The organism is Citrobacter sp. Ce104, assembly GCF_030334595.1.
Taxonomy (GTDB): Bacteria; Pseudomonadota; Gammaproteobacteria; order Enterobacterales; family Enterobacteriaceae; genus Citrobacter; species Citrobacter europaeus.
In genome coordinates, this window is the sequence record NZ_JAOWDP010000066.1 from 114,955 (window position 1) to 161,269 (window position 46,315).

The window sequence follows — 46,315 nt, forward strand, 5'->3', positions numbered from 1 at the left end:
CATAAAAAAACCCGCCGCAGCGGGTTTTTACGTTAAGAGCTAAAGAACAGGATTACGCCTGGCCTTTGATCTCTTTACGACCGTTGTACGGTGCTTGTTCACCCAGAGCTTCTTCGATACGAATCAGCTGGTTGTATTTAGCAACGCGGTCAGAACGGCTCATAGAACCTGTTTTGATCTGGCCTGCAGCGGTACCAACAGCCAGGTCAGCGATGGTAGCGTCTTCAGTTTCGCCAGAACGGTGAGAGATGACAGCGGTGTAGCCAGCGTCTTTCGCCATTTTGATCGCAGCCAGAGTTTCGGTCAGAGAACCAATCTGGTTGAATTTGATCAGGATGGAGTTAACGATGCCTTTTTCGATGCCTTCTTTCAGGATCTTGGTGTTGGTTACGAACAGATCGTCACCAACCAGCTGGATTTTGTCGCCCAGTACTTTAGTCTGGTATGCAAAACCGTCCCAGTCAGACTCGTCCAGACCATCTTCGATGGACACGATCGGGTACTGTTTGGTCAGTTCTTCCAGGAAGTGGGTGAATTCTTCGGAGGTGAATGCTTTGTTGCCTTCGCCAGCCAGAACGTATTTACCGTCTTTGTAGAATTCAGAAGCTGCACAGTCCATCGCCAGGGTGATGTCTTTGCCCAGCTCGTAGCCAGCTGCTTTTACCGCTTCAGCGATTACAGCCAGAGCTTCAGCGTTGGAACCCAGGTTCGGCGCGTAGCCGCCTTCGTCACCAACAGCAGTGTTCATACCTTTAGCTTTCAGAACTTTAGCCAGGTTGTGGAACACTTCAGAACCCATACGAACGGCTTCTTTCAGAGTCTTAGCGCCAACCGGCTGAATCATGAATTCCTGGATGTCGACGTTGTTGTCAGCGTGCTCACCACCGTTGATGATGTTCATCATCGGAACCGGCATGGAGTATTTACCCGGAGTACCGTTCAGTTCAGCGATGTGTGCATACAGCGGCAGGCCTTTAGCAGCAGCTGCTGCTTTGGCGTTCGCCAGGGACACAGCCAGGATGGCGTTTGCACCGAAGTTGGATTTGTTTTCAGTACCGTCCAGATCGATCATGATCTTGTCGATGCCAGCCTGATCTTTAGCATCTTTACCCAGCAGAGCCTGAGCAATTGGGCCGTTAACAGCTGCAACAGCTTTCAGTACGCCTTTACCCATGAAACGAGATTTGTCGCCATCGCGCAGTTCCAGTGCTTCGCGGGAACCAGTAGAAGCACCTGACGGAGCTGCTGCCATACCAACGAAACCACCTTCCAGGTGTACTTCGGCTTCAACAGTCGGGTTACCACGGGAGTCGATGATTTCACGACCGATGATTTTAACGATTTTGGACATTAGATTTTCCTCAGTACAAGTTAAACTAAAACTCCAGACAAACAATGCACCCGGATGGGTGCATTGCCGTTCTAACTTATTTACTTCTTACTTCGCCTGACGCTTCTGATGTTCACTGGCGGCTTTCACAAAGCCGGCAAACAGCGGGTGCCCATCACGTGGCGTGGAAGTAAATTCCGGGTGGAACTGACAGGCCACGAACCACGGATGATTCGGTACCTCAATGATCTCGACCAACTGATCATCACCGGAACGGCCTGCAATACGCAGACCCGCAGCTTCAATCTGTTTCAACAGCATATTGTTGACTTCGTAACGGTGGCGATGGCGTTCAACAATGGTCGGCGTACCATATAACTTACGCACCAGACTCTCATCGTCCAACTGACACTGCTGCGCGCCAAGGCGCATTGTGCCACCCAGATCGCTCTTCTCGGTACGGACTTCGACGTTGCCGTCTTCATCGCGCCATTCGGTAATCAGGGCCACCACTGGGTACTTACAGTCTGGCACAAATTCCGTGGAGTTGGCGTTGTCCATACCTACTACGTTACGTGCAAACTCAATCAACGCAACCTGCATACCCAGGCAAATGCCCAGATAAGGAATATTGTTCTCACGCGCAAAGCGCGCCGTCGCGATTTTACCTTCAACGCCACGGTAGCCGAAGCCGCCAGGGATCAGGATTGCATCAAGACCTTTCAGGATCTCAACGCCGCGCGTTTCAACATCTTGCGAATCGATCAGCTTGATATTGACGGTGACACGATTCTTCAGACCACCGTGCTTCAGCGCTTCGATAACTGACTTATAGGCATCCGGCAGTTCAATGTACTTGCCAACCATACCGATAGTCACTTCGCCTGCCGGATTCGCTTCTTCATAGATAACCTGTTCCCATTCTGACAGATTAGCTTCCGGACAGTTCAAGCTGAATCGTTTACAAATATAATCGTCAAGGCCCTGGGATTTCAACAGGCCCGGAATTTTATAGATGGAATCGACATCTTTCAGAGAAATCACCGCTTTTTCCGGAACGTTACAGAACAATGCAATTTTCGCACGTTCATTAGCCGGAACTGCGCGATCGGAGCGGCAAATCAGGATATCTGGCTGAATACCGATAGAAAGCAGCTCTTTTACCGAGTGCTGGGTCGGTTTAGTTTTGACTTCACCTGCCGCCGCCATGTACGGAACCAGCGTCAGATGCATAAACAGCGTGTGCTCACGGCCAATTTCTACGGCCATCTGGCGAATCGCTTCAAGGAACGGCAGAGATTCGATATCCCCAACGGTTCCGCCGATTTCGACCAGAACAACATCATGACCTTCGCCGCCTTCCAGAACGCGTTCTTTAATCGCATTCGTGATGTGCGGGATAACCTGAACGGTAGCGCCCAGGTAGTCGCCACGGCGTTCTTTACGCAGAACGTCGGAATAGATACGACCCGTGGTGAAGTTGTTGCGGCGGCTCATTTTGGTACGGATGAAACGCTCATAGTGACCCAGGTCCAGGTCGGTTTCAGCGCCGTCTTCGGTAACGAACACTTCCCCGTGTTGGATTGGGCTCATAGTACCTGGATCGACGTTGATGTACGGATCCAGTTTCATCATGGTCACATTGAGGCCACGGGCTTCAAGAATGGCTGCCAGGGAGGCTGCGGCAATGCCTTTTCCCAGAGAGGATACGACCCCGCCGGTCACAAAAATATAGTTCGTTGTCATGCTGGACCTGAGAAGTTAGGGTGAAACGATGGAATTACCAAGACGGGAAAGTAGTATACCCGAACATGACGAGCGCCACAAACTTTCATTATTCCCTCTCCTTCGTTCTTCAAGCCGCACCGGTGTTGGCTTCCTTCACTCACCCCAGTCACATAGCATTTCTATGTTCCTGAGGATTCTTTCAGTCGCCGCCTTGTTGCGACTCGAATCACTCGATGAGGCAGTATACAAGGTGTTTCATCAACATAACGGGAAGAGAAAATAGCCTCTTTTGGGTAAATGTTTTTGACGTAAATCAAGCGCTTGTTATTTAAAAAATCACACAAATCGCCCTTGACCGACGAAATCCCTTAGAGATCAATTTCCTGCCGTTTTACCTGTTGCCAGACTTCTTCCATAGTTTCCAGATCAACACCAGTCATTTCCAGACCGCGAGCAGCCACAATTCGCTCAACCTCACGAAAACGCCGCTCAAATTTCTCGTTCGCTTTTTGCAATGCGGTCTCTGCTTTGGTGCCTAAATGCCGGGCCATATTGACCGTAGCAAACAGCAGATCGCCCATTTCCTCCTCCAGTTTAGCCTGGTCGACAACAGCCTGCTTCGCCTCAAACATGACTTCGTCGATCTCTTCGTAAACCTTGTCGACAACCGGCCCTAATGTTTTCCAGTCGAATCCAACATTTGAGCAACGTTTCTGGATTTTTTGTGCGCGCATTAATGCCGGTAAACTACGGGGGATATCGTCGAGCGCGGAATGCTGCGCCTTCTCGGCGCGTTCTTCGCTTTTGATTTGCTCCCAGCGGGTCAATACCTCAGTGCTGTTACTGGCAGAAACATCCGCAAAAACATGCGGGTGGCGGCGTTCAAGCTTATCGCTTATCGCAGCACAGATATCATCAAAGTTGAAGCGCCCTTCTTCCTGCGCCATCTGGGCGTAAAACACCACCTGGAACAGCAGATCACCCAACTCTCCACGCAGGTCGTCGAAATCTTCTCGAGCGATGGCGTCCAGCACTTCATAAGTTTCTTCGAGGGTGTAAGGGGCAATAGTGGCAAATGTCTGCTCTTTGTCCCACGGACAGCCGTTTTCCGGGTCGCGCAGGCGCTGCATAATACCGAGCAGTCGGTCGATTTGATTCATTGGAATATCCTGGAATTTCAATACGGTAGGCCGGATAAGGCGATAGCCTACATCCGGCAACATGGCAATGCCTGATGGCAACGCTAACGCGTTTTATCAGGCCTACAAGATTATCCGGCCTACAAAATAATTAATTACCGTGCAGACGACGTGCGTCGATCACGTCCGGTACCTGGTTCAGCTTGCCAAGCACGCGACCGAGCACCTGCAGGTTATAGATTTCGATGGTCATATCGATGGTAGCAAGCTGTTGTTTGGTATCACTCCGGCTGGCAACCCCCAGTACGTTCACCTTCTCGTTGGCAAGGATCGTGGTGATATCACGCAATAAGCCGCTGCGATCGTTCGCCTGGACGCGAACCACCAGCGAATATCCTGCCGAGTAGCTTTCGCCCCAAACTGCATCAACAATACGTTCCGGCGCATGCGAGCGCAGCTCAGTCAGCTGTTCGCAATCCGCCCGGTGTACGGAAATACCGCGGCCCTGAGTGATAAAACCGACAATTTCATCGCCAGGAATCGGCTGGCAGCAGCGCGCGATGTGGTGCATCAGGTTACCCACCCCTTCAACCACCACGCGACCGTCGTCTTTACGGCGGCTCTGCGGCGCCTGCGTTTTCTGCTGAAGCTGTTTCAGCGCGGCGGCATCCTGTTCGGCAGCGCTTGGCTTATTAAACTGCGCCTGCAGGAAGTTCACCATCTGGTTGAGGCGGATATCGCCCCCGCCAATCGCTGCCAGCAACTCCTCCAGCTCATTGAAGCTGTAGCGCGGCAGCAGGTGTTTTTCCGCTTCTTTCAGGCTAATGCCTAAATGCGCGAGCTCATCGTCAAGGATCTGACGGCCAGCAAGGATGTTTTTGTCGCGGTCCTGTTTACGGAACCAGGCGTGGATCTTCGAGCGCCCACGACTGGTGGTCACGTAGCCGAGGTTAGGATTCAACCAGTCGCGGCTTGGGTTTGGCTGCTTCTGGGTGATAATTTCAATTTGATCGCCCATCTGCAACTGGTAGGTAAACGGTACAATGCGTCCGCCAATTTTCGCGCCAATGCAACGGTGTCCCACATCGCTGTGAATGTGGTAAGCAAAATCGAGCGGCGTGGAGCCCGCCGGTAAGTCCACAACATCACCTTTTGGCGTAAAGACGTACACGCGATCATCAAAGACCTGGCTGCGGACTTCATCCAGCATTTCACCGGAATCCGCCATCTCTTCCTGCCAGGCGATCAGCTTACGCAGCCATGCAATACGATCTTCATGACCAGAACGCGCCGCGCCTGAAACGGTGCCCTCTTTGTATTTCCAGTGTGCCGCGACGCCCAGTTCGGCATCTTCGTGCATCTGTTTGGTACGGATCTGAATTTCGATGGTTTTCCCGCCCGGCCCCAGTACAACCGTATGGATTGACTGGTAGCCGTTAGGTTTTGGATTAGCAACGTAATCATCGAACTCATCCGGCAGATGGCGATAGTGAGTATGTACTATCCCCAACGCGGCGTAGCAGTCCTGTAGACGCTCGGCCACGATACGCACCGCGCGCACATCGAACAGTTCATCGAAGGCTAACTGCTTTTTCTGCATTTTGCGCCAGATGCTGTAGATGTGTTTCGGACGTCCGTACACTTCGGCTTTGACGCCTTCCGTTTTCATCTCTGAGCGCAAATGACCGACGAACTCATCGATGTAATGCTCCCTGTCGATACGACGTTCATGCAGCAGCTTGGCTATACGTTTGTATTCAGCCGGGTGCAGGTAACGGAAGCAGTAATCTTCCAGCTCCCATTTTAACTGCCCAATGCCCAAACGGTTGGCCAGCGGCGCATAGATATTGGTGCACTCTTTTGCCGCCAGTACGCGTTCATCTTCCGGCGCGTCTTTCACTTCGCGCAGATGGGCAATCCGCTCCGCCAGCTTGATGACCACGCAGCGAAAATCGTCCACCATAGCCAGCAGCATGCGGCGGACGTTATCGACCTGCTCGGAAGAGACTGAATCGGTATGCGTGGCTTTAAGCTGGCGTATTGCCGCCATATCCCGCACGCCGTGGATAAGATGAACAATGGATTTACCCACGCTCTCGCGCAGGATGTCTTCACTGACCACGTTGGCATCTGCCAGAGGGAACAGCATTGCTGCGCGCAGCGTGTCGATATCCATGCTCAACATGGAGAGTATTTCTACCATCTCCACGCCACGCCACAGCAGCAGCTCCGCATCAGGGTGACCCTGTGTCTGCTGCTGGCAGTACGCCCAGGTTTCGGCTAAGCGTTCACACGACTGCTGGCTGGAGATCCCCAGACTCGCGATCCATTTCTTTGGATCAAACTCACCAGCTTTATTTATATGTGCACTTCTTACCGCAACCATTGTCCTCTCCTTAAGGGGCCAGGCCTGTCGAAGTCGACAAGCCATACCCATTGTCTTTCATGCTACGTTACAACCCGAAATCCAATGGGTACAAAATTCATTACATACGCTCAAACAGGACCATTGATTCCAGGTGTCCAGTGTGCGGGAACATATCGAGCATCGCCAGTCGCCGTATGGCATACCCCGCATTGAGCAAAGCGTCGCTGTCACGAGCCAGCGTTGCCGGATTACAGGATACATAAACAACGCGTATAGGTTCCAATTTTATAATATGTTGCATCACACCTGCAGCCCCCGCACGCGCAGGATCGAGCAATACTTTGTCGAATCCGTTTTTCGCCCATGGCTGCCGGGTAACATCTTCCTCAAGGTTTTCATGAAAGAATGTCACATTGTGCAAACCGTTATTCAGCGCATTTTCCCTGCCTTTTTCCACCAGCGCAGGCACCCCTTCCACGCCCACCACGCTTGCTGCCCGGGTGGCCAGCGGCAGGGTAAAATTTCCCATTCCGCAGAACAGATCGAGTACGCGATCTTCTGGTTGCACATCGAGCCATTCCAGCGCACGGGCAACCATTTGTTGGTTTACCCCTTCGTTGACCTGAATAAAATCACGCGGGCTGAAGGTTAACCGTAGCCCATTTGAGTCATACCAGGGCGATTCTTCTGATAATGATTCCAGTATCTCGCTTTGCGGGGCCAGAAACAAAGACAGCCCCTGAGAATGCGAAAAGCATTCCAGTTTTTCTTTATCCGCCGCACTCAAAGGCGCCGTGTGGCGTAAAATCATCAGGGTTCCGCTCCCTGCCTGCACCAGCTCGACATGACCAAGATGGCGTAACCCTTGCAGACTTTCCAGGCATGCCCTGATGTGGGGCAATAACGCGTCAAGCTGGGGCACCAAAATAGGGCATTGTTTGACATCAATAATGTCGCTGGAGCCGGATTTGCGGAATCCCATCTGCAACTTTTGTTCTTTTGGCCGATAGTTCAGGCTTAACCTGGCACGACGACGATAGCCCCACGGGGTATCAGCTATAACATCCGACACTTCACATTTCATTAAACGCGACAACGCCGCGCTTTTGCTACGCTGCTGCAACGAGATGCTGGCATGCTGCTGCTGGCAACCGCCGCACACGCCAAAATGCGGACAACGTGGCACTTCACGCTGCGGGCTGTCGTTTAAACGTCGTTTTACTTGCGCGCGGGCGAACTGTTTTTTATCTTCGGTAATGACTACCTCGGCGCTTTCCTGAGGCAGCAATTCCGGTATAAACAACGCCTTTCCGTCGTGGCGAGCGACGCCCTGACCGAAAGGATCAAGGTCATTGACGGTAACGGTTATGATCTGACGCGTCGTCACGCGTCGTTTTGCAGAGTAGAATTGCGCCATCGACGAGATATTTCTCTATTTAACAGTGTGACCCTAATTGTCCCATAACGGAACTCCATGACCAACTACAGCCTGCGCGCACGCATGATGATTCTGATCCTGGCCCCGACCGTCCTGATTGGTTTGCTGCTCAGTATCTTTTTTGTTGTGCATCGCTATAACGACTTGCAGCGTCAACTGGAAGATGCTGGCGCCAGCATCATTGAGCCACTCGCGGTTTCCAGCGAATATGGCATGAACCTGCAAAACAGGGAATCCATCGGCCAACTTATCAGCGTGCTGCATCGTCGCCATTCCGATATCGTGCGGGCAATTTCTGTCTATGACGAGAACAACCGACTGTTCGTCACATCCAATTTTCATCTCGATCCGTCTGAAATGCAGTTGGCGACGGGTTCACCATTCCCCCGTAAGCTGAGCGTCACCCGGCTCGGGGATATCATGATCCTGCGAACGCCCATTATATCGGAAAGCTATTCGCCGGATGAATCCGCCGTCAGCGACGCCAAAAATACGCAAAACATGCTGGGGTACGTGGCGCTTGAGCTGGACCTCAAGTCAGTGCGATTGCAGCAGTATAAAGAGATCTTTATCTCCAGCGTAATGATGTTGTTTTGCATCGGTATTGCGCTAATTTTTGGCTGGCGTCTGATGCGCGACGTGACCGGCCCGATTCGCAATATGGTGAATACCGTTGACCGAATACGTAGAGGACAGCTCGACAGCCGGGTAGAAGGCTTCATGCTGGGCGAGCTGGATATGCTCAAAAATGGCATCAACTCGATGGCGATGTCTCTCGCGGCTTACCATGAAGAGATGCAGCACAACATCGATCAGGCCACCTCTGATCTACGCGAAACCCTGGAGCAGATGGAAATCCAGAACGTCGAACTGGATTTGGCGAAGAAACGCGCCCAGGAAGCGGCGCGTATTAAGTCTGAGTTTCTGGCTAACATGTCGCACGAGCTGCGTACCCCGCTGAATGGCGTGATTGGCTTCACCCGTCTGACGCTAAAAACCGAGCTCAATACCACACAGCGCGATCACCTGAATACGATTGAGCGTTCGGCCAATAATCTGCTGGCCATCATCAATGATGTGCTCGACTTCTCCAAACTGGAGGCCGGCAAGCTGATTCTGGAAAGCATCCCGTTCCCGCTGCGCAGCACGCTGGATGACGTCGTCACGCTGTTAGCGCACTCATCCCATGATAAAGGGCTTGAGCTGACGCTGAATATTAAGAATGACGTGCCGGACAACGTCATCGGCGACCCGCTGCGCTTACAGCAGGTGATCACTAACCTGGTCGGCAATGCCATCAAATTTACCGAAGGCGGCAATATCGATATTCTGGTTGAGAAACGCGCCCTCAGTAACACGAAAGTGCAGATTGAAGTACAAATCCGCGATACCGGGATTGGTATCCCTGAGCGCGATCAGTCACGCCTGTTCCAGGCCTTCCGCCAGGCGGATGCCAGTATTTCCCGACGCCACGGCGGGACGGGGCTGGGTTTGGTGATTACGCAAAAACTGGTCAACGAAATGGGCGGGGATATCTCCTTCCACAGCCAACCGAACCGGGGATCCACGTTCTGGTTCCATATCAGCCTCGATCTCAATCCTAACGTTCTCGTTGATCGCTCAACCACGCTCTGTCTGGCCGGTAAACGACTGGCCTACGTCGAACCTAACGCCACAGCCGCGCAATGCACGTTAGATATCTTGAGTGAAACGCCGCTGGAGGTGATTTACAGCCCTTCGTTCTCCGGGCTGCCGAAGGATCACTACGATATTCTGCTGCTCGGCATTCCGGTCACGTTACGCGAACCGCTCACCATGCAGCATGAGCGGTTGGCAAGCGCTGCGGCGATGACCGACTTTTTGTTACTGGCCCTGCCTTGCCATGCGCAGATTAACGCAGAGAAGTTAAAACAAGGCGGCGCGGCGGCGTGTCTGTTGAAACCTCTCACCTCAACCCGCTTACTGCCTGCGCTGACAGAGTATTGTCAGTTGAACCACCGCGCAGATCCGCTGCTGTTAGACGAGAGCAAAATCGCGATGACCGTCATGGCGGTGGACGACAACCCGGCGAACCTCAAGCTGATTGGCGCACTGCTGGAAGATAAAGTGCAGCACGTGGTGCTCTGCGACAGCGGACATCAGGCAGTGGATCGTGCCAAACAGATGCAGTTTGATCTGATCCTGATGGATATTCAAATGCCAGACATGGACGGTATTCGCGCCTGCGAACTGATCCACCAGCTTCCTCATCAACAGCAGACGCCGGTCATTGCGGTCACCGCGCATGCCATGGCCGGGCAGAAAGAGAAGCTGCTCAGCGCCGGGATGAACGATTACCTGGCGAAGCCTATCGAAGAAGATAAGCTGCATAATCTGCTGTTACGCTACAAACCCGGCGCAAGCTCATCGCTTCGGGTGCTCGCGGTTGAACCTGTTGAGCCGGTCGTCAATCCTAATACCACACTCGACTGGCAACTGGCATTAAGACAAGCCGCGGGTAAAAACGATTTGGCGCGCGACATGCTGCAAATGCTGCTCGATTTTCTGCCCGAAGTGCGGAACAGAATTGAAGAACAGCTGGTAGGTGAAAACCCGGAAGGGTTGGTAGATATGATCCACAAGCTGCACGGCAGCTGCGGCTATAGCGGCGTTCCCCGTATGAAAAACCTGTGTCAGCTTATTGAGCAGCAATTACGTAGCGGAACCAAAGAAGAAGAGCTGGAGCCTGAGTTTTTAGAGCTTCTGGATGAAATGGACAACGTTGCACGCGAAGCGAAACGGATATTGGGGTGATATTCGCCGGATGCGGCGTAAACGCCTTATCCGGCCTACAGGTTTCGCTGTTTACCGTAGGCCCGATAAGCGTCGCGCATCGGGCACATCGCCGAATGCGGCTAACAATTCAGCGTAATTGTTGCCCTGCTTTGAGCGTTGCAGCCACGTTTCTCGCCGTCATTCGCACGTTCTCGCTCGCGTTCTTTAGCGCTTCATCCAGCGTACAAATGGTATAGATGACGCTGAAAACCGCATCCAGCCCATGCTCGTGTACCACACCAACATCGGCCGTCAGGCTACCGGCAATGCCGATAACCGGTTTATTGTAACGCTTTGCCACCTTCGCTACGCCAACCGGAACCTTACCGTGAATGGTCTGGCTGTCGATACGTCCTTCGCCCGTGACCACTAAGTCCGCATCCGCAACGCAGTCGTCGAGGTGTAACGCATCCGTCACCACCTCAATACCGCAGCGTAGCTGTGCGCCACAAAACGCATACAGCGCCGCCCCCATGCCGCCAGCCGCGCCACCGCCCGCCAGCTCCAGCACGTTGATGTCCAGATCGCGGGCAATGAGTTGGGCATAGTGCGTGAGCGCCCGATCAAGGCGGGTAATCATCTCCGGCGTTGCCCCTTTTTGCGGGCCAAATACCGCAGAGGCCCCCTCTTCACCGGTCAACGGATTAGTCACGTCGCAGGCCACTTCAATACGACACGCGGCAAGTCGCTGGTCTAACTGAGAGATATCAATCCGGGCGAGCGATTCGAGGCCAGCCCCGCCATGAGCAATATCGTTATTTTGCGCATCCAGCAATTTAGCTCCCAGCGCTTGCACCATCCCGGCACCGCCATCATTGGTGGCGCTACCGCCAATCCCAATAATGATATGCTCAACACCAGCGTCCAGCGCATGACGGATTAGCTCCCCGGTTCCCCAGGAGGTGGTTTTCAACGGATCGCGTAAATCAGCAGGAACCTGCTCCAGCCCGCTGGCGGCCGCCATTTCGATAAACGCCGACCGCTCATCACCGGACAAACCATAAAATGCCTGAATTGTGTTGCCCAGAGGGCCGGTAACATCAACATGCACAAGGTGGCCTTGCGTTGCGGCAACCATCGCTTCGACCGTTCCTTCACCGCCGTCCGCGACTGGGATTTTCACGTAATCCGCCTCAGGCCAGATCTCACGAAATCCCAGCTCAATAGCCGTTGCCACTTCAAGCGCACTCAAACTTTCCTTATAGGAATCCGGTGCGATTACTATTTTCATAAAGCATCCTTACGCATGTTGACTGTGTTAAGCATATACCAGGATAAAAACCGCCCCTTCATGGGATCGGTCCCAGTTCGCTTAGCGTACCATGCACGGACGCTTATTATCAAACGTCCAGTTCGGGATCAGATACTGCATCCCCATCGCATCATCACGCGCCCCCAGCCCATGTTGCTGATACAGCTCGTGAGCTTTCATGACCTGATCCATATCCAGCTCCACGCCCAGACCCGGTTTCGCCGGTACCTGTACCATGCCGCCTTTGATTTCAAATGGCTCTTTGGTCAGGCGTTGATTGCCTTCCTGCCAGATCCAGTGCGTATCGATCGCGGTAATTTTGCCCGGAGCCGCCGCCGCGACATGCGTAAACATCGCCAGCGAAATATCAAAGTGGTTGTTAGAGTGCGAGCCCCAGGTCAACCCAAAATCATGGCACATCTGCGCCACACGAACCGACCCTTGCATGGTCCAGAAGTGCGGGTCCGCCAGCGGGATATCCACGGACTGTAACGACAGCGTATGCCCCATCTGACGCCAGTCGGTGGCGATCATGTTGGTGGCGGTCGGCAGACCGGTTGCACGACGGAATTCCGCCATGACTTCACGACCAGAGAACCCCTGCTCAGCGCCGCAAGGATCTTCCGCATAAGCCAGCGTTCCTTTCAGGTACTTACCAATTTTAATCGCTTCATTTAACGACCATGCGCCATTGGGATCGAGCGTGACGCGCGCCTGTGGAAAGCGTTTCGCCAGCGCCACAATAGATTCCGCTTCTTCTTCTCCGGCCAATACGCCGCCTTTCAGCTTGAAGTCGTTGAAACCATATTTCTCATACGCCGCTTCCGCCAGGCGCACCACCGCATCCGGGGTCATCGCCTCTTCATGACGCAGGCGATACCAGTCGCATTTCTCATCCGGTTGGCTCTGATACGGCAGCGGTGTCGCGTTGCGGTTGCCGACGAAGAACAGGTAACCCAACATTTCAACTTCGCTACGCTGTTGGCCTTCGCCCAGCAATGAAGCGACGTTGACGCCCAGATGCTGGCCCAGCAGATCCAACATGGCCGCTTCGATCCCGGTAACCACATGAATAGTGGTACGTAAATCGAAGGTCTGCAAACCACGTCCACCGGCATCACGATCGGCAAAGGTATTGCGGACCGCATTCAGTACGTTTTTGTATTCGCCTAACGTTTTGCCTACCACCAGCGGAATGGCATCTTCCAGGGTCTGACGAATTTTCTCGCCGCCGGGTATCTCACCCACGCCGGTATGACCGGAGTTATCTTTAATAATTACAATATTACGCGTGAAGAACGGGGCATGTGCGCCGCTCAGGTTCATCAGCATGCTGTCATGGCCTGCCACCGGAATAACCTGCATGGAAGTCACGACGGGAGTGGTAAATTGTGCGCTCATAATTAAGTCCTTATTCAAAATTAGTGGCGGCCGAAAACAGGACGTTTACGGTCAAAAGTCCATCCGGGGATCAGATACTGCATTGGGCCTGCGTCATTACGCGCGCCGCCGGGCAGCGCCTTATAGGCTTCATGCGCTTTTTGTACCTGTTCCCAGTCCAGTTCCACGCCCAGGCCGGGCGCGTCGGGTACCGCAATTTTTCCGTTTTTAATCTCCAGCGGATTTTTGGTCAGGCGACAATCTCCCTCCTGCCAGATCCAGTGGGTGTCGATAGCCGTCGGGTTGCCCGGCGCCGCGGCGCCGACGTGAGTGAACATCGCCAATGAAATATCAAAATGATTGTTCGAGTGGCAGCCCCAGGTCAGTCCCCAGTCATCGCATAACTGTGCCACGCGCACCGCGCCGGAAAGGGTCCAGAAATGCGGATCGGCCAGCGGAATATCTACTGAGTTCAGCATCACCGCATGGCCCATCTCACGCCAGTTGGTGGCTATCATGTTCGTTGCTACTGGCAGACCGGTCGCGCGGCGGAACTCGGCCATCACTTCACGCCCCGAAAAACCCTGTTCAGCGCCGCACGGATCTTCGGCGTAGGTCAGAACATCGTTCAGCCCTTTACACAGAGAGATGGCTTCATCCAGCAGCCAGGCGCCGTTGGGATCGACCGTAATACGCGCATCCGGGAAGCATTTTTTCAACGCGCGAGCGGTATCGATTTCCTGCTCGCCGGGCAGCACGCCGCCTTTAAGTTTGAAATCTTTAAAACCGTAGCGATCCTGCGACGCCTGAGCCAGACGCACCACCGCCTCACTGTTCATCGCTTGCTGGTGACGCAGGTGATACCACTCATGGTTACCCGGCGTGCTTTCCAGATACGGCAGATCGGTTTTGCTGCGATCGCCTACATAGAACAGATAGCCGAGCACGGTGACCGCATCGCGCTGTTTGCCAGGCCCTAACAATTCACAGACCGGCACGTTCAGCGCCTTGCCCAGCAGGTCGAGCAGCGCGGCTTCCAGCGCCGCCACCGCGTTGACCCGTAGTTCAAAGGTCCAGGCGCCTTTGCCGAAAGTGTCAAAATCAGCGGCCTGATTGCCTTTATGCACCTGCTGAACCACCTTATTCAGGCGTGCGACCTCCTGGCCTAACACCTGTGGAATCGCCTCAACCAGCGTCTGATAAATCACTTCACCGCCCGGCGCTTCACCAACTCCGGTATTGCCGGCGTTATCGGTGAGCACCACGATATTGCGGGTAAAGTATGCGTTATGCGCCCCGCCTATATTGAGTAGCATGCTGTCATGCCCGGCCACCGGGATGACCTTCATATCGGTAATAACGGGACTCGATTGTGTTGTCATCATCATTGTCCTGCGACAGGTTTCAGTTCGATACGTTTAATATCACCCACCAGCACCAGATAGCTCACTACCGCAATCAGCGCATGCACCCCGACGTAAATCAACGCGCCGTTAAATGAGCCGGTGGTCCCTACGATGTAGCCGATAGCAATTGGCGTGACAATCCCGGAGATGTTGCCAAACATATTGAACAGACCGCCGCTCAGACCGCTGATCTCTTTTGGCGCGGTATCCGCCATCACCGCCCATCCCAACGCACCGATGCCTTTACCGAAGAAGGCCAGCGCCATAAAGCCGATGATCATCCACTCCACGTTGACGTAGTTACAGAACACCATCACCATCGACAACAGCATACCCAGCACGATTGGCGTTTTACGGGCGATATTTAGCGAGCCGGTACGGCGCATCAGCCAGTCGGAAATAATGCCGCCGAGCACGCCGCCTGCGAATCCGCATATGGCCGGGACCGAGGCAACAAAACCGGCTTTCAAAATCGACATGCCCCGCGCCTGTACCAGATAAACCGGGAACCAGGTGATAAAGAAGTAGGTCAACGCGTTTATGCAGTATTGGCCGATGTAAATACCGATCATCATCCGTGAACCCAACAGTTGCTTGATCTGCCCCCACTTCACGCTGAACGGTACTTTGGCTTTGGCGGCCGCCTGATCCATGTTGATCAGCGCCCCGCCTTCGGCAATGTACTCCAGCTCTTTTTGGTTTACACCCGGATGCTGATTCGGTTCATGAATCACCTTCAGCCAGATAAAGCTGATAACAATCCCAAGACCGCCCATAAAGAAGAACACGTGCGACCAGCCCACTTCGTGGGTCAGCCACCCCATGATTGGCGCGAAGATAACGGTGGCAAAGTATTGCGCAGAGTTAAAGATAGCGACCGCCGTGCCCCTTTCCTGCGCAGGGAACCACGCCGCCACAATCCGACTGTTGCCGGGGAAGGAGGGTGCTTCAGCTAGCCCCACGAGGAAGCGCAGGGTAAACAGCGCAACGATAATGCCGAAGCCACTGAAGATATCAACGAAGCCCTGCAGCAGGGTAAACATGGACCAGATAAAGATGGACCAGAAGTAGACGCGTTTTGAACCGAAGCGGTCGAGCAGCCAGCCGCCGGGGATCTGGCCGATAACATAGGCCCATGAGAAAGCGGAGAATACATACCCCATACCTACGGCATCCAGGCCAATGTCTTTGGCCATCTCCGAACCGGCAATGGATAAGGTGGCGCGATCGCCGTAGTTGAAGGATGTGACGATAAACAGCATCACCACTATCCAGTAGCGAGCGTTAGTGCGTTTTTCCGCGCTGCTCGCCGCCTGACTTAATGAACTCATTGTTGCACTCCTGAATCTTGGCTGTCGCCAGTTCATTCTGTACAGCACCTGTAGGGTGATCAGAATGAGAGGTTAGTGTGTGGCAGTTTTGGTACAGCTCAGGGCCGTTTTATTCTGACTCGCTGCCTTTTCGGGAACTGACGGGAAAAGTATATGAAGGAGTGCCACTGACCCTCACCGTGCATGAACACAACATTAGAGAGGCAGTGAGAAGTTGTTTGGGGCATAAGCCCAAAGCAGTGGAAGTTAGTTCACGTAATTGGGGTTTTATTGCCGGGTGGCGGCTGCGCCAGACCCGGCCTACGGTTCAAATGGGGATTGAATGCCCGTGCAGGCGAAGGGTTATTTAAGCAAGGTTCCCCAGTTTTCTACCCAGGGATTAGATTCGCTTTCCGGTTCAGGATGTTCGCTGGCGTCAATCAGCAGCATTTCACCTACGCGTTGAGCGCTTTGCTCCTGCAACAGCGCATCGAACTGCTTACCGCCATTGCAAAAATTAACGTAGCTACTGTCGCCCAGGGCAATGATCCCGTAATGCAGATTTGGCTGAAAACCGAGATTATCTTTGATTCCCTGAAACAGCGGCACAATGCTATCCGGCAAATCGCCCTGCCCGGTCGTTGAGGTCACGACCAGCACATATTTATCCTGATATGCCTGCCAGTCGCTGAGCTCCGGATCTTCGAACACCGTGGCTTTATGACCCTGCGCCGTCAAAATCGCTTCGGCCTCTTCGGCAACCAGCAGTGCGTTTCCGTACATTGTGCCGACAAAAATTCCAATTTCCGCCATAACCGTAATCTCCTGGACTTAAGAATCTATTTGCTCATCCTGACCTGACAGCCCGCTGAACTCAACCCTTTCATTCTCAGGGAGAAGTCCACGCCAGCCAAAGTGTGATAGCGCCTGCATCCAGACATCATCCAGCCCGGCGCGAATCACCAGCGGTTCGCCGGTAAAAGGATGAGTCAGCGCAAGCTGGCTGGCATGCAGCATCAGGCGCTGACAGCCAAAATGCTCTGCGGCGCTGCGGTTTTGCCGCAAATCACCGTGCTTGCTGTCACCGATAATCGGATGGCGCAAGTGTGCCAGATGGCGTCTGAGCTGGTGTTTTCGACCGGTTTTAGGGTCCAGCTCCACCAGTCCGTAGCGGGTAGTCGGATAACGCCCGGTCGCTACCGGCATCTCCACCGTCGCCAGACCGCGATAATGGGTGACGGCAGGCTGCGGGCCTTTATCATCACGAGCAAACTTATCGGCGATCTTATCCAGTTCTTCGACTAACGGATAATCCAGTACGGCATCCTCCATCAGCCAGCCACGCACAATCGCATGATAGCGTTTCTGAATTTGATGATGTTCAAACTGCTGAGACAACAAACGCCCGGCTTCGCTGGACAACCCCATCAGCAGCACGCCGGAGGTCGGCCTGTCGAGTCGGTGGGCGGTAAAAACGTGCTGACCAATCTGGTCGCGTACCGTTTGCATCACCACCACTTTCTCATCCCGGTCGAGCCAACTGCGGTGAACTAACCAGCCCGAAGGTTTATTGACTGCGACCAGCCATTCGTCCTGATAGAGGATCTCCAGCATCAGGTGTTATCACTTGTAAACAGCGCATCCAGCTCCTGCAATGCAGTCAGGAGGATGTCGCGTTGCGGATGATCGGCAGCCAGCGCCATTTCGTAATACGGTGCGACGGCAAAAGCCTGTGGAAGCGGCTGCGCGTTATCAATCAACGTATGCATGCGGGGAATCAATACCCATTGCAGCCATTCAACCGGCTCCATGGTATCCATACAAAAAGGCTGCGTGCTGGTAAACAGATGGTCTGCAGGCTCATCCATCCGCCAATGATGATGTTCACGCAGTAGCGCTTCAAGCGCGTGTAACTGCTGGCGCACACGGTCATGAGTCGTCATGAAATTAACCTCAATGATGAAAAATCTGGCGCGAAGAATAGCACTAGTGAAGGGAAATAAAAAAAGGGAGCACTGTAAAAACAGTGCTCCCGGTTCGTTTCGCAGCATTCCAGCTACTTTTAGTGCTCCCTGCTCATCCGTGACAACTTTTCCTGTGGTCTTGCGACCGTGTTCATCCTGAACTTTTGCATCCTGCTCACATCACCCCGATGTGAAAACTTCATCCTGAAGTGTCCTGGCCATCCTGACCCGCCGAACATCCTGACCGGCTCTCATTCTCCGTCCTGGAGGTGTCCTTTAACGCATCCAGCGTTTTCCGCTTTGCTTCATCCTGAAGCCTGTCCTTGTAACACCGTTCTGGTGTGTCCTGGCGAAGAGCCATCATCCTGATGTTCTCTTCGTTGTGCGACTCCTTGTCGACAGATATAGAATCGCCTGTTTCGCCTTGTCTTACAAGACGCTTACAGACATACCCTTAAGATTATTTTCGTATGAAAGTTGACATCGAATCATTAACAAACTGAATAATAAGGAATTATCATTTTATCCGTTGATTAAGTCTTCGCTTATTACCTGGCAATGTCCTACAGGGTTTGTAAGAGATCTCTCACAAGGTTCAGGGCAAACTGGATTACAGAACTGGCTTAAGTTGAGTGAGGAATTCCGCAAGTGAGGCCGCCAGCACCTTTCTTTTACGGGTTCCCAGCGTTTCTTTGCACACTTCACCGGACAGATTGCACACCGAAATGACATCGAGCTCATTGTCCTGTGTGGCAATAAAAAGCGTAGGCGATAGCTTGAGGCGCTTTTGCGTGACCAGATGACCAATCAGGTTTTCCTGAACGCGCCTGAAGTCATCTTCACTCCAGGTTTGCAGCAGCGTTAACTTTTCATCCGCAAACTGCGCGTGCATGTCCCCGGCAAACTGGGTGGTGTAAAAAGCGTGAACCGCAGGTTGTATCACGATATCAAAGGCCCGTTCAACCGCGTTGAGGTTTTTTTCGCCAACAAAAGGCTGAGGTTGCCAGTAAACCGCATCGTTTGTGGAAGAAATGATGCACGGAGAAGGTACGCCATACAGCTCTTCACTGAGCGGCCAGCTGTTGTTTTTTTCATGCCATGCGTCGCAATAACGTGTCGTAAAGGCTGTCAACGCCTGCGCTGTCAATTCGTCCACTGATTTCTCTCTTCACAAAAGCCAGGATACACTTGTCGCATAGTGTATCTGGTTTATGACGGTGAAACATGTCCTCTTATGAAAATCATCAGGCGCTTGATGGCCTGACTCTCGGTAAATCAACGGATTACCGTGACAATTACGATGCCAGCCTGCTGCAGGGCGTCCCGCGCAGCCTGAACCGCGACCCACTGGATTTAAAGGCCGATAATCTGCCTTTTCACGGTGCCGATATCTGGACGCTGTATGAACTGTCGTGGCTGAATGCCAACGGTTTACCGCAGGTCGCGGTCGGTCATGTAGAACTGGATTACACCAGCGTAAATCTGATTGAATCGAAAAGCTTTAAGCTGTACCTGAACAGTTTTAACCAGACGCGTTTTGACTCCTGGGAAGCGGTACGCCAGACGCTGGAAAACGATTTGCGCACTTGTGCTGAGGGCGATGTCAGCGTGGCGCTGTACCGTCTTGACGAACTGGAAGGACAGCCGATTGCCCACTTTAACGGCACCTGTATAGATAATCAGGATATCGTCATCGATAACTACCAGTTCAGCACTGAGTATCTGGAAAACGCCGTGAGCGGTGAAAAAGCGGTGGAAGAGACGCTGGTCAGCCATCTGCTGAAATCTAACTGCCTGATCACCCACCAGCCAGACTGGGGCTCCATACAAATTCAGTATCGCGGACGCAAAATCGACCGGGAGAAGCTGCTGCGTTATCTGGTCTCCTTCCGCCACCATAATGAATTTCACGAGCAGTGCGTGGAGCGCATTTTCAATGACATTCTGCGCTTCTGCCAGCCGGAGAAACTGAGCGTCTACGCGCGCTACACGCGACGTGGCGGTCTGGACATTAACCCATGGCGCACCAACACCGACTTCACTCCGGCAACGGGTCGTCTGGTGCGTCAGTAATCTTTTTTCTCAATTTTGCGTGCCCGATTCCGCGCACAAGGTTGTGAAAGGTCATAAGCCAGGGCTATTGTAATCAGTAGAGGATGATGTCTCTCGTCCCGTAAGGAGTTTACTTGATTACACATATTAGCCCGCTTGGCTCAATGGACATGTTGTCGCAGCTGGAAGTCGATATGCTTAAACGCACGGCCAGCAGCGACCTGTATCAACTGTTTCGTAACTGTTCGCTTGCCGTTCTGAACTCCGGCAGTTTGACCGATAACAGCAAAGAGCTGCTGTCCCGCTTTGAAAGTTTCGACATTAACGTGCTGCGCCGCGAACGGGGCGTGAAGCTGGAACTGATCAACCCGCCTGAAGATGCGTTTGTTGATGGACGCATTATTCGCGCGCTACAGGCCAACTTGTTTGCCGTGCTGCGCGACATTCTGTTCGTCAATGGCCAGATCCATAACGCCGGTCGTTTTCAGCATCTGGATCTCGAAAGCTCGGTGCATATTACCAACCTCGTATTCTCGATCCTGCGTAATGCCCGGGCACTGCACGTTGGCGAAGCGCCGAACATGGTCGTCTGCTGGGGCGGTCACTCAATCAACGAGAATGAATACCTGTACGCCCGTCGCGTAGGCACCCAGTTGGGCCTGCGTGAACTGAACATCTGTACCGGCTGTGGTCCGGGGGCGATGGAAGCGCCAATGAAAGGCGCTGCAGTCGGTCACGCCCAGCAGCGATACAAAGACAGTCGCTTTATTGGTATGACCGAACCGTCAATCATTGCCGCAGAGCCGCCTAATCCGCTGGTTAACGAACTGATCATCATGCCAGACATTGAAAAACGTCTGGAGGCGTTCGTGCGTATCGCCCACGGTATTATCATCTTCCCGGGCGGCGTAGGGACAGCAGAAGAGCTGCTGTATCTGCTGGGGATCCTGATGAATCCGGCCAACAAAGATCAGGTTTTACCGCTGATCCTGACCGGACCAAAAGAGAGCGCCGATTACTTCCGCGTGCTGGACGAATTTATCGTGCACACGCTGGGGGAAGATGCGCGTCGCCACTATCGCATTATCATTGACGATGCAGCGGAAGTGGCGCGTCTGATGAAAAAAGCGATGCCGCTGGTGAAAGAGAACCGCCGCGACACTGGCGATGCCTACAGCTTTAACTGGTCGATTCGTATCGCACCGGATTTGCAGATGCCGTTCGAGCCGTCCCATGAAAACATGGCTAACCTTAAGCTGTACCCGGATCAGCCCGTTGAAGTACTGGCGGCCGACCTGCGTCGTGCGTTCTCGGGTATTGTGGCGGGGAACGTGAAGGAAGTTGGGATCCGCGCCATTGAAGAGTTTGGCCCGTACAAAATCCACGGTGACCGTGAGATGATGCGCCGCATGGACGATCTCCTGCAGGGCTTTGTTGCACAGCATCGTATGAAGTTACCAGGCTCTGCGTATATCCCTTGCTACGAGATCTGCGCCTAACCTTCAACAGCCGCCAGCAGACGCTATCGCGGTGACAGTTTTGTCCATATTAAAGCCGGGTCTGGCGCATTAGCCTCTCGGCTTTTTTTAGTGATACCAGTCACATAGCTCAGAGGATCATATAAATATCAGTGATATTTCATTAAAAAAGAAGCGGCACGCAAACGATTACCTTAAAAACCCAACCGTGATTTATCTTAGGAAATTATTATTAGTCGCCAAAATCCTCTAAAAACAACAGTTTTTACAGCTTAACACGCCTATCTTCGCGCCTTCGCTTTCATGAGATATGTCGTTAATGTTAGCCTTCGCGCCCGTAAATTCGCTTTGACTATTTTTTAACAGATTAATGGCCCAAATTTATCCACATAAAAGGTGGATTATTGCATTTGGGATCCCGATCACTGATACATCCATTACTAAAATGTATCTTTCCGCCCGCAAATTATTACGGCGAAAAATTATATAAAAAATCGCTCAACGAATTTCGATTTACAGTCGGGTGCTTTCTCATTGGATTGAACCCAAACCCGACTTTTTAAGCTTCCTCCAGGAGAAATAGATGGAAAACACTCAAACCAGCACTATCGTTACGGGCCAGACCCGCAGCGCATGGCGCAAGACAGACACCATGTGGATGCTGGGCCTTTACGGCACGGCGATTGGCGCGGGTGTATTGTTCCTGCCGATTAACGCAGGCGTAGGCGGCATGATCCCGCTTATCATCATGGCGATCCTTGCTTTCCCAATGACCTTCTTTGCACACCGCGGTCTGACTCGCTTCGTGCTGTCCGGTAAAAATCCGGGTGAAGACATCACCGAAGTTGTAGAAGAACACTTTGGTGTCGGCGCGGGTAAACTGATTACCCTGCTCTACTTCTTCGCTATCTACCCAATTCTGTTGGTCTACAGCGTTGCAATCACCAACACCGTTGAAAGCTTCCTGACCCACCAGTTGGCGATTACGCCGCCGCCGCGCGCAATCCTGTCTCTAATCCTGATTGTTGGCATGATGACCATCGTGCGCTTCGGTGAGCAGATGATCGTGAAGGCGATGAGCATCCTGGTATTCCCGTTCGTTGCGGCTCTGATGCTGCTGGCGCTGTACCTGATCCCTCAGTGGAGCGGTGCGATTCTGGAAACCCTGTCCTTTGATTCTGCAGCAACCACCGGCAACGGCCTGCTGTTGACCCTGTGGCTGGCAATTCCGGTAATGGTGTTCTCCTTCAACCACTCACCAATCATCTCCTCCTTCGCCGTGGCGAAGCGTGAAGAATACGGTGATGAAGCTGAGAAAAAATGCTCTAAGATCCTGGCATTCGCTCACATCATGATGGTGCTGACCGTAATGTTCTTCGTCTTCAGCTGCGTGTTTAGCCTGTCCCCAGCGGACCTGGCTGCAGCGAAAGAGCAGAACATCTCTATCCTGTCTTACCTGGCAAACCACTTTAACGCGCCGATCATCGCCTGGATGGCACCGATCATCGCGATTATCGCTATCACCAAATCCTTCCTCGGCCACTATCTGGGCGCGCGTGAAGGTTTCAACGGTATGGTGATTAAGTCTCTGCGCGGCAAAGGCAAAACCATCGAAATCAACAAACTGAACAAAATCACTGCGCTGTTCATGCTGGTAACCACCTGGATTGTGGCGACGCTGAACCCGAGCATCCTCGGTATGATTGAAACCCTGGGTGGCCCGATCATCGCGATGATTCTGTTCCTGATGCCGATGTATGCCATTCAGAAAGTACCGGCAATGCGTAAATACAGCGGCCATATCAGCAACGTCTTCGTTGTGATTATGGGCCTGATCGCTATCTCCGCTATTTTCTACTCTCTGTTCAGTTAATTCCCCTGCGCCGCTCTTCGGGGCGGCGCACCTCGATACACAATGGACGCCTCATGATTAGCGTATTCGATATTTTTAAAATCGGCATTGGCCCTTCCAGCTCCCATACTGTTGGCCCGATGAAAGCAGGCAAACAATTCACGGATGACCTGATTGCACGCGGAATTCTCACTGACGTAACCCGCGTAGTGGTTGATGTCTATGGCTCTTTGTCTCTGACGGGGAAAGGTCACCATACCGACATCGCGATTATTATGGGCCTGGCGGGTAATCTGCCGGATACCGTAGACATTGATGCCATCCCGGCCTTTATCCAGGATGTGAATACTCATGGACGTTTGCTGCTGGCGGACGGTCAACATGAGGTTGAGTTCCCGGTCGACAAGTGCATGAATTTCCATGCGGACAATCTGTCCCTGCACGAAAACGGGATGCGTATTACCGCACTGGCGGGCGAAAAAGCCATTTACAGCCAGACCTACTATTCCATTGGCGGTGGGTTCATCGTTGATGAAGAACATTTTGGTTTACCGAACAACTCTCCGGTAAACGTGCCGTATCCGTATAAATCTGCGGCTGATTTGCAGCGTCATTGCCAGGAAACCGGCCTGTCGCTTTCTGGTCTGATGATGCAAAACGAACTGGCGCTGCACAGCAAAGAAGAGCTGGAACAGCACTTTGCCAACGTCTGGGAAGTGATGCGTAGCGGGATTGAGCGCGGTATCACCACCGAAGGCGTATTGCCAGGCAAACTGCGCGTTCCGCGTCGTGCTGCGGCGCTGCGTCGTATGCTGGTCAGCAGCGATAAAACCACCACTGACCCGATGGCGGTTGTTGACTGGATCAACATGTTCGCGCTGGCCGTGAACGAAGAAAACGCTGCCGGTGGACGCGTGGTTACCGCGCCAACCAACGGCGCATGCGGGATTGTTCCTGCTGTACTGGCGTACTACGACAAGTTTATTCGCGAAGTGAACGCTAACTCGCTGGCACGCTACATGCTGGTCGCGAGCGCCATTGGTTCACTGTACAAGATGAACGCCTCTATCTCTGGCGCCGAAGTGGGCTGTCAGGGTGAAGTCGGTGTTGCCTGCTCCATGGCTGCGGCCGGTCTGGCTGAACTGCTGGGCGGTAGCCCAATGCAGGTGTGCATTGCGGCGGAAATCGGTATGGAACATAACCTGGGTCTGACCTGCGATCCGGTTGCCGGCCAGGTACAGGTACCCTGCATTGAGCGTAACGCTATTGCTTCGGTTAAAGCAGTTAACGCCGCGCGTATGGCGCTGCGCCGTACCAGTGAACCGCGCGTGTGCCTCGATAAAGTTATCGAGACCATGTACGAAACCGGTAAAGACATGAATGCCAAATACCGCGAAACCTCTCGCGGTGGTCTGGCGATGAAGATTGTCACCTGCGATTAAGTCCCCTGAAGAGGCCTCTTTTGCGAGGCCTCTTCCTGTTTTTCTGCCAACTATTCGCCTCCCTTCGCCGTGAATGTTACCCTACAGACTGATTTGTTAGGGAGAACACCGTGGCCGTCCATCTGCTCATTGTTGATGCACTGAATCTCATCCGCCGTATTCACGCCGTACAGGGCTCACCCTGCGTGGAGACGTGCCAGCACGCACTTGATCAGCTGATTGTGCACAGTCAGCCCACGCACGCCGTGGCGGTATTTGATGACGAGGCGCGCAACAGCGGCTGGCGTCACCAACGCTTACCTGACTACAAAGCCGGTCGCCCGCCAATGCCTAACGATTTACACCAGGAAATGCCCGCCTTACGCGCTGCTTTTGAACAGCGCGGCGTCTGCTGCTGGGAATCCAGCGGGAATGAAGCCGATGATTTAGCCGCTACTCTGGCGGTTAAAGTTTGCCAGGCGGGACATCAGGCAACCATCGTTTCAACCGATAAAGGCTATTGTCAGCTACTCTCCCCAACGCTGCGTATTCGGGACTATTTCCAGAAACGCTGGCTGGATGCGCCCTTTATCGAGAAAGAGTTCGGCGTACTACCGCAACAGTTGCCTGATTACTGGGGACTGGCGGGGATCAGCAGTTCTAAAGTTCCAGGGGTTGCCGGTATTGGACCCAAAAGCGCCACACAATTGCTGACGCAGTTTCCAACGCTGGAAGCGTTGTATGAACATCTGAATGACGTACCGGAGAAATGGCGCAAGAAACTCGAAGAACATCGGGAGATGGCGTTTCTGTGCCGCGATATCGCGCGGCTGCAAACGGACTTACATATCGACGGAAACCTACAGCAATTACGCCTGGCGCGGTAGCCTTATTGTCGGATGCGGTGTCAACACCTTATCCGGCCTACTTATCGTACAACCCAGCAGGCCGGATAAACGCCAGGTGATTACCAGGCGGTATGGTATAGCTCGACGATATCCCCAAGGCTCGCTTCACGCGGATTTCCCCCGGTACAAACATCGTCAAATGCCGCCTGCGCCAGTGCAGGAATATCCTCTTTGCGTACGCCAACATCGCGTAAATGCAGTGGGATCCCTACATCACGGTTAAGGGCGAAGACAGCATCCACCGCCGCTTTACGTGCTTCTGCCAGCGTCAGGCCTTCAACCTTAACCCCCATCGCCCGGGCGATATCGCGGAATTTTTCCCCGGTAAATTCGGCGTTATAGTGCATCACGTGCGGCAGCAAAATGGCATTCGCAACGCCGTGCGGCGTGTTGTAAAACGCGCCTAACGGATGTGCCATGCCATGCACTAATCCCAGGCCAACGTTGGAAAAACCCATTCCGGCAACGTACTGGCCCAGCGCCATCGCTTCACCCGCCTGGCTATCGCCCGCGACCGAACCGCGTAATGCCCCGGCAATAATTTCGATGGCTTTGATGTGCAGCGCATCGGTAAGCGCCCACGCCGCCCGCGTGATGTACCCTTCAATGGCATGAGTCAGTGCATCCACTCCTGTGGCGGCTTTTAATGCAGCGGGCATGCCGTCCATCATGTCAGCATCGATGAACGCCACCTGCGGGATGTCATGTGGATCGACACAAACAAACTTACGCCGGTTCTCTTCGTCAGTGATCACGTAGTTAATGGTCACTTCCGCTGCCGTTCCCGCGGTGGTTGGGACTGCCATAACCGGTACGCTCGGGCTGCGCGTCGGCGATAACCCTTCAAGGCTGCGCACATCTGCAAACTCAGGGTTATTATGGATAATGCCAATCGCTTTACAGGTATCCTGCGGGGAGCCTCCGCCGATGGCTATCAGATAGTCTGCGCCACTTTGCTGAAACATACCCAATCCTTCCTGCACCACCGCAATGGTTGGGTTAGGGATAACGCCTGAATAGATTTCCCATGCCAGACCTGCAGCATCCATTCGGGAAGTCACCTTTTCAACAACGCCGCACTGTACCAGATTTTTATCTGTCACAATCAACGCCTTGCGATAACCACGACGGATGACTTCATCGGTTAACGCGCCAACAGCTCCCCGGCCAAACCATGCCGTTTCGTTCAGAATCATTCTGTTCGCCATCGTATATCTCCTTTTCGCTATGCGAAATTACTCTTCAATGCGTAATCCGTAAGATTTGAATTTCTCCAGCACAATGGCGATCTCTTCGTCATCCAGCACCGGAACTGGGTCAACAATCGCCAGCGTGCTCAGATACAGGCGGGCCAGAACTTCCACTTCATGCGCCAACCACAGTGCTTTTTCTAAATTCGCTTCACAAGCAATCAACCCATGGTGCTGTAAAAGCGTTGCCTTACGGTTTTTCAGGGCGACGCTCACATGCTCTGACAGCTCTCGTGTACCAAACGTCGCATAAGGCGCACACGGAATAGAGTTTCCCCCCGCCGCTGCAATCATGTAGTGAATTGCCGGGATAGGGCGATTGAGAATTGAAACGGCGGTGCAGTGTACGGCATGGTTATGGACAACCGCATTGGCATCCGGACGCGTCTGGTATGCCGCCAGGTGAAAACGCCATTCACTGGAGGGTAATTGTCCTTTATCATATTTCCCGTCGTTATCTACATACACGATCATGTTTTCAGTAAGTCTTTCGTAAGGAATACCGCTGGGCGTGATCAGCATCCCGTTTTCATAACGCGCACTCACATTTCCCGCCGTCCCCTGATTCAATCCAAGGCTGGTCATTTCCAGACAGGTTTCAATGATTTCTCGCGACAAACGCATTCTTTCCATAATGATTCTCCGGGTACAGTTTCCCCTCGTCTTTATTGCGAAAAATGCAGCCGCAGAATAAGACGGGTCAGGTTTCAGGTACAGGCAACCACTGAATGTATTTATTCAGATTCAGTTGGCCGATTTATTTTTAGCGACGAATTATGGTTGTCTTACGCGCTTAATTAGTTTCATTTCAACTTTTACAGTTTCTTTAATTGGCCGGTCATCAATAGCACTCATCATCATATCGAATGCTTTTTCCGCCCAGACATTTTCATCCTGTTGCATTGACCAGACATTATTGGCGAGGAATCCCAGCATTGGGTGTTCATCGAATGTCCCAATATTAATTTCTGGTGGAATAGTGCCTAAACGATTACGAATAGCGTTAATGGCCCCTTCCAGTACGGGTAATGATGAGGCGATAAATGCCTGCGGACAGTCCTGTTCACCGATCAACTCATCCATGAGTCGATAACCACCTTCAGGTGTGTTATCCGGACCTTCGCGCACCCAATCTCTGTGAAAAATACCATTATTGTTCAATGCATTAAGATAACCTTGCAAACGGTCACCAATGCTGGGTAATCCGGTATCCCCTACTAAAAACCAGATCGGCGACTTTCCAGCGTCAAACAAACTTTGCGTCAATTTTTCGCCGCCCAAAATGTTATGACTTTCAACCAGTGCGTTGTCGGTATACTTAAAATCACGGTCAAGCAACACCATTGGTTTCCTGACCTGACGTAAATGGTGTTGCTGATTCTCTAACGTTGAAGGAACAATAAAAAGGCCATCGACATTGCGCGCGATTAACGCTTTGGTCAGTTTATTTTCGTAATCAACATCGTCATAGGTACAGCTAATCGTTAGCTGATAACCAGAACGGCGACAGCGTTGCTCAAGTTTTTCTGCAAGTGTGGCAAAAAACACGTTGGAAATATTAGGGACTATCAATCCTAACGTATCCGTTTTATTCAATTTCAGGCTGCGTGCTGAATGGTTAATGACGTAACCATAGCGCTCGACATATTCATTAATACGCGTTTGGGTTTTGACACTGATTCGATATTGCTCTGCTTTCCCGTTCAGCACCAGTCGTACGGTCGTAACCGATAAATTCAGATCGCTGGCTATCTGTTCTACTGTTTTAGCCATTTATATGCCCCAGTTCACATCCAAAAACGTCAATCCCCAATCATAAAAGTATTTTAAACTTTTGTCTTACTGCATAAGTTGGTTAATCGCCTGCTGCTGATCCCACAGCATCAGATAAGCCTGGTATTTACGATCATAGAAGTTCCGCCGTGCTGGGTTAGCCTTGATCACCTCGCCCGATCGAACCATCGCCTGACATGCGGACGGAATCGTGGTCCACGCGCCGCATGCCACCGCGCCGGTAATGGCCGCACCTAACGTTACCGCATCCTCTTCCTGCATAAGATGAATATCACATCCGGTGGCATCGGCATATTCTCGCAACCACAGTGGGTTATGCGTTGCGCCGCCGCACAGCGTCAGACGGGAAATGGTGTGACCGTTTTCGCGCATCACCTCCATAATATGTCGCGTACCGCAGGCGATCGCCTGTATTGTCGCCAGGTACAGACGAGCAACCTGCATCTCGCCTCGTTCCAGCGTTAAACCACACACACTCCCCCGGGCATCGGGTCGCGCGCGCGGCGAACGATTACCGTGGTGATCGGCCAGCACATGCAAATAACGACCAGGCTCTGACTCCTGCTCCTCAAGTGCTGCAACCCACTCATTAACTAAAACGATGGGATGGCACCCCCGCGCTTCAGCTTTGTTAAACAGCTCAGCGCTGGCACCTGACTCCTGAAGCGTCCAGTCGACTAACGCCCCGGCGGCGCTTTGTCCCCCTTCCGTCAGCCAGTAGCCTGGCAGCATGGCTGACCAGTATGGTCCCCATACGCCTGGCGTATGAATTTCGTGCCGGCTGCACAGCATATGGCAATTTGACGTTCCGCTGATCAGCGCCAACGTCCCCTCAGGCTCGGCACCAGCTAGCGCCACTCCGCCTGCATGGGCATCAATCATTCCACTGGCGACGACCACTGCAGTCGTCAGCCCCAGCGCCTGGGCCGCATCGCTGCTAAGCGTTCCAACGCCAGCGCCTGGCGGCAGAATACGCGACGGGATTTTGCCCAATAAATCCGTTAATTCAACGGCATCGAGCAGGGAGTGGCTGAAGCGTTGTTCATGTGCCAGATAGTTCCATTTACAGGTTAGCGTGCACAACCCCGCAACATCAGTGGCGGTAGCTTTAGAGACCAGAAAGTCCGCCAAATCGTAGAATCGATGCGCACTCTGCCAGGTGGCTGGAAAATGGTTTTTCAGCCATAGCACTTTGGGAAGCTCCATTTCGACGCTGACCTCACCGCCAACATAGCGCAGAGAGGGATCCTGCGTGGCGTTAATACGCTGCGTCTCCTGCGCCGCACGATGATCCATCCACATGATGATGTTATGGTCTGACGGTTCGCCGGGGGAAACCGCCAGTCCCCGCCCCTGTTCGTCCAGTGCTACCAATGAACAGGTGGCATCAAAACCCAATGAGCGAATATCCTCAATGCAAACCCCGGATGACGACACCGCCTCCTTCACTGCATGGCAAACCTGCTGCCAGATTTCTGCAGATGACTGCTCAACCCGCTCAGGACCTGGTCGAAACTGCGAGATGGAACGAGTCGCAAAAGCCAGCCGTTTGCCACTGGCATCAAAGACACCCGCCCTGACGCTGGCGGAACCGACATCCACACCGAGGAAATATCCACTGCCCATAGTAACTCCCTGACGCTGGCTAATGATGGGGCGAGCACCTCGCCCCAACGGTCTTATTTTTTACCGAATGGGTGTAACAGCTTGTCAATTTCTGGCGTATCAATATTCTTCGCGCTGACAAATTTCACCGGAATATCAATTTCTTTCGGTACAGACTGACCCGATACCGCTGCATTCAGCGTCTTAATACCCTGGTAGCCAATCTGATAAGCGTCCTGCACCACAAATCCCTGAATCACTCCGGACTTCAGGAAAGCAATGATTGCCTCGGTGCTATCAAAACCAATCACCTTCACTTTGCCTTTCAGATTTTGGCTATCAATAGCGTTTGCTACGCCAAGCGTTGAGCCTTCATTCGTACCATAAATTCCTGCGATATCCGGGTTGGCCTGGATCATATCGATGGTTTTATCCATCGCTTTTTGCGGATCGCCATCGCTGTACTGGACCGGTAGCACCTGGATATCCGGATATTTCTCCTTCATACGGGCAATAAACCCTTCCGAACGTTCAATCGCTGAAGAAGTCCCTGCTACGTGCGCAATAATGCCCACTTTCCCTTTGCTGCCCACTTCCGCTGCCAGCGCGTCTGCGGCTTCAGCACCGGCTTTTCGGTTATTCGTAGCGACAAAGCTCACCGGAATATCGGAATTCACGCCGGAGTCAAACGTCACAACTTTAATGCCGCGTGAATTTGCGGTCTCAACTAATGGCGCCAGCGCATTGGCATCTAACGCGGCCAGTAATAGCCCATTCGGTTTTTGCGCCATCGCGTTTTCAACTAACTGAATCTGCTCGGCAATCTGAGTTTCATCCGCCGGGCCAACATAGCTGGTTTTATCACCCAACTCTTTTGCTGCCGCTTCCGTCCCCATTTTTACGGTTTGCCAGAATTCATGCTGGAAACCTTTACTGACCACCGGAAGGTTCATATCTTTAGCCAATACGCTGGATGTCATACAGGCCAGCAGGGATAACGCATAGACAAAATTCCTGGTTCTCATTGTTTTACTCCGTTCTGAGTGAGTCACCCTAAACGTCAGGGTTATGATGCCCCGTGACTTCCGGGAGCGTAAATCAACGAATTTTTTTGCGTAATGTGTCGAGATAAACCGCGGCAATGACCACCACGCCCATGGCTACCATTTGCCAGAACTGGGAAACGCCCATCAGGTTCAGGCCATTCTTCAGCACGCTCATAATGAATGCGCCGATGATCGTGCCGCCGATGGTGCCAATTCCGCCCATCAGGCTCGTACCGCCAATAACAACCGCCGCGATGGCTTCCAGCTCATATCCCACGCCGACCGTTGGCTGACCAGAGTTCAAACGAGAGGCCAGAATCACCCCGGCAATCCCGGTCAGCAGACCACAAAAGGCGTAGACGAAAATTTTGACGCGCTGAACTTTAATACCGGAAAGATGTGCGGCCACCTCATTGCTACCCACGGCGTAAACATAGCGACCAATCACCGTTTTCTTCAGGATGTAGGCGGCGATTAACGCCACCACTACCAGGTAAAAAACGGGATAAGGCAGCACATCGAACAAACGTCCCTGGGCCAGCATTTTGAAGGTGGGGTAATCTGCGAAATAAATCGCACGACCATCCGTCATCACCATATTGATGCCTCTGACGGACATCATCAGGCCCAGCGTGGCAATAAAAGGCGGGATAGTCATTTTGGTGACCAGCAGGCCGTTGATATAGCCGCATAATCCCCCGGCCAGCACCCCCGCCAGAATACATACGGGCAGAGGCAGTCCCAGCGTGGCGCTGATACCGACCGCAACACCAGAAAAGGCCACGACCGAGCCAAGAGAAAGGTCGATTCCTGAAGTGATAATGACGAAGGTAACGCCAATCGCCATGATGCCAATCACCGACGTTTGCAGGGCAATTGTCATAATGTTTTCAGTGTTAAAGAAAAATGGCGAACCGAAGCTAAAAAATATTACTAAAATAATCAGACTCAAAAGCGGCGCAAGGCGCATTAAAAGTTCTTTATTAATTTTTATTTTCTTATTATTGCTGTCTGAAGAGGTTACAGAGATAGTCATAAATTAGTCCTCTAACGTCGCATATTGCATGATTTTTTCTTGTGTGGCGTCATCAGAAGCTAACTCCCCGGTAATACGTCCATTACGCATCACTAAAATGCGATCGCACATACCCAGCACTTCCGGTAATTCAGAGGAAATCATGATAATTGACTTCCCTTTTGCCACCAGTCGATTCATTAATTCATAAATTTCAAGTTTGGCACCCACATCAATACCGCGAGTTGGTTCGTCAAAGATGAGAATATCGGTATCTTTACATACCCATCTGGCAATAATAATTTTCTGCTGATTACCGCCACTTAAATTCAGTGCTGCCTGCTCTAAATGTGGTGTTTTAATACGTAGGGCCTTAACCTGTTCCTCGCTGGTTTTCTGACAACGTTTGCTGTCCACATTGCCATAACGGTCGGAATACTCAGGATAATTGCCCAACATGATATTGCGCTCAACGGACAGCCCTAATGCCAGCCCCTCTTTTTTTCTGTCCTCGGTTAAATAGCTGATGCCCTGTTTGATAGCATCAGGAATATCTTTAATTACCGTAACTTTGCCGTTTAGCTTGAGAGTTCCGCCATCAATGGGATCCGCACCAAAAATCGCCCGCGCCAGCTCAGTACGCCCTGCGCCCATCAAGCCGGCAAAGCCCAAAATTTCGCCCTGATACAGGGTGAAATCAATGTTGTTCAGTACGCCATTGCGCGTCAGACCACTTACTTCCAACACCGGCTTACGTTGAGCCAAAGGTCCACGACGAGGATAGATATTGCCGAGGTCACGCCCAACCATCATGGCAATCAGATCGCTAATTTTAACCGCATCATAATCTACGGTGGCAATAAACTGACCATCCCTCATCACCGTCGCGCGGTCGGCTATCAGCGCCAGTTCCTCCAGCCTGTGCGAGATATAAACAATGCCTGTTCCCTGTTCCTTCAACAAACGGGTCACCTGAAATAAGCTGTCGATTTCCGTTTCCGTCAGTGCCGCCGTCGGTTCATCCATAATAAGGATCTTGGCATTCACCGATATCGCTTTAGCAATCTCAACCATTTGTTGTTGCGCGACGGTCAGATCGGCCACCAGCGTTTCTGGTGAAATATTCAGGTTTAATTTTTGCAAAATATCGATAGCGGCCTGTCGCTGCTGTTTTTCATCCAGACGCCAGCGATTATTTTTGCAAAACTCCCTGCCAATAAATATATTTTCTTCTACTGTGAGTTCAGGGAATAGATTGAATTCCTGGTGAATAATAGTGATACCTGCGCTTTGTGCGCTCAGTGGGTTCGCAAAAGTAACAGGTTGCCCTTCGAAAATAATATCTCCTTCATCAGGCTGATAAACACCGGATAAAATCTTCATCAACGTAGACTTTCCTGCGCCATTCTCACCCAGCAGCGCATGAACCTCACCTTTGCGTAAAGCAAAATCCACATTACTCAACGCTAATACGCCGGGAAAACGTTTCGTAATATGACTCATCTGTAAAAATGTTTCAGACATTGCTGCTTTCCTCAATATACAGAAACTGCAATCAGTGAATCAGGCGAAAAAACGTTGCCAGGAAGCCATCGTCACCGTTAATGCGAATACTACCTTCACGTTCATATGCGTTTTATCAATCATGCTAACTCGAGTTAGCGAATTGCCTTTTAAAGCTATTTTAGCTACTCAAATTAGCCAAATCATTTGGTTTAAAACTGTGACGCTGAACAGACAATTTATTGCAACCAATTAATTTTAAAGAATTTATCTAAAAAAATGCGACCTGGTTTATTTGACGCAGATCGAATTTTAACCACTTCTCGTGAAGCCTCTCACAGTTCCACAACAAAAAAGTTGTGCAAAAAACTCTCTAATACCTAAGCTAACTCGAGTTAGCAAAAATGGGTTATTCAGCCAACTGCGACGGTGGTGTTCAAAATCCGCTTTTGCAGCACGGCATAAAGTGAGATGAGGAACCTCGAATGAAAAAAAATAGCTTGCCGAAAATTGGCATTCGTCCGGTGATTGATGGGCGCCGTATGGGTGTTCGCGAATCGCTCGAAGAGCAAACCATGAATATGGCTAAAGCCACCGCTGCGCTGATCGCTGAGAAACTTCGTCACGCCTGCGGCGCGCAAATTGAATGTGTGATCGCCGATACCTGCATTGCCGGGATGGCTGAATCTGCCGCCTGCGAAGAAAAATTCAGCAGCCTGAATGTGGGCGTGACAATCACTGTTACCCCATGCTGGTGCTACGGTAGCGAAACAATCGATATGGATCCGATGCGCCCGAAAGCTATCTGGGGCTTCAACGGTACCGAGCGTCCGGGGGCCGTTTATCTGGCCGCTGCACTGGCTGCGCATAATCAAAAAGGACTTCCCGCCTTCTCTATTTATGGCCATGACGTTCAGGATGCCGGCGACACCACGATCCCTGCCGATGTGGAAGAAAAATTGCTGCGTTTTGCCCGCGCGGGCTTAGCAGTTGCCAGTATGAAGGGCAAAAGCTATCTGTCCGTAGGCGGCGTTTCAATGGGCATTGCCGGCTCAATTGTCGATCATAACTTCTTTGAATCCTGGCTGGGAATGAAGGTTCAACCCGTTGATATGACTGAACTGCGTCGTCGCATCGACCAAAAAATCTATGATGAAGCTGAGCTGGAAATGGCGCTGGCCTGGGCGGACAAAAACTTCCGCTACGGCGAGGATCAGAATGCGCAGCAATATAAGCGTAACGCAGAGCAAAGCCGGGCTGTGCTGAAAGAAAGTCTGCTGATGGCCATGTGCATTCGCGACATGATGCAGGGTAACCAGAAGCTGGCCGACAAAGGTCGGATTGAAGAGTCGCTGGGGTACAACGCGATTGCCGCAGGCTTCCAGGGCCAGCGTCACTGGACCGATCAATATCCGAATGGTGATACCGCCGAAGCCCTGCTCAACAGCTCCTTTGACTGGAATGGCATACGCGAACCGTTTGTTGTCGCCACCGAAAACGACAGCCTGAACGGCGTGGCGATGCTGTTTGGTCATCAACTCACCGGCACGGCGCAGGTCTTTGCCGATGTGCGCACCTACTGGTCGCCAGAGGCGGTTGAACGCGTCACGGGGAAACCACTGACCGGCCTTGCTGAGCACGGCATTATTCACCTGATTAACTCCGGCTCGGCAGCACTGGACGGCTCCTGCAAACAGCGCGACGGCGCAGGGAAACCGACTATGAAGCCGCACTGGGAGATCGCGCAGAAAGAGGTCGATGATTGCCTGGCGGCAACCGAATGGTGTCCGGCTATTCACGAATACTTCCGCGGCGGCGGCTACTCCTCTCGCTTCCTGACCGAGGGTGGCGTGCCGTTCACCATGACTCGCATCAACATCATCAAAGGCCTGGGGCCGGTGCTACAAATCGCGGAAGGCTGGAGCGTGGAATTACCGAAAGATATGCATGACCAGCTCGATGCGCGTACCAACTCTACCTGGCCGACCACCTGGTTTGCCCCGCGCTTAACCGGTAAAGGCCCGTTCAGCGATGTCTATTCAGTGATGGCAAACTGGGGCGCAAACCACGGTGTGTTGACGATTGGTCACGTGGGCGCGGACTTTATTACGCTCGCCGCCATGCTGCGTATCCCGGTTTGCATGCACAACGTGGAAGACGAGAAAATTTACCGTCCTTCAGCCTGGGCAGCCCACGGAATGGATATGGAAGGCCAGGATTATCGCGCCTGCCAGAACTACGGCCCGCTGTATAAGCGTTAATGCGACTCCGCCCGGTGGCGCAAGCTTACCGGGCCTACAGGAGCACAACGTGTAGGCCGGATAAGGCGTTTACGCCGCCATCCGGCAACGTCTCGGGAGCGATTATGAAACAAGACGTTATTCTGGTCCTCGATTGCGGCGCGACCAACGTGCGGGCAATCGCCGTTGACCGACAGGGAAAGATTGTCGCCCGCGCTGCGACCCCGAATGCCAGCGACACCGCAACAGAAAATAGTAGCTGGCATCAATGGTCGCTGGAGGCCATTCTGCAACGCTTCGCCGAATGCTGTCAGCGACTCAAAACGCAGCTGGCCGCCTGCCATATCCGCGGGATCGCCGTCACCACCTTCGGCGTAGACGGCGCGTTGGTTGATAAAACCGGCAAGCAACTGTATCCGGTAATCAGTTGGAAATGCCCACGCACCGCAGCGGTAATGGAAACTATCCACCGCTATATGTCACTGCAGCAGTTGCAGGAAATCTCCGGCGTCGGCGCGTTTAGCTTTAATACGCTGTATAAACTGGTGTGGCTCAAAGAAAACCATCCGCAATTACTGGAACAGGCGCATGCCTGGCTATTTATCTCATCGCTTATCAACCACCGATTAACCGGCGAGTTCACCACCGATATCACCATGGCGGGCACCAGCCAGATGCTGGATATCCGCCAGCGCGATTTTAGTCATGACATTTTGCAAGCAACAGGCATACCGCGTCGTCTGTTCCCACGCCTGGTAGAAGCTGGCGAACAGATTGGGATTCTGCAGCCAGAGGCCGCCAGCCAGCTCGGGCTTGCGGCGGGTATTCCGGTCATTTCTGCCGGACACGACACGCAGTTTGCGCTATTTGGCGCAGGGGCGCAGCCCGATGAACCGGTGCTCTCTTCCGGCACATGGGAGATTCTGATGGTGCGCAGTGCACAGGTAGATACCTCCCAGCTCAGCCATTATGCGGGTTCCACCTGTGAACTGGATAGCCAGGCAGGACTGAAAAACCCCGGCATGCAGTGGCTGGCTTCCGGTGTTCTCGAGTGGGTACGTAAGCTACTGTGGACTGCCGACACCCCCTGGCAGACGCTGATTGATGAAGCCCTGGCTATTCCCGCAGGTGCCGAAGGGGTGAAGATGCACTGCGACTTGTTGGCCTGTCAGAATGCGGGCTGGCGAGGGGTTACGCTCAATACCACCCGCGGGCACTTTTATCGCGCCGCGCTGGAAGCGCTCACAGAACAGTTGCAGCGAAATCTGCACACGCTGGAAAAAATCGGTCATTTTCAGGCCACGGAACTGCTGTTGGTTGGTGGAGGAAGCCGCAACGCATTGTGGAATCAGATCAAAGCGAATGTACTCGGGATCCCTGTCAAAGTGCTGGATGATGCCGAAACCACCGTGGCCGGGGCCGCGATGTTTGCCTGGTCAGGCATCGGGGAATTTACCTCTCCCGAACAGGCACGCACGCAGGTGTGCTACCAATACCGTTACTTCTATCCGCAAACCGAATCCGAACTGACAGGAGTCGTGTAACATGCTCAAAACAATATCTCCCTTAATTTCCCCAGATCTACTGAAGGTGCTGGCTGAAATGGGACACGGTGATGAGATTATCTTTTCCGATGCCCACTTCCCGGCCCACAGCATGGGACCGCAGGTCATTCGCGCAGATGGTCTACTGGTCAGCGATCTGCTGCAGGCGATTATTCCACTGTTTGAACTGGACAGCTACGCCCCACCACTGGTGATGATGGCCGCTGTTGAAGGCGACACCCTCGATCCTGATGTCGAGTCACGTTATCGTCAGGCGCTTTCACTACAAACCCCCTGCCCAGATATCACACGTATTGACCGCTATGCCTTCTATGACCGCGCGCAACAGGCGTTTGCGATCGTTATCACAGGAGAGCGGGCAAAGTACGGGAATATTCTATTAAAAAAAGGGGTAACGCCGTAATCTCTGGTCTGAATGCCCGTCAGCTACGGGCATTCATCAAAAGATAAGGATCAGAACATGAAAGCGGCGCGCCAGCAGGCAATTGTAGATCTACTTACTCACCACAAAAGTCTGACAACCGAAGCCCTTTCTTTGCAGCTTAACGTCAGCAGAGAGACCATCCGCCGCGATCTCAGTGAGTTACAAGCCCAGGGAAAAGTGTTGCGTAATCACGGGCGGGCCAAAGTGATTCACCGGGAAGATCAGGACAGCGGCGACCCGTTTCATATGCGACGCAAAAGCCACTATGCCCACAAAGCACATATTGCCCGCGAAGCGCTGGCATGGATCGAAGAAGGTATGGTGATAGCCTTAGACGCCAGCTCAACCTGCTGGTATCTGGCGCGACAGTTACCGGACATCAACATTCACGTTTTTACCAACAGCCAGCCCATCTGCCAGGAATTGGCTAAACGTGAACACATTCAGCTTATCAGCTCCGGCGGTCGCCTCGAGCGTAAATACGGATGCTACGTTAACCCCTCGCTTATCTCGCAGCTCAAACCACTCGACATCGACCTGTTTATTTTTTCCTGCGAAGGGATCGACCGCGACGGCGCGCTCTGGGACTCAAATGCGACCAACGCCGACTTCAAGTCCATCTTGCTTAAGCGTGCAGCGCAATCATTATTGCTGATTGATAAAAGCAAATTTAATCGTTCGGGGGAGGCCCGGATTGGGCATCTGGATGATGTGACGCATATTGTTTCGGATACGCCGCTGATTGAAACAATTCAGGCCGAATAAGGCGGTTATGCCTTGATCCGGCCTTCAATTTTATCTTATCGCTCGTCGCGACGACCGCCGACGGCAGCCCACAGGCGACGTACATGCACGGTCACTTCTTCACGGTCATGATACAGCTGACGCGCCTGAATCTGGGCATTTACGCCATGCTCGTCAAGCTGCGCCTGAATGTAAGCCAGATTTTGCGACACTTCTTCGTAGCGTTTTTTCATCGGCAGCTTGAGGTTGAAGATAGTCTCACGACACCAGCCGTTGACCAGCCACTGCGCCATCAGGGCGGCAACCTTCGCGGGCTTCTCCACCATGTCGCAAACCATCCACGAAATGTTGTTACGATTCGGGCGATACTTAAATCCGTCTTCGCGCAGCCATGTAACCTGTCCGGTATCCATCAGGCTTTGCGCCATCGGACCATTATCCACGGAATAAACCCACATGTTGCGTTTAACCAGTTGATAGGTCCAACCGCCGGGGCATGCGCCTAAATCCACCGCATACATTCCGTTAGCCAGACGCTCATCCCATTCATCAGCTGGGATAAACACGTGCAGCGCTTCTTCCAGCTTCAGCGTTGAACGGCTTGGCGCATCGGCCGGGAACTTCAGACGTGGAATACCCATGTAGAACGGGGAGTTATTGTCAGGCAAGGAATAGCCTGTATAGCAACAGCCAGGAGCGATAAAGAAAACGTGAACCACTGGACGTTTTGGCGTTTCATACTTTGCCAGCACGCCAGCTTCACGCAGCGCCGCGCGCAGCGGTACGGTAAATTTACGGCAAAATTTGACCAGCTCTTTGCTTTCATTGGTGTCAGCAACTTCGACACGCAGATCGCCGCCTTTTTCCACCACGCCCTGCAACATGCCGACAATTGGCGTAATACGGTCTTCCGGCGGTAAATATTGCAGTAGCTCGCCTACCACAAACATCTGGCGAGCAAAAATCAGCGAGCTAAACGGCAACTCTTTCACTAGCTTTTCGGCATCGTCCTGCTGATAGCATTCGAAGATGACGTAACCCGCATTGTCTTTCACGCGGGCAAAACCGAAGATTTCCCGGCGTCCTGCTTTATCCGTAATTTCTGCGGCGCACTCTTTTTCAAAACCCGGGCGACACAACAATACTACCTTATTCATGGCTAACGCCCTTACGTTTCAATCTAATAGCGCCCACTAACATCAGCGCCCAGCCCACAAGGAAGCTGAAACCACCAACGGGGGTAACAAACGCCCACAGGCGTAAATGAGAGAGCGCGAGGCAATAGAGGCTGCCGCTAAACAGCACCGTTCCCAATGCCAGAAACACGCTACTCCAGTAAAACCAAATGCTAATACGTCGCTGCATGGCGACGGCCAGACCAAAGATAGCCAACGTATGAAACGCCTGATACTCAAGGCCAGTCTGGATCCACCCCATCTCAACGACACCGAGGGTTTTACTCAGAACATGTGCCCCAAAGGCGCCCAACGCCACAAAGATAAAGCCACTTATGGCGGCAAAAATCAGCATAAAACGGCTGGTCATGTGAATACCCTACGTAAATTATTGTTCATAACGAAAGCGGAATTTTTCTTGTTCCGTGGCCGCTTTCGCCAGAATCCACTGACGGAAGGCGGCTATTTTACCCAGTTCTGCCTGACTGTCATGACAAACCAGATAAAATGCGTTTTTGCTGACCAGAACATCGTTAAACGGACAAACCAGACGTCCGGCTTCAATTTCGGATTGCGCCATGACGTTATTCGCCAGCGCAACCCCCTGTCCATGGATAGCAGCCTGTAGCACCATGGCGCTATGGCTGAAGATAGGTCCCTGCTGTACGTTGATATGATTCAGGCCAAGCTGACGCGTATAGGCTTGCCAGTCACGACGCGACGCATCGTGCAATAATGTGTGCTTAGCCAGGTCATCAGGCGCCTTCAGCGGTTTATCACCGGTCAATAATAGCGGCGAGCAGACCGGCAATAAATATTCAGCGTACAATTTTTCAACGCGCAGACCCGGCCAGTTGCCGCGTCCGTAGAAAATCGCCACATCAACATCGTCAGCCAGTTTGTCTTCCTGACGGTCCACCGCCTGGATCCTGACATCGATTCCCGGATAAGCTGAGTTAAAGCTAGAGAGTCTGGGCACCAGCCACTGGATCGCAAAACTGGGCAATAAACTAACGGTGAGCGCACCTTTTGCGCTGCGAGCCTGAAGCTTACGCGTCGCGTCGGTTAATTGCGAAAAAATCTCTTTGATGTCGAGGAAGTAACTTTGGCCTTCTTCCGTTAACAGCAAAGATCGATTGCGTCGACGAAACAGCTTTAGCCCCAGGAAATCCTCAAGAGACTTGATTTGATGACTTACTGCGGCCTGCGTCACAAAAAGCTCTTCTGCTGCGCGAGTAAAGCTCAAATGACGCGCTGCAGCATCAAAAACACGCAACGCATTTAAGGGTGGTAATCGTTTTGACATGACTTTTAGGCTTTGATGTTAAATGAATTTAACAATTATCTAACAGGCTGTAACCTATTAGTTTTTTTTATCTGAGCCATTATAAATTGTCCGTTGAGGTTCTACCAGCAAATACCTATAGTGGCGGCACTTCCTGAAGCCGGAACGAAAAGTTTTATCGGAATGCGTGTTCTGGTGGGCTTTTGGCTTACGGTTGTGATGTTGTGTTGTTGTGTTTGCAATTGGTCTGCGATTCAGACCATGGTAGCAAGGCTACCCTTTTTCACTTCCTGTACATTTACCCTGTCTGTCCATAGTGATTAATGTAGCACCGCCAACTTGCGGTGCTTTTTTTTGTCCGACTCTTTGTCGATGGACGACTGGTTAGTTATCCAGTTCTACCATCTCTTTCACATCGGTACGGTTAATCTGCTGTTTGTTGCCGTTAGCGTCTTTATACGAAATCATCCCCGTTTCATTATCAGTCTGTGGCTTACCATCAGACACGATTGATCGACCATCGTTGGTGTGCATCACGTAATTCGAACCGGAACAGGCGCTCAGGGCAAAAGTCAGCATACAAGCAGAGATAATTGCGGCAGTCTTTTTCATCTTCTTCTCCTTAAAGCGATTTATGCTATTAAAAATACACTCCGTAACAGGCAAAATTGCTCGCCTAACGCTAATTAGCATAAGACACTGCGCGGACTTTGCCAGGATATCCAGAGTATTCCGATGGTTAGCACAACTCTTGTATCAGCGCCATTTTTGCGCCACGATCGGTTTACTGAACTGAGGAATACCATGAACGCTTTTAACCCCGCGCAGTTTCGCGCCCAATTTCCCGCACTCAACGATGCTGGCGTTTATCTCGACAGCGCTGCTACGGCGCTGAAGCCGCAGGCGGTGATTGAAGCTACCCACCAGTTTTATAGCCTGAGCGCCGGGAACGTCCATCGCAGCCAGTTTGCCGAAGCACAACGCCTGACCGCACGCTATGAAGCCGCGCGGGGAAAAGTCGCAAGTCTGATTAATGCGCCGGATGACAAAACAATCGTCTGGACCCGCGGCACGACCGAGGCGATTAATATAGTTGCCCAAAGCTATGCGCGACCGCGCTTACAACCGGGCGATGAGATTATCGTTAGCGTGGCAGAACATCACGCCAACCTCGTGCCCTGGCTGATGGTGGCGGAGCAAACGGGAGCTAAGGTAGTCCGGCTGCCGCTCAATGCCCATTTATTGCCAGATGTTGAAAACCTCGCGCAACTCATTACTCCCCGCAGCCGCATTCTGGCGCTCGGGCAGATGTCGAACGTCACCGGCGGTTGCCCGGATCTGGCCCGCGCCATCACGCTCGCCCATGCGGCTGACATGGTGGTGATGGTTGATGGCGCCCAGGGTATTGTCCATTTCCCTGCTGACGTACAGCAGTTAGATATTGATTTCTATGCATTCTCGGGCCACAAACTGTATGGCCCGACCGGCATTGGCGTGCTGTACGGTAAACCTGAACTACTGGAAGCGATGTCTCCCTGGCTCGGCGGCGGCAAGATGATTAGTGAAGTCAGTTTTGATGGTTTCACCCCCCAGGCAGCGCCATGGAAGCTGGAGGCCGGTACGCCTAACGTTGCTGGCGTTATCGGGCTGAGCGCGGCGCTCGAATGGCTGGCGGACGTCGACGTTGCGCAGGCCGAAAACTGGAGCCGGGGTCTGGCGACGCTGGCAGAAGATGCGCTGGCAAAACGCCCCGGCTTTCGTTCCTTCCGCTGCCAGGATTCCAGTCTGCTAGCCTTTGATTTCGCTGGTGTTCATCACAGTGACATGGTCACTCTGCTGGCCGAATATGGCATTGCGCTACGCGCAGGGCAACATTGTGCGCAACCGCTGCTGGCAGAACTGGGCGTATCCGGGACGCTACGCGCCTCATTTGCACCTTATAATACCCAAAGTGATGTGGATGCGCTGGTCACAGCCGTGGACCGCGCGCTGGAAATATTGGTGGATTAATGACAAGCCCTCTGTTCGCCGGACACCCGTTTGGCACAACCGTAACCGAAGAGACGTTACGCAATACCTTTATCCCGCTCACTCAGTGGGAGGATAAATATCGCCAGCTGATTCTGCTGGGTAAGCAGTTGCCGGCGCTTCCGGATACGCTAAAAGCACAGGCCAAAGAAATTGCGGGCTGCGAAAACCGCGTCTGGTTGGGACATACCCTTCATGAGAATGGCACTCTGCATTTCTTCGGCGACAGCGAAGGTCGCATAGTACGCGGGCTGTTGGCGGTATTACTCACGGCGGTCGAAGGTAAAACCGCAGCCGAGTTACTGGCGCACTCGCCCATGGCATTATTTGACGAACTGGGTTTACGCGCGCAGCTTAGCGCCTCGCGTAGCCAGGGCCTGCATGCTCTTAACGAAGCTATTCTTGAGGCTGCTCAGAAAGCCGAATGACGGCGCTGATGTGTCTTATCCGGCCTACAACACCGCACGAACCGTAGGTCGGATAAGCACAGCGCTATCCGACACTATCAGAGTTGGCGCGCCGCTTTCGCCATCATCTTCTTCAGCGCATGTGAGACGGCAACAAAGCCAAAGGTGGCGGTCACCATAGTGGCTGCGCCAAATCCGGACGCGCAATCCATACGTTTTGGCCCTTCCGCCGTCGCTTTCATCGCACATACCGAGCCATCTGCCTGCGGGTAAACCAGCGCTTCGGTCGAGAACACACAGTCCACACCCAGTTTGCCTTTGCTGTTTTTCACTACGCCAAAATCGCTTTTCAGCCGCTCACGTAGCTTAGCCGCCAGCGGATCCTGAATGGTTTTTGCCAAATCAACGACCTGAATCTGCGTCGGGTCGATCTGCCCGCCAGCACCGCCGGTAGTCACCAGCGGAATTTTATTACGCCGACAATAAGCAATCAGTGCCGCTTTTGGGCGCACGCTATCAATCGCATCAATGACATACGAAAATCCCGCACTCATATACTCAGCAACGTTTTCTGGCGTAACAAAATCATCGACCACGCTAACACGGCACTCCGGGTTAATCTGGCGGATACGTTCTGCCATCACTTCAGCTTTTGCCAGGCCGACGTTATCGCGCAGAGCATGGATCTGGCGGTTAGTATTGGTGACGCACACATCATCCATATCGATAAGTGTAATGGCACCAATGCCGGTACGCGCCAGCGCTTCCGCCGCCCATGACCCCACTCCGCCAATTCCAACCACACAAACATGCGATTGGGCAAACAGCTGCAACGCATTTTCGCCATACAGACGCGCCGTACCGCCAAAACGCTGGCGCCAGGCATCACTGATTACCACAGACATAGAACCTCAAATATAGAAAACAAAAAGAGCGGACAAATACCGCCCTTGATGACTGCATCACTGCCTGATGGCGGCTACGCCTTATCAGGCCTACTCAATAATGTAGGCCGGATAAGCGAAGCGCCATCCGGCAATTAACCGCTAAAAACGTTACCCGCACCCGGCGCTGTTTTCAGTACCCATACGCGACCGTAGTGATTATACCACCCGGCACGGTGTCCGGCGTCAGCCCCAATGCCCTGGTAGATATCGAAGTGTTGCCCTTTAATCGCCCCACCCACATCTAACGCCACCATCAGACGCAGTTCGTACTGACCAGTAAACTTGCCGTTGTTGTCCAGTAACGGAACTTCCGCCAGTAACGTTGTGCCCGCAGGAATGATACTACGGTCAGAAGCCACGGATGCACGGCCAATCAACGGTACCGCGCTGGCCCCTTTTACCGGAGCAAAAGATTGCGGTTTAAAGAAGACAAACGATGGGTTCTGCTCCAGCAGCTCACGCACTTCGGCCTCGCTGTGCGTTTCTCCCCAGTGGCGAATGGCCTGCATCGACATATCTTCTTTTTTCACTTCGCCACGGTCGATAAGCACTTTGCCGATACTGCGATAGGCGTGGCCGTTTTTCCCGGAATAGCTAAAGAAGTTGAGTGGGCTGCCATCGCCAAAATCGATGTAACCACTGCCCTGAACATCCATAATGAAGTTATCCATCAGGGAGTTGCTGTACGCCAGAATGTAATTATCGCTTAGCGCGCCAGCGTAGATCTCGGCACGAGAGGGTAAGCGCCCACGTTTTGGCGGCATACGATAGATAGGATACTGAAACTCGCCCTGACGCGTATGGCGCGCCTGAATCACCGGCGTGTAGTAACCGGTAAACTGGACGTTACCGTAATTGTCCGCCCCTTCCATTTGCCAGGCATCAATACCAAACTGGCGCATACTGCGCGTATCACCGCCCGCGCGTAGCCATTGCTGGATAGCGTTGTAGACGTTGCTCTGGTTACCGTACAAACGCGGCGAAGCGCTGCGAATTTGATTAACCTGCTCGGCGAAATCACCGGCATTGATTGGTGCGCCAACCGCATCAGGCTGGTTCACCAGTGAGAAAGGCTGGGTAAATTTCCCGTCTTTATACTGCTGCCCACGATCGGTGGGTTTTGAGGAACACGCGGCGAGCATCGCGACTACTGCTCCCGCCAGAAGATATTTTGCCCAACGTCCTTTCATTGTTCTCGTCTTATGTTGCCTGAATGCGAGACGAAGATAACAAACCCCCGTACCTAATGAAATGCGTATACATACCCCGACGCAAATTTTGAGCAAAAAATAATCCAGAATGCGTTGTTTTTGTTCATTTTCACCCTAAAAACGTGATCAAGGTGAAAAAAGGGTTGCATGAAAATGCGAGCAGAGTATAGTGCGCATCCACGGACGCGGGGTGGAGCAGCCTGGTAGCTCGTCGGGCTCATAACCCGAAGGTCGTC

The 46,315-nt window shown here is 52.6% G+C and carries 38 protein-coding genes; 12 read left to right on the top strand and 26 right to left on the bottom strand.

Translation table 11 applies throughout. The features are described from left to right. Positions 1-52: 52 nt before the first annotated feature. The 5 genes from eno to rlmD form a co-directional block, all read right to left on the bottom strand. Positions 53-1,351, bottom strand: coding sequence for a phosphopyruvate hydratase (gene eno, locus OGW16_RS16905; RefSeq protein WP_003034129.1), 1,299 nt, complete (start codon positions 1,349-1,351; stop codon positions 53-55). A gap of 87 nt (positions 1,352-1,438) precedes the next feature. After that, the gene (pyrG, locus tag OGW16_RS16910) at positions 1,439-3,076 is read right to left on the bottom strand and encodes a glutamine hydrolyzing CTP synthase (RefSeq protein ID WP_043017398.1); all 1,638 of its coding nucleotides are present in this window, start codon (positions 3,074-3,076) and stop codon (positions 1,439-1,441) included. Positions 3,077-3,426: 350 nt separating this feature from the next. Then, entirely contained in the window at positions 3,427-4,218 is a 792-nt protein-coding gene (gene mazG / locus OGW16_RS16915; RefSeq protein WP_043017399.1) for a nucleoside triphosphate pyrophosphohydrolase, read from the bottom strand. 130 nt (positions 4,219-4,348) lie between these two features. Continuing rightward, positions 4,349-6,583 carry a GTP diphosphokinase gene (relA, locus tag OGW16_RS16920; protein ID WP_043017400.1) on the bottom strand — a complete coding sequence of 745 codons (2,235 nt, stop codon included), beginning with the start codon at positions 6,581-6,583 and terminating at the stop codon, positions 4,349-4,351. Between the two features lie 100 nt (positions 6,584-6,683). Next, positions 6,684-7,982, bottom strand: a complete 1,299-nt coding sequence (gene rlmD, locus OGW16_RS16925; RefSeq protein WP_043017401.1) for a 23S rRNA (uracil(1939)-C(5))-methyltransferase RlmD — start codon at positions 7,980-7,982, stop codon at positions 6,684-6,686. 57 nt (positions 7,983-8,039) lie between these two features. Here rlmD and barA point away from each other — a divergent pair, with 57 nt between their 5' ends. Beyond that, positions 8,040-10,796 (top strand): two-component sensor histidine kinase BarA, encoded by a 2,757-nt coding sequence (barA, locus tag OGW16_RS16930; RefSeq protein ID WP_220771448.1) that lies wholly within the window; start codon positions 8,040-8,042, stop codon positions 10,794-10,796. A gap of 109 nt (positions 10,797-10,905) precedes the next feature. Here the strand turns inward: barA and OGW16_RS16935 are convergent, their stop codons facing one another. The 8 genes from OGW16_RS16935 to syd all read right to left on the bottom strand — a co-directional run bounded on the left by OGW16_RS16935 (position 10,906) and on the right by syd (position 19,285). Beyond that, on the bottom strand, positions 10,906-12,048 hold the full coding sequence (locus OGW16_RS16935) for a glycerate kinase (protein WP_047409042.1): 1,143 nt from the start codon (positions 12,046-12,048) through the stop codon (positions 10,906-10,908). Positions 12,049-12,129: 81 nt separating this feature from the next. After that, positions 12,130-13,470: a glucarate dehydratase gene (gene gudD / locus OGW16_RS16940; protein WP_100194790.1), complete on the bottom strand. Its 1,341-nt coding sequence runs from the start codon at positions 13,468-13,470 to the stop codon at positions 12,130-12,132. Between the two features lie 20 nt (positions 13,471-13,490). Then, a complete protein-coding gene (locus OGW16_RS16945) occupies positions 13,491-14,831 on the bottom strand; it encodes an enolase C-terminal domain-like protein (protein WP_043017405.1) in 1,341 nt (446 codons plus the stop codon). A 2-nt stretch (positions 14,832-14,833) separates the two neighbouring features. Then, complete coding sequence (gene gudP / locus OGW16_RS16950) at positions 14,834-16,186, bottom strand: galactarate/glucarate/glycerate transporter GudP (RefSeq protein ID WP_003034105.1); 1,353 nt, start codon at positions 16,184-16,186, stop codon at positions 14,834-14,836. Between the two features lie 342 nt (positions 16,187-16,528). Beyond that, complete coding sequence (locus OGW16_RS16955; protein ID WP_075145692.1) at positions 16,529-16,978, bottom strand: flavodoxin; 450 nt, start codon at positions 16,976-16,978, stop codon at positions 16,529-16,531. Positions 16,979-16,996: 18 nt separating this feature from the next. Beyond that, entirely contained in the window at positions 16,997-17,779 is a 783-nt protein-coding gene (gene truC, locus OGW16_RS16960; protein ID WP_075145691.1) for a tRNA pseudouridine(65) synthase TruC, read from the bottom strand. Further along, entirely contained in the window at positions 17,779-18,108 is a 330-nt protein-coding gene (locus OGW16_RS16965) for a YqcC family protein (RefSeq protein ID WP_047413389.1), read from the bottom strand. Before OGW16_RS16965 ends, truC begins: the two co-directional genes overlap by 1 nt. A gap of 631 nt (positions 18,109-18,739) precedes the next feature. Continuing rightward, a complete protein-coding gene (syd, locus tag OGW16_RS16970) occupies positions 18,740-19,285 on the bottom strand; it encodes a SecY-interacting protein (RefSeq protein ID WP_075145690.1) in 546 nt (181 codons plus the stop codon). 68 nt (positions 19,286-19,353) lie between these two features. Between syd and queF the strand changes: the two genes are divergently transcribed. The 5 genes from queF (at position 19,354) to xni (ending at position 25,819) form a co-directional block, all read left to right on the top strand. Then, complete coding sequence (gene queF, locus OGW16_RS16975) at positions 19,354-20,202, top strand: NADPH-dependent 7-cyano-7-deazaguanine reductase QueF (protein WP_043017408.1); 849 nt, start codon at positions 19,354-19,356, stop codon at positions 20,200-20,202. Between the two features lie 113 nt (positions 20,203-20,315). Next, positions 20,316-21,680 carry a nucleotide 5'-monophosphate nucleosidase PpnN gene (ppnN, locus tag OGW16_RS16980; RefSeq protein ID WP_003840366.1) on the top strand — a complete coding sequence of 455 codons (1,365 nt, stop codon included), beginning with the start codon at positions 20,316-20,318 and terminating at the stop codon, positions 21,678-21,680. 562 nt (positions 21,681-22,242) lie between these two features. Beyond that, positions 22,243-23,532, top strand: a complete 1,290-nt coding sequence (locus OGW16_RS16985) for an HAAAP family serine/threonine permease (protein WP_043017409.1) — start codon at positions 22,243-22,245, stop codon at positions 23,530-23,532. 53 nt (positions 23,533-23,585) lie between these two features. Continuing rightward, complete coding sequence (locus tag OGW16_RS16990) at positions 23,586-24,953, top strand: L-serine ammonia-lyase (protein WP_043017410.1); 1,368 nt, start codon at positions 23,586-23,588, stop codon at positions 24,951-24,953. Positions 24,954-25,063: 110 nt separating this feature from the next. After that, on the top strand, positions 25,064-25,819 hold the full coding sequence (gene xni / locus OGW16_RS16995; protein ID WP_286518639.1) for a flap endonuclease Xni: 756 nt from the start codon (positions 25,064-25,066) through the stop codon (positions 25,817-25,819). A gap of 80 nt (positions 25,820-25,899) precedes the next feature. Here the strand turns inward: xni and fucO are convergent, their stop codons facing one another. The 7 genes from fucO to OGW16_RS17030 all read right to left on the bottom strand — a co-directional run bounded on the left by fucO (position 25,900) and on the right by OGW16_RS17030 (position 34,074). Beyond that, positions 25,900-27,048: a lactaldehyde reductase gene (gene fucO, locus OGW16_RS17000; protein WP_286515118.1), complete on the bottom strand. Its 1,149-nt coding sequence runs from the start codon at positions 27,046-27,048 to the stop codon at positions 25,900-25,902. Between the two features lie 27 nt (positions 27,049-27,075). Then, on the bottom strand, positions 27,076-27,723 hold the full coding sequence (fucA, locus tag OGW16_RS17005) for an L-fuculose-phosphate aldolase (protein ID WP_003034062.1): 648 nt from the start codon (positions 27,721-27,723) through the stop codon (positions 27,076-27,078). A gap of 141 nt (positions 27,724-27,864) precedes the next feature. Continuing rightward, entirely contained in the window at positions 27,865-28,863 is a 999-nt protein-coding gene (locus tag OGW16_RS17010; RefSeq protein WP_043017413.1) for a LacI family DNA-binding transcriptional regulator, read from the bottom strand. Between the two features lie 66 nt (positions 28,864-28,929). Then, entirely contained in the window at positions 28,930-30,510 is a 1,581-nt protein-coding gene (locus OGW16_RS17015; protein ID WP_047409018.1) for an FGGY-family carbohydrate kinase, read from the bottom strand. A gap of 53 nt (positions 30,511-30,563) precedes the next feature. Next, on the bottom strand, positions 30,564-31,514 hold the full coding sequence (locus tag OGW16_RS17020; RefSeq protein WP_003034057.1) for an ABC transporter substrate-binding protein: 951 nt from the start codon (positions 31,512-31,514) through the stop codon (positions 30,564-30,566). Positions 31,515-31,587: 73 nt separating this feature from the next. Continuing rightward, positions 31,588-32,571 (bottom strand): ABC transporter permease, encoded by a 984-nt coding sequence (locus OGW16_RS17025; protein ID WP_003034055.1) that lies wholly within the window; start codon positions 32,569-32,571, stop codon positions 31,588-31,590. Positions 32,572-32,574: 3 nt separating this feature from the next. Then, on the bottom strand, positions 32,575-34,074 hold the full coding sequence (locus OGW16_RS17030) for a sugar ABC transporter ATP-binding protein (protein WP_043017415.1): 1,500 nt from the start codon (positions 34,072-34,074) through the stop codon (positions 32,575-32,577). 464 nt (positions 34,075-34,538) lie between these two features. On the opposite strand from OGW16_RS17030, the gene fucI reads away from it, so the two are divergent. The 4 genes from fucI to fucR all read left to right on the top strand — a co-directional run bounded on the left by fucI (position 34,539) and on the right by fucR (position 39,047). Further along, positions 34,539-36,314: an L-fucose isomerase gene (gene fucI, locus OGW16_RS17035; protein WP_100194794.1), complete on the top strand. Its 1,776-nt coding sequence runs from the start codon at positions 34,539-34,541 to the stop codon at positions 36,312-36,314. Between the two features lie 104 nt (positions 36,315-36,418). Further along, positions 36,419-37,837: an L-fuculokinase gene (fucK, locus tag OGW16_RS17040; RefSeq protein ID WP_286518640.1), complete on the top strand. Its 1,419-nt coding sequence runs from the start codon at positions 36,419-36,421 to the stop codon at positions 37,835-37,837. 1 nt (position 37,838) lies between these two features. Beyond that, positions 37,839-38,261 carry an L-fucose mutarotase gene (gene fucU, locus OGW16_RS17045; RefSeq protein WP_043017418.1) on the top strand — a complete coding sequence of 141 codons (423 nt, stop codon included), beginning with the start codon at positions 37,839-37,841 and terminating at the stop codon, positions 38,259-38,261. Positions 38,262-38,318: 57 nt separating this feature from the next. Further along, positions 38,319-39,047, top strand: a complete 729-nt coding sequence (gene fucR / locus OGW16_RS17050) for an L-fucose operon activator (protein WP_043017419.1) — start codon at positions 38,319-38,321, stop codon at positions 39,045-39,047. 35 nt (positions 39,048-39,082) lie between these two features. Here fucR and rlmM read toward each other — a convergent pair whose 3' ends face one another. From rlmM to OGW16_RS17070, 4 genes are all read right to left on the bottom strand, one after another. Beyond that, positions 39,083-40,183, bottom strand: a complete 1,101-nt coding sequence (gene rlmM / locus OGW16_RS17055; RefSeq protein ID WP_043017420.1) for a 23S rRNA (cytidine(2498)-2'-O)-methyltransferase RlmM — start codon at positions 40,181-40,183, stop codon at positions 39,083-39,085. After that, positions 40,176-40,571 carry a DUF423 domain-containing protein gene (locus OGW16_RS17060; protein ID WP_005130969.1) on the bottom strand — a complete coding sequence of 132 codons (396 nt, stop codon included), beginning with the start codon at positions 40,569-40,571 and terminating at the stop codon, positions 40,176-40,178. The genes rlmM and OGW16_RS17060 overlap by 8 nt, the downstream gene beginning before the upstream one ends. Before the next feature lie 18 nt (positions 40,572-40,589). Further along, complete coding sequence (gene gcvA / locus OGW16_RS17065) at positions 40,590-41,507, bottom strand: glycine cleavage system transcriptional regulator GcvA (RefSeq protein ID WP_043017421.1); 918 nt, start codon at positions 41,505-41,507, stop codon at positions 40,590-40,592. 363 nt (positions 41,508-41,870) lie between these two features. After that, positions 41,871-42,098 (bottom strand): YgdI/YgdR family lipoprotein, encoded by a 228-nt coding sequence (locus tag OGW16_RS17070; protein WP_016154261.1) that lies wholly within the window; start codon positions 42,096-42,098, stop codon positions 41,871-41,873. A gap of 192 nt (positions 42,099-42,290) precedes the next feature. Between OGW16_RS17070 and csdA the strand changes: the two genes are divergently transcribed. Together csdA and csdE are read left to right on the top strand one after the other, a co-directional pair. Then, positions 42,291-43,496: a cysteine desulfurase CsdA gene (gene csdA, locus OGW16_RS17075; protein WP_286518641.1), complete on the top strand. Its 1,206-nt coding sequence runs from the start codon at positions 42,291-42,293 to the stop codon at positions 43,494-43,496. After that, complete coding sequence (csdE, locus tag OGW16_RS17080) at positions 43,496-43,942, top strand: cysteine desulfurase sulfur acceptor subunit CsdE (protein ID WP_043017423.1); 447 nt, start codon at positions 43,496-43,498, stop codon at positions 43,940-43,942. The genes csdA and csdE overlap by 1 nt, the downstream gene beginning before the upstream one ends. 77 nt (positions 43,943-44,019) lie before the next feature. Here the strand turns inward: csdE and tcdA are convergent, their stop codons facing one another. Together tcdA and mltA are read right to left on the bottom strand one after the other, a co-directional pair. Continuing rightward, the gene (gene tcdA, locus OGW16_RS17085) at positions 44,020-44,826 is read right to left on the bottom strand and encodes a tRNA cyclic N6-threonylcarbamoyladenosine(37) synthase TcdA (protein ID WP_047409008.1); all 807 of its coding nucleotides are present in this window, start codon (positions 44,824-44,826) and stop codon (positions 44,020-44,022) included. Positions 44,827-44,960: 134 nt separating this feature from the next. Then, entirely contained in the window at positions 44,961-46,058 is a 1,098-nt protein-coding gene (mltA, locus tag OGW16_RS17090; RefSeq protein WP_003034021.1) for a murein transglycosylase A, read from the bottom strand. Between the last annotated feature and the right edge of the window lie 257 nt (positions 46,059-46,315).

Excerpts from the sequence above, each read along its gene's own strand:
- OGW16_RS16935 (WP_047409042.1), bottom strand. The coding sequence starts at position 12,048 with ATGAAAATAGTAATCGCACCGGATTCCTATAAGGAAAGTTTGAGTGCG.
- fucI (WP_100194794.1), top strand. The coding sequence starts at position 34,539 with ATGAAAAAAAATAGCTTGCCGAAAATTGGCATTCGTCCGGTGATTGAT.
- gudP (WP_003034105.1), bottom strand. The coding sequence starts at position 16,186 with ATGAGTTCATTAAGTCAGGCGGCGAGCAGCGCGGAAAAACGCACTAAC.
- eno (WP_003034129.1), bottom strand. The coding sequence starts at position 1,351 with ATGTCCAAAATCGTTAAAATCATCGGTCGTGAAATCATCGACTCCCGT.
- mazG (WP_043017399.1), bottom strand. The coding sequence starts at position 4,218 with ATGAATCAAATCGACCGACTGCTCGGTATTATGCAGCGCCTGCGCGAC.
- fucO (WP_286515118.1), bottom strand. The coding sequence starts at position 27,048 with ATGGCGAACAGAATGATTCTGAACGAAACGGCATGGTTTGGCCGGGGA.
- barA (WP_220771448.1), top strand. The coding sequence starts at position 8,040 with ATGACCAACTACAGCCTGCGCGCACGCATGATGATTCTGATCCTGGCC.
- gudD (WP_100194790.1), bottom strand. The coding sequence starts at position 13,470 with ATGAGCGCACAATTTACCACTCCCGTCGTGACTTCCATGCAGGTTATT.
- OGW16_RS16955 (WP_075145692.1), bottom strand. The coding sequence starts at position 16,978 with ATGGCGGAAATTGGAATTTTTGTCGGCACAATGTACGGAAACGCACTG.
- truC (WP_075145691.1), bottom strand. The coding sequence starts at position 17,779 with ATGCTGGAGATCCTCTATCAGGACGAATGGCTGGTCGCAGTCAATAAA.
- tcdA (WP_047409008.1), bottom strand. The coding sequence starts at position 44,826 with ATGTCTGTGGTAATCAGTGATGCCTGGCGCCAGCGTTTTGGCGGTACG.
- OGW16_RS16985 (WP_043017409.1), top strand. The coding sequence starts at position 22,243 with ATGGAAAACACTCAAACCAGCACTATCGTTACGGGCCAGACCCGCAGC.
- OGW16_RS17015 (WP_047409018.1), bottom strand. The coding sequence starts at position 30,510 with ATGGGCAGTGGATATTTCCTCGGTGTGGATGTCGGTTCCGCCAGCGTC.
- rlmD (WP_043017401.1), bottom strand. The coding sequence starts at position 7,982 with ATGGCGCAATTCTACTCTGCAAAACGACGCGTGACGACGCGTCAGATC.
- OGW16_RS16990 (WP_043017410.1), top strand. The coding sequence starts at position 23,586 with ATGATTAGCGTATTCGATATTTTTAAAATCGGCATTGGCCCTTCCAGC.
- rlmM (WP_043017420.1), bottom strand. The coding sequence starts at position 40,183 with ATGAATAAGGTAGTATTGTTGTGTCGCCCGGGTTTTGAAAAAGAGTGC.
- pyrG (WP_043017398.1), bottom strand. The coding sequence starts at position 3,076 with ATGACAACGAACTATATTTTTGTGACCGGCGGGGTCGTATCCTCTCTG.
- OGW16_RS17070 (WP_016154261.1), bottom strand. The coding sequence starts at position 42,098 with ATGAAAAAGACTGCCGCAATTATCTCTGCTTGTATGCTGACTTTTGCC.
- fucA (WP_003034062.1), bottom strand. The coding sequence starts at position 27,723 with ATGGAAAGAATGCGTTTGTCGCGAGAAATCATTGAAACCTGTCTGGAA.
- queF (WP_043017408.1), top strand. The coding sequence starts at position 19,354 with ATGTCCTCTTATGAAAATCATCAGGCGCTTGATGGCCTGACTCTCGGT.
- gcvA (WP_043017421.1), bottom strand. The coding sequence starts at position 41,507 with ATGTCAAAACGATTACCACCCTTAAATGCGTTGCGTGTTTTTGATGCT.
- OGW16_RS17020 (WP_003034057.1), bottom strand. The coding sequence starts at position 31,514 with ATGAGAACCAGGAATTTTGTCTATGCGTTATCCCTGCTGGCCTGTATG.
- OGW16_RS16945 (WP_043017405.1), bottom strand. The coding sequence starts at position 14,831 with ATGACAACACAATCGAGTCCCGTTATTACCGATATGAAGGTCATCCCG.
- OGW16_RS16965 (WP_047413389.1), bottom strand. The coding sequence starts at position 18,108 with ATGACGACTCATGACCGTGTGCGCCAGCAGTTACACGCGCTTGAAGCG.
- mltA (WP_003034021.1), bottom strand. The coding sequence starts at position 46,058 with ATGAAAGGACGTTGGGCAAAATATCTTCTGGCGGGAGCAGTAGTCGCG.
- fucK (WP_286518640.1), top strand. The coding sequence starts at position 36,419 with ATGAAACAAGACGTTATTCTGGTCCTCGATTGCGGCGCGACCAACGTG.
- OGW16_RS17010 (WP_043017413.1), bottom strand. The coding sequence starts at position 28,863 with ATGGCTAAAACAGTAGAACAGATAGCCAGCGATCTGAATTTATCGGTT.
- OGW16_RS17060 (WP_005130969.1), bottom strand. The coding sequence starts at position 40,571 with ATGACCAGCCGTTTTATGCTGATTTTTGCCGCCATAAGTGGCTTTATC.
- csdE (WP_043017423.1), top strand. The coding sequence starts at position 43,496 with ATGACAAGCCCTCTGTTCGCCGGACACCCGTTTGGCACAACCGTAACC.
- fucU (WP_043017418.1), top strand. The coding sequence starts at position 37,839 with ATGCTCAAAACAATATCTCCCTTAATTTCCCCAGATCTACTGAAGGTG.
- OGW16_RS17030 (WP_043017415.1), bottom strand. The coding sequence starts at position 34,074 with ATGTCTGAAACATTTTTACAGATGAGTCATATTACGAAACGTTTTCCC.
- OGW16_RS17025 (WP_003034055.1), bottom strand. The coding sequence starts at position 32,571 with ATGACTATCTCTGTAACCTCTTCAGACAGCAATAATAAGAAAATAAAA.
- csdA (WP_286518641.1), top strand. The coding sequence starts at position 42,291 with ATGAACGCTTTTAACCCCGCGCAGTTTCGCGCCCAATTTCCCGCACTC.
- relA (WP_043017400.1), bottom strand. The coding sequence starts at position 6,583 with ATGGTTGCGGTAAGAAGTGCACATATAAATAAAGCTGGTGAGTTTGAT.
- fucR (WP_043017419.1), top strand. The coding sequence starts at position 38,319 with ATGAAAGCGGCGCGCCAGCAGGCAATTGTAGATCTACTTACTCACCAC.